51 protein-coding genes, 1 other RNA gene and 1 pseudogene (1 of these 53 only partly in view) are annotated in these 56,643 nt (G+C 71.0%); 42 read left to right on the forward strand and 11 right to left on the reverse strand.

From position 1 onward, the window contains the following. The first annotated feature begins 244 nt into the window (after window positions 1–244). Complete coding sequence (locus WCD84_RS09395) at window positions 245–2,995, forward strand: DUF2339 domain-containing protein (RefSeq protein ID WP_343281191.1); 2,751 nt, start codon at window positions 245–247, stop codon at window positions 2,993–2,995. Window positions 2,996–3,047: 52 nt separating this feature from the next. On the opposite strand, the gene WCD84_RS09400 is transcribed toward WCD84_RS09395, so the two are convergent. Together WCD84_RS09400 and WCD84_RS09405 are read right to left on the reverse strand one after the other, a co-directional pair. Further along, the gene (locus tag WCD84_RS09400) at window positions 3,048–3,737 is read right to left on the reverse strand and encodes a DsbA family oxidoreductase (protein WP_343254329.1); all 690 of its coding nucleotides are present in this window, start codon (window positions 3,735–3,737) and stop codon (window positions 3,048–3,050) included. A 5-nt stretch (window positions 3,738–3,742) separates the two neighbouring features. Beyond that, window positions 3,743–4,255 carry an RDD family protein gene (locus WCD84_RS09405; protein WP_343281192.1) on the reverse strand — a complete coding sequence of 171 codons (513 nt, stop codon included), beginning with the start codon at window positions 4,253–4,255 and terminating at the stop codon, window positions 3,743–3,745. A 47-nt stretch (window positions 4,256–4,302) separates the two neighbouring features. Between WCD84_RS09405 and xerD the strand changes: the two genes are divergently transcribed. The 3 genes from xerD (at window position 4,303) to purL (ending at window position 10,400) form a co-directional block, all read left to right on the forward strand. Further along, entirely contained in the window at window positions 4,303–5,271 is a 969-nt protein-coding gene (gene xerD, locus WCD84_RS09410; RefSeq protein WP_343279071.1) for a site-specific tyrosine recombinase XerD, read from the forward strand. A gap of 160 nt (window positions 5,272–5,431) precedes the next feature. Continuing rightward, complete coding sequence (locus tag WCD84_RS09415; protein ID WP_343281193.1) at window positions 5,432–6,292, forward strand: DsbC family protein; 861 nt, start codon at window positions 5,432–5,434, stop codon at window positions 6,290–6,292. A gap of 76 nt (window positions 6,293–6,368) precedes the next feature. Then, window positions 6,369–10,400, forward strand: a complete 4,032-nt coding sequence (gene purL, locus WCD84_RS09420; RefSeq protein WP_343281194.1) for a phosphoribosylformylglycinamidine synthase — start codon at window positions 6,369–6,371, stop codon at window positions 10,398–10,400. A 100-nt stretch (window positions 10,401–10,500) separates the two neighbouring features. Here purL and WCD84_RS09425 read toward each other — a convergent pair whose 3' ends face one another. Beyond that, window positions 10,501–11,004 carry a hypothetical protein gene (locus WCD84_RS09425; RefSeq protein ID WP_343281195.1) on the reverse strand — a complete coding sequence of 168 codons (504 nt, stop codon included), beginning with the start codon at window positions 11,002–11,004 and terminating at the stop codon, window positions 10,501–10,503. A 139-nt stretch (window positions 11,005–11,143) separates the two neighbouring features. Next, window positions 11,144–11,641: a hypothetical protein gene (locus tag WCD84_RS09430; protein WP_343281196.1), complete on the reverse strand. Its 498-nt coding sequence runs from the start codon at window positions 11,639–11,641 to the stop codon at window positions 11,144–11,146. Between the two features lie 235 nt (window positions 11,642–11,876). Here WCD84_RS09430 and WCD84_RS09435 point away from each other — a divergent pair, with 235 nt between their 5' ends. Continuing rightward, entirely contained in the window at window positions 11,877–12,464 is a 588-nt protein-coding gene (locus WCD84_RS09435) for an ECF-type sigma factor (RefSeq protein WP_343254322.1), read from the forward strand. Here the strand turns inward: WCD84_RS09435 and WCD84_RS09440 are convergent. Further along, window positions 12,385–14,868 carry a serine/threonine-protein kinase gene (locus tag WCD84_RS09440; RefSeq protein ID WP_343281197.1) on the reverse strand — a complete coding sequence of 828 codons (2,484 nt, stop codon included), beginning with the start codon at window positions 14,866–14,868 and terminating at the stop codon, window positions 12,385–12,387. The two genes, WCD84_RS09435 and WCD84_RS09440, sit on opposite strands and share 80 nt — an antisense overlap. A gap of 157 nt (window positions 14,869–15,025) precedes the next feature. After that, window positions 15,026–15,535: a hypothetical protein gene (locus tag WCD84_RS09445; protein WP_343254320.1), complete on the reverse strand. Its 510-nt coding sequence runs from the start codon at window positions 15,533–15,535 to the stop codon at window positions 15,026–15,028. Between the two features lie 174 nt (window positions 15,536–15,709). Here WCD84_RS09445 and gspE point away from each other — a divergent pair, with 174 nt between their 5' ends. From gspE to pncB, 15 genes and pseudogenes are all read left to right on the forward strand, one after another. Beyond that, window positions 15,710–17,416: a type II secretion system ATPase GspE gene (gspE, locus tag WCD84_RS09450; RefSeq protein ID WP_449280095.1), complete on the forward strand. Its 1,707-nt coding sequence runs from the start codon at window positions 15,710–15,712 to the stop codon at window positions 17,414–17,416. An 89-nt stretch (window positions 17,417–17,505) separates the two neighbouring features. Continuing rightward, entirely contained in the window at window positions 17,506–18,003 is a 498-nt protein-coding gene (locus WCD84_RS09455; protein ID WP_343279079.1) for a hypothetical protein, read from the forward strand. A gap of 131 nt (window positions 18,004–18,134) precedes the next feature. After that, a complete protein-coding gene (xpsF, locus tag WCD84_RS09460) occupies window positions 18,135–19,352 on the forward strand; it encodes a type II secretion system protein XpsF (RefSeq protein ID WP_343281231.1) in 1,218 nt (405 codons plus the stop codon). Window positions 19,353–19,405: 53 nt separating this feature from the next. After that, window positions 19,406–19,834, forward strand: a complete 429-nt coding sequence (gene gspG, locus WCD84_RS09465) for a type II secretion system major pseudopilin GspG (protein WP_343281199.1) — start codon at window positions 19,406–19,408, stop codon at window positions 19,832–19,834. A gap of 12 nt (window positions 19,835–19,846) precedes the next feature. After that, a complete protein-coding gene (gene xpsH, locus WCD84_RS09470) occupies window positions 19,847–20,317 on the forward strand; it encodes a type II secretion system protein XpsH (protein ID WP_343281200.1) in 471 nt (156 codons plus the stop codon). Continuing rightward, the gene (xpsI, locus tag WCD84_RS09475) at window positions 20,314–20,736 is read left to right on the forward strand and encodes a type II secretion system protein XpsI (protein WP_343281201.1); all 423 of its coding nucleotides are present in this window, start codon (window positions 20,314–20,316) and stop codon (window positions 20,734–20,736) included. The genes xpsH and xpsI overlap by 4 nt, the downstream gene beginning before the upstream one ends. Then, a pseudogene (locus WCD84_RS09480) lies at window positions 20,733–21,344 on the forward strand (prepilin-type N-terminal cleavage/methylation domain-containing protein); the annotation flags it as partial. The gene xpsI and the pseudogene WCD84_RS09480, both read left to right, overlap by 4 nt. 152 nt (window positions 21,345–21,496) lie before the next feature. Then, window positions 21,497–22,345: a type II secretion system minor pseudopilin gene (locus WCD84_RS09485; RefSeq protein WP_343254312.1), complete on the forward strand. Its 849-nt coding sequence runs from the start codon at window positions 21,497–21,499 to the stop codon at window positions 22,343–22,345. After that, window positions 22,345–23,517, forward strand: coding sequence for a PilN domain-containing protein (locus WCD84_RS09490; RefSeq protein ID WP_343254311.1), 1,173 nt, complete (start codon window positions 22,345–22,347; stop codon window positions 23,515–23,517). Before WCD84_RS09485 ends, WCD84_RS09490 begins: the two co-directional genes overlap by 1 nt. Beyond that, complete coding sequence (gspM, locus tag WCD84_RS09495) at window positions 23,498–24,127, forward strand: type II secretion system protein GspM (RefSeq protein WP_343254310.1); 630 nt, start codon at window positions 23,498–23,500, stop codon at window positions 24,125–24,127. The genes WCD84_RS09490 and gspM overlap by 20 nt, the downstream gene beginning before the upstream one ends. Continuing rightward, window positions 24,117–24,917 (forward strand): hypothetical protein, encoded by an 801-nt coding sequence (locus WCD84_RS09500; RefSeq protein WP_343254309.1) that lies wholly within the window; start codon window positions 24,117–24,119, stop codon window positions 24,915–24,917. Before gspM ends, WCD84_RS09500 begins: the two co-directional genes overlap by 11 nt. A gap of 27 nt (window positions 24,918–24,944) precedes the next feature. Beyond that, window positions 24,945–27,164, forward strand: a complete 2,220-nt coding sequence (gspD, locus tag WCD84_RS09505) for a type II secretion system secretin GspD (protein WP_343281202.1) — start codon at window positions 24,945–24,947, stop codon at window positions 27,162–27,164. A 2-nt stretch (window positions 27,165–27,166) separates the two neighbouring features. Continuing rightward, window positions 27,167–28,054: a glycosyltransferase family 2 protein gene (locus tag WCD84_RS09510; RefSeq protein ID WP_343281203.1), complete on the forward strand. Its 888-nt coding sequence runs from the start codon at window positions 27,167–27,169 to the stop codon at window positions 28,052–28,054. A 17-nt stretch (window positions 28,055–28,071) separates the two neighbouring features. After that, on the forward strand, window positions 28,072–28,953 hold the full coding sequence (locus WCD84_RS09515; protein WP_343281232.1) for a glycosyltransferase family 2 protein: 882 nt from the start codon (window positions 28,072–28,074) through the stop codon (window positions 28,951–28,953). Then, window positions 28,950–30,131, forward strand: a complete 1,182-nt coding sequence (gene pncB, locus WCD84_RS09520) for a nicotinate phosphoribosyltransferase (protein WP_343281204.1) — start codon at window positions 28,950–28,952, stop codon at window positions 30,129–30,131. Before WCD84_RS09515 ends, pncB begins: the two co-directional genes overlap by 4 nt. A 233-nt stretch (window positions 30,132–30,364) precedes the next feature. Here pncB and WCD84_RS09525 read toward each other — a convergent pair whose 3' ends face one another. From WCD84_RS09525 to ettA, 3 genes are all read right to left on the reverse strand, one after another. Beyond that, complete coding sequence (locus tag WCD84_RS09525) at window positions 30,365–31,021, reverse strand: hypothetical protein (RefSeq protein WP_343281205.1); 657 nt, start codon at window positions 31,019–31,021, stop codon at window positions 30,365–30,367. A 231-nt stretch (window positions 31,022–31,252) separates the two neighbouring features. Next, a complete protein-coding gene (gene pyrF, locus WCD84_RS09530; protein WP_343281206.1) occupies window positions 31,253–32,092 on the reverse strand; it encodes an orotidine-5'-phosphate decarboxylase in 840 nt (279 codons plus the stop codon). 37 nt (window positions 32,093–32,129) lie between these two features. Next, a complete protein-coding gene (ettA, locus tag WCD84_RS09535) occupies window positions 32,130–33,791 on the reverse strand; it encodes an energy-dependent translational throttle protein EttA (RefSeq protein WP_343281207.1) in 1,662 nt (553 codons plus the stop codon). 170 nt (window positions 33,792–33,961) lie between these two features. Here ettA and WCD84_RS09540 point away from each other — a divergent pair, with 170 nt between their 5' ends. The 10 genes from WCD84_RS09540 to thiL all read left to right on the forward strand — a co-directional run bounded on the left by WCD84_RS09540 (window position 33,962) and on the right by thiL (window position 42,313). Then, window positions 33,962–34,447 carry an RcnB family protein gene (locus tag WCD84_RS09540; RefSeq protein ID WP_343281208.1) on the forward strand — a complete coding sequence of 162 codons (486 nt, stop codon included), beginning with the start codon at window positions 33,962–33,964 and terminating at the stop codon, window positions 34,445–34,447. A 128-nt stretch (window positions 34,448–34,575) separates the two neighbouring features. Continuing rightward, entirely contained in the window at window positions 34,576–35,844 is a 1,269-nt protein-coding gene (gene glyA / locus WCD84_RS09545) for a serine hydroxymethyltransferase (protein WP_343281209.1), read from the forward strand. A gap of 77 nt (window positions 35,845–35,921) precedes the next feature. Continuing rightward, window positions 35,922–36,455, forward strand: a complete 534-nt coding sequence (nrdR, locus tag WCD84_RS09550) for a transcriptional regulator NrdR (RefSeq protein ID WP_343254300.1) — start codon at window positions 35,922–35,924, stop codon at window positions 36,453–36,455. A 5-nt stretch (window positions 36,456–36,460) separates the two neighbouring features. Next, window positions 36,461–37,180, forward strand: a complete 720-nt coding sequence (locus tag WCD84_RS09555) for a DUF4272 domain-containing protein (protein WP_343281210.1) — start codon at window positions 36,461–36,463, stop codon at window positions 37,178–37,180. Then, window positions 37,180–38,298 carry a bifunctional diaminohydroxyphosphoribosylaminopyrimidine deaminase/5-amino-6-(5-phosphoribosylamino)uracil reductase RibD gene (gene ribD, locus WCD84_RS09560; protein WP_343254298.1) on the forward strand — a complete coding sequence of 373 codons (1,119 nt, stop codon included), beginning with the start codon at window positions 37,180–37,182 and terminating at the stop codon, window positions 38,296–38,298. The genes WCD84_RS09555 and ribD overlap by 1 nt, the downstream gene beginning before the upstream one ends. Window positions 38,299–38,308: 10 nt before the next feature. Beyond that, the gene (locus WCD84_RS09565; protein ID WP_343281211.1) at window positions 38,309–38,902 is read left to right on the forward strand and encodes a riboflavin synthase; all 594 of its coding nucleotides are present in this window, start codon (window positions 38,309–38,311) and stop codon (window positions 38,900–38,902) included. A 236-nt stretch (window positions 38,903–39,138) separates the two neighbouring features. After that, window positions 39,139–40,248 (forward strand): 3,4-dihydroxy-2-butanone-4-phosphate synthase, encoded by a 1,110-nt coding sequence (gene ribB, locus WCD84_RS09570; RefSeq protein WP_343281212.1) that lies wholly within the window; start codon window positions 39,139–39,141, stop codon window positions 40,246–40,248. Between the two features lie 118 nt (window positions 40,249–40,366). After that, a complete protein-coding gene (ribH, locus tag WCD84_RS09575; RefSeq protein ID WP_343281213.1) occupies window positions 40,367–40,834 on the forward strand; it encodes a 6,7-dimethyl-8-ribityllumazine synthase in 468 nt (155 codons plus the stop codon). Further along, window positions 40,831–41,310, forward strand: a complete 480-nt coding sequence (gene nusB, locus WCD84_RS09580; RefSeq protein ID WP_343281214.1) for a transcription antitermination factor NusB — start codon at window positions 40,831–40,833, stop codon at window positions 41,308–41,310. The genes ribH and nusB overlap by 4 nt, the downstream gene beginning before the upstream one ends. A 16-nt stretch (window positions 41,311–41,326) precedes the next feature. Beyond that, entirely contained in the window at window positions 41,327–42,313 is a 987-nt protein-coding gene (gene thiL / locus WCD84_RS09585) for a thiamine-phosphate kinase (protein WP_343281215.1), read from the forward strand. Window positions 42,314–42,474: 161 nt separating this feature from the next. On the opposite strand, the gene WCD84_RS09590 is transcribed toward thiL, so the two are convergent. Both WCD84_RS09590 and WCD84_RS09595 read right to left on the reverse strand, forming a co-directional pair. Continuing rightward, window positions 42,475–42,846, reverse strand: coding sequence for a YraN family protein (locus WCD84_RS09590; RefSeq protein WP_343254292.1), 372 nt, complete (start codon window positions 42,844–42,846; stop codon window positions 42,475–42,477). After that, on the reverse strand, window positions 42,843–44,024 hold the full coding sequence (locus tag WCD84_RS09595) for a penicillin-binding protein activator (RefSeq protein WP_343281216.1): 1,182 nt from the start codon (window positions 44,022–44,024) through the stop codon (window positions 42,843–42,845). The genes WCD84_RS09590 and WCD84_RS09595 overlap by 4 nt, the downstream gene beginning before the upstream one ends. A gap of 57 nt (window positions 44,025–44,081) precedes the next feature. On the opposite strand from WCD84_RS09595, the gene rsmI reads away from it, so the two are divergent. The 12 genes from rsmI to WCD84_RS09655 form a co-directional block, all read left to right on the forward strand. Further along, window positions 44,082–44,906 (forward strand): 16S rRNA (cytidine(1402)-2'-O)-methyltransferase, encoded by an 825-nt coding sequence (gene rsmI / locus WCD84_RS09600; protein WP_343281233.1) that lies wholly within the window; start codon window positions 44,082–44,084, stop codon window positions 44,904–44,906. Between the two features lie 67 nt (window positions 44,907–44,973). Further along, window positions 44,974–45,339, forward strand: an RNA gene (rnpB, locus tag WCD84_RS09605) — RNase P RNA component class A. 522 nt (window positions 45,340–45,861) lie between these two features. Continuing rightward, complete coding sequence (locus WCD84_RS09610; protein ID WP_343254290.1) at window positions 45,862–46,308, forward strand: division/cell wall cluster transcriptional repressor MraZ; 447 nt, start codon at window positions 45,862–45,864, stop codon at window positions 46,306–46,308. Window positions 46,309–46,364: 56 nt separating this feature from the next. Further along, window positions 46,365–47,261 (forward strand): 16S rRNA (cytosine(1402)-N(4))-methyltransferase RsmH, encoded by an 897-nt coding sequence (gene rsmH / locus WCD84_RS09615; RefSeq protein WP_449280097.1) that lies wholly within the window; start codon window positions 46,365–46,367, stop codon window positions 47,259–47,261. Further along, window positions 47,258–47,521: a cell division protein FtsL gene (gene ftsL / locus WCD84_RS09620; RefSeq protein ID WP_343254288.1), complete on the forward strand. Its 264-nt coding sequence runs from the start codon at window positions 47,258–47,260 to the stop codon at window positions 47,519–47,521. Before rsmH ends, ftsL begins: the two co-directional genes overlap by 4 nt. Continuing rightward, window positions 47,518–49,341: a peptidoglycan D,D-transpeptidase FtsI family protein gene (locus WCD84_RS09625; RefSeq protein WP_343281218.1), complete on the forward strand. Its 1,824-nt coding sequence runs from the start codon at window positions 47,518–47,520 to the stop codon at window positions 49,339–49,341. Before ftsL ends, WCD84_RS09625 begins: the two co-directional genes overlap by 4 nt. After that, on the forward strand, window positions 49,338–50,813 hold the full coding sequence (locus WCD84_RS09630; protein ID WP_343281219.1) for a UDP-N-acetylmuramoyl-L-alanyl-D-glutamate--2,6-diaminopimelate ligase: 1,476 nt from the start codon (window positions 49,338–49,340) through the stop codon (window positions 50,811–50,813). The genes WCD84_RS09625 and WCD84_RS09630 overlap by 4 nt, the downstream gene beginning before the upstream one ends. Next, entirely contained in the window at window positions 50,810–52,417 is a 1,608-nt protein-coding gene (locus WCD84_RS09635) for a UDP-N-acetylmuramoyl-tripeptide--D-alanyl-D-alanine ligase (protein WP_343281220.1), read from the forward strand. Before WCD84_RS09630 ends, WCD84_RS09635 begins: the two co-directional genes overlap by 4 nt. Continuing rightward, window positions 52,407–53,492, forward strand: coding sequence for a phospho-N-acetylmuramoyl-pentapeptide-transferase (mraY, locus tag WCD84_RS09640; protein WP_343254284.1), 1,086 nt, complete (start codon window positions 52,407–52,409; stop codon window positions 53,490–53,492). Before WCD84_RS09635 ends, mraY begins: the two co-directional genes overlap by 11 nt. Then, window positions 53,492–54,796: a putative lipid II flippase FtsW gene (ftsW, locus tag WCD84_RS09645; RefSeq protein WP_343281221.1), complete on the forward strand. Its 1,305-nt coding sequence runs from the start codon at window positions 53,492–53,494 to the stop codon at window positions 54,794–54,796. Before mraY ends, ftsW begins: the two co-directional genes overlap by 1 nt. Then, window positions 54,793–56,247: a UDP-N-acetylmuramate--L-alanine ligase gene (gene murC, locus WCD84_RS09650; protein WP_449280096.1), complete on the forward strand. Its 1,455-nt coding sequence runs from the start codon at window positions 54,793–54,795 to the stop codon at window positions 56,245–56,247. Before ftsW ends, murC begins: the two co-directional genes overlap by 4 nt. Beyond that, a protein-coding gene (locus WCD84_RS09655) for a D-alanine--D-alanine ligase (protein ID WP_343281222.1) crosses the window boundary here: on the forward strand, window positions 56,244–56,643 show its 5' portion. It continues 554 nt past the right edge of the window; 400 of the gene's 954 nt are visible here — the first part of the coding sequence; the start codon lies at window positions 56,244–56,246; its stop codon lies off the right edge, out of view. Before murC ends, WCD84_RS09655 begins: the two co-directional genes overlap by 4 nt.

Consider the following 56,643-nt stretch of genomic DNA (forward strand, 5'->3'; position numbering starts at 1 on the left):
TGGAGGCAGGGGGGATGCCCAGAGCCGGCCATGGATGGCCGGCGGCCGGAACTGGGAGCAGGATGCGCATATTCCGGCTGGGCATCCCCCCTGCCTCCACGGCGGGCAGCGCTCACCCTCCCGGAGCAACCAGCCGAGAGTCCCCTCGATCCAGTGAGAACCTTCCTTTTTCGGGGCTCGCGTCGGTTAAGGTTCCAGCGGCGGCCGCGGATGCGGCGGAGGCGGGGTCCGGGGAATGGAATCGATGCTCATGCTGTTGGCGCTCGCCGTATTGGCGGTGCCCGTGCTGCTGGTCGTGGTGCTTGTGGCGCTCGGCAACCTGAAGCGGCGCGTCGACGAACTGGAAGGCGAGTTGGGGCGACTGCGCGCGGCGGAATGGACGGAGCTGGCTGCGCAACGCGCGTCGGCACGGAGCGGGGCCGCGGCTGGCGCGCCCGCAGCAGCCGCCAGATCGGCGGAGCCGCCGCTGCCCGGGTCGACCCTGGCCCATGCCGCCGCTGCGCGATCGACCACTGAGCCGACGGCTGTTGCGGCGTCGAGGGCGTCCGCCGCGCCGGCCACCATCGAGACGCCGAAGCTGCCAGCCGCGCCCACAGGCGCCGCGCTGCCGCCGCGGCCGCCGCCGCGCATCGAACCGATTCCCGGAACGGCACGGCCCGTGCCCGGGTCTCCGGCCACGCTGGATCGCCTGGCCACGATGGCCAGGCGCTGGTTCACCGAGGGCAACGTGCCGGTGAAGGTCGGCGTGCTGGTGCTGTTGGCCGGCGTGGCGGCGCTGCTCAAGTACGCCAGCGACCAGGGCTGGCTGACGCTGCCCATCGGCATGCGCCTGGCGACGGTGGCGCTGGCGGCGCTGGCCGCGCTGGCGTTCGCGTGGCGCAAGCGTGAAAGCCACCGCAGCTTCGCGCTGGCGGTGCAGGGCGGTGCGATCGGCGTGCTGCTGCTGGTGGTGTTCGCCGCGTTCAAGCTCCATGGAATGCTGCCGGCGGGCGCCGCGTTCGCGCTCAGCGTGGGGCTGGTGGCAGCGCTGGGCGTGCTGGCGGTGCTGCAGGGGTCGCGCACGATGGCGGTGCTCGGCATCCTGGCCGGCTTCCTGGCGCCGATCTGGCTGTCCACCGGCAGCGGCAACCACGTGGTGCTGTTCTCGTACTACGCGCTGCTCAACGCCGCGATCTTCGCGATCGCCTGGCTGCGCCCGTGGCGCGAACTCAACCTGCTGGGCTGGGTCTTCACCTGGGGCATCGGCGTGGCCTGGGGCGTGCTTGCCTACGACCCGGACAAATACGCCAGCACGCAGCCGTTCCTGCTGCTGTTTTTCGCCTTCTACCTGCTGCTGCCGATCCTCTACGCGCGCAAGCGTGCGCCGGGCCGGCGCGACGTGGTCGACGGCTGCATGCTGTTCGGCACGCCGCTGGTGGCGTTCAGCCTGCAGGCGGCGCTGCTTGAAGGCGAGCGCATGCCCTTGGCGCTGTGTGCGCTCGGGCTGGCGGCGATCTATGCGGCGTTCGCGTGGTGGCAGCGGCGCGGCCCGCATCCGCTCCTCGGCGAATCCTACGTGCTGCTCGCAGCCGGCTTTGCCACATTGGCGGTGCCGCTGGCGCTCTCGGCACGTGCGACGGCGGCGGTGTTCGCGATTGAAGGCGCGGCGCTGATCTGGCTGGGCCTGCGCCAGGAACGTGGGCTGCCGCAATGGACCGGTGCCGGTCTCCAGATCGCAGCGGCAGTGGCGTTTTTCATCGGCGTGGCCGACCTGCCCCGGCCTGCGCCTGCGCTCGCCAATCCGGTGTTCACCGGTGCGCTGCTTCTGGCGCTGGCCGGCTTCGCCAGTGCGTGGTGGTATCGCGGTGCCGGGCGATCACCGGCCGCGGCGGCGTTCTATTGCTGGGGCCTGGCCTGGTGGTGCGGCAACGTGCTGCACGAGGTGGGCGCGCATGTCGCGTACGCGCTGAGCGCCGACGTGCTGCTGGCTGCATTGGCGGTGACCGCCGTACTGGCGGCGCTGGTGCATCGGCGACGTCCGGCGGCGGCGCTGGCGCTGACCGTGCTCGGCGCGTTCGTGCTGGCGGCCCCGCTGGCATTCGCCCAGCTCGGGATCCGTGGCCAACCGCTTGCAGGCTGGGGCGCGGCGGCCTGGCTGCTCTTTGCCGCCTGCGGGGTGCTGAGCCTGGTGAGCCTGCGTGGAGATGGCGGACGCTTTGCAATCTGGGCGCAGTTCGCCTGGTGGCTGCTGTGGCCGCTGGTGCTTTCGCTGGCGGCGGGTGAGTGCGCGCGTGCGCAGGCCTTGGGCGGCGGCTGGCAGCTGGCGCTGCCTGCGCTGCCGTGGCTGGCCCTGCTCGCGCTGCTGCAGTTCCGCTGGCGCTGGCTGCGGCAGCCGCTGGGTGCGGGTTTCGATGCATCGCGCGGCGCGCTGCTCGGCGTGTCCCTGGCGGTGGTGGGCCTGGGCTGGCTGCGCGCCCTGCGCGATGCCGGCGACAGCGCGCCGCTGCCCTGGCTGCCGCTGCTCAATCCGCTGGACCTCGCCCAGCTTGCGGCGCTGGGGCTGTTCGCATGCTGGCTGTGGTCGGCGCTGGCACCGGTGGAGTTCGCGCGGCGGCGGATCGCCGTAGTGTCGGCGGCCGGCTTCGTGCTGGCGACCTGCGTGACCCTGCGCGCGGTGCATCACTGGGGCGGGGCGCCGTGGGGCGAGGGGCTGTGGTCAAGCAGCCTGGCGCAGACCGCGCTCACCGTGGTCTGGAGCGTGCTCGGGGTCGGCGGCTGGATCGCGGGATCGCGGCGCGGCCAGCGCACGCTGTGGCTGGCGGGCGCGGTGCTGATGGCGCTGGTGCTGGCCAAGCTGGTGCTGGTCGATCGCCAGCACCTGGGCAACCTGCTGGGCATCGGCTCGTTCCTGGCTTACGGCCTGCTGTGCACGCTGGTCGGCTGGTTCGCGCCGGCGCCGCCGCGCGCAGGCGCCGACCCGGACGCTGCCGGGGCGGAGGCTTCGGCAAGCGTCTGAGCAACCCGGGCAGGGACGCGCAGCGTCGTGGGTTCCGCCGCGGGACGGGCGCTCAGGCCTTGCAGCCTTCCGGGCCGCATGCGCCGCCGTCGGCACCGCTACCGATGGCGGGCGTCGGCGCCAGCTTCCGCAGCGCTTCCGCAAGTGCTTCCGGAGGATGCGCGCCCTGGATGCCGTGTTCGCCATCGATGACGAAGGTCGGCACTGCGCGGATGCCCATCGCCCGCGCGCGGCCGAGTCCGGCCTGGACCTCCGCCACGCCTTCGTCGGACGCGAGCATCGCGCGCACGCGGGCCGCGTCGAGGCCGCCGGCGGATCCCGCCGCCACCAGAACCCCGGGATCGGCCAGGTTGCGACCTTCGGCAAAATGGGCGTGAAACAGCGCTTCGCCGACCGCATCGGCATCGCCCTCGCGCGCCGCCAGCCACATCAGGCGGTGCGCGGGCAGGGTGGTGACCCGCACCTGGCCGCGGTCGAAGTCCATCGGCAGGCCCTCCTCACGCGCGGTGGCCTGGGTACGCGCAAGCATCTGCGCGGCCTGCTCCGCGCCGCCGAACTTGGCGGCATAGGCATCGCGCAGCGGAACCGGCGTGGCGTCGGCGTCCGGATCCAGAAGGTAGGGATGCCAGTGCACCTCGACCGCGGGCGCGTCTTCGCCAAGCAGCGCGAGCGCGCGCTGGAAGCGGTGCTTGCCGATCCAGCACCAGGGACAGACCAGGTCGGACCAGATGTCGATGCGCATGGGGTTCACCTCTGCGGTTTGCGTTCGTGGACGACGCGCGTGCCGGCCACGCGGTCGTGCCAGGTCAGGCGGTCGCGGTCGACCCACGCCCACCAGAAGCCGAGCCCGGCCGCCGCCAGCGAAAGCGTGGCCACGGCGTAGCGCAGCCACATCAGCTGCCAGGAGGGCACGGCGCCGTCGGCGGCGACCATGCGCAGCCGCCACGGCCGCATGCCCAGCGTCTGCCCGCCGCGGCGCCAGCTCACGGTCGCATAGCCACCGGTGACCACCCAGCAGCACAGCCACAGCAGCCACTGCAGCGGGCTCCAGGGCGCGATGTTCTCGCGTGGCGCATGCCCGGCCAGCGTGTAGCCCAGCGCGAACAGGAAGCCGAGCAGGAACCACAGCGCCAGCACCGGCAGCAGGTCGTACAGCATCGACAGCAGGCGCCGGCCGATGAAGGCGCCGTGGCGGGCGCTGGGGCTGGCGCCGGTGGCGCCGTCCGGCGGTACGGTGTCGGCGTGGGGAGCGGATGACATCGCCACAGGATAGCCGGCGCGGCCCGCGCACCGCTAAGCTGGGGCCGATGTCCGCGTCCACGCCCGCCGAGCGCCGAACGCGCGCGATGCGGCTGCCGCCGCTGCGCGATGCGGATGCGCGCGCCATCGATGCCTTCATCGATGCCTGGTGGGCCGAATCCGGCGCCGCCCGGCAGACCCTGGACAGCTATCGCCGCGACCTTGGCGGCTTCGCGCGCTGGCGCGACCGCGGCGACATCGCCGATGCCGGCCGCGGCGATCTCTTCGACTACCTGGCGTGGCGCAGCCATGGCGGCTGGTCGCCGCGAAGCAACGCACGCCTGCTTTCGGCGCTTCGCGCCTTCTATCGCTGGCGCCTGCGCCAGGGCCTGCGCGCGGACGATCCCACCGCGCTGCTGGAGCCGCCGAAGCTGCCGCGGCTGCTGCCAAAGGCCCTGGCCGAGGGTGAGATCGACCGCCTGCTGGCCGCGCCGGACGTGGGCGGTGCCGACGGCCTGCGCGACCGCGCGATGCTCGAGCTGATGTACGCCTGCGGCCTGCGGGTGAGCGAATTGGTGGGGATCGCGGCCAACGGCGTCAACCTGCGCCAGGGCGTGCTGCGGGTGTCGGGCAAGGGCGGCAGGGACCGGGTCGTGCCCCTGGGCGAGGAGGCGCGGCACTGGCTGGAGCGCTACCTGGCCGATGCGCGCCCGGTGCTGGCCGGCGGCCGCGCGATCCCGGTGGACGACAGCGGCGAGGCACCCCTGTTCATCGGCCGCCGCCTGGCGCCGCCCAGCCGCCAGGCGTTCTGGGCCACGGTGAAGCGCCACGCGGCCGCCGCCGGCATCGACCCGGCGCGCGTGAGCCCGCACGGCCTGCGCCACAGCTTCGCCACCCATCTGCTCAACCACGGCGCCGACCTGCGCTCGCTGCAGATGCTGCTGGGCCACAGTTCGCTGTCCACCACCCAGATCTACACCCTGGTCGCGCGCGAGCAGCTCAAGCGGCTGCACGCGAAGCACCATCCGCGCGCCTGAGGCCCGCGAAGCCCGCCGCCCGGTGCCGACGCGGGCCTGTCGGCCTGCCTGAAAGCCGGCGCAACGCGAAGCCGCCGCCGGGCCATCCGCGCCGGGACGCGTGCGAGAATGACCGGCCAGCCGCCGGACCCCGGGCGGCACCGTCGAGTCGAGACCGCGAATGAAGTCCTTGCTGCCCCTCCTCCTGTGTGCCGCCAGCCTCACCGCCTGCGCCCAGTCGCCCGGCGATGCCCCGGCAGGCGAAGTGTCGCCGGGCGCGGCCACGGCCGGCGGCCAGGGCCTGGCCAGCGCCGCGGCCGGGTCGGCCGAGGAGCGCGCGATCCAGGCGCTGCAGTCGATCAATCCGCGGATCGAGGTCGACCACGTCGGCGCCGCGCCGCTGCCGGGCTTCCGCGAAGCGGTGGTCGGCGGGCAGATGGTCTACATCAGCGACGACGGCCGCTACCTGCTGCAGGGCGCGCTGTTCGACGTCCGCGAAAAGAAGGACCTGAGCCAGGCCGGCATGGCCGAGGTGCGCCGCGAGCTGCTGGCGACGATCCCGGCTTCGGAGCGCATCGTGTTCGCGCCGGCCAATCCCGAGTACACGGTCAGCGTGTTCACCGACGTCGAGTGCGGCTACTGCCAGAAGCTCCATGAGGATATCGAGGAATACAACCGCCTCGGCATCGCCATCGAATACCTGGCCTTCCCGCGCATGGGACCCGCCAGCGAGGACTTCGGCAAGATGGTGTCGGTGTGGTGCGCGGCCGACCGCCGCGCGGCGCTGTCGGCCGCCAAGCAGGGCCGCAAGGTGCCCGCGAGCGACTGCACCAACCCGGTCGCCAGGCATTACGACATCGGCCGCCGCGTGGGCCTGACCGGTACGCCGATGATCGTCACCGCCGACGGCACGCAGATGCCGGGCTACATGCCGCCGGCGGATCTTCGCGCCGCGCTGGACCGGCTGGCCGCGGACGCCGGCGCCACGGTGCCCGCCGCCGCCCCGGAGTCGGCCGCCCCGGGCGTCGCCGGCAGCCGCTGAGCCGCCTGGCCGCGCGCCGGCAGCGCCGCGGCTTCGCTACAATGGCCGGCCCGTTCCATCACGGTCCAATCCGGTCATGATCGTCCTCGAAGGCGCTCCCGCGCTGCCGCCGTTCCGGCGCGAACGCCTCCAGGCCCGCCTGCAGTCCATCGATCCCGGCATCCGCATCAGCGGCGCCTGGCATGTGTACTGGGTGCTTGCCGACGCCGACGCCGGCGCAGTGATCGACCGGCCGGCCCTGCACCGCATCCTCAAGGCCTCCGACGCCGCTGCGCCGGTGGAGCCGGGCGCCACCACGCGCTATGTCTCGCCGCGCCTGGGCACGCTGTCGCCGTGGGCGAGCAAGGCCGCCGAGCTGCTGCGCGGGGCCCGCCTGCCGGTAGCGCGCGTGGAGCGCGGAACCCGGCTGGACATCGTCGGCTGGCCGGCCGATCCCGCCGTCGCCGCCGTGCTGGCACAGGCGTTGCACGACCCGATGACCCAGTCGCTGCTGGCCTCGCACGGGGACGCCGGGGCGCTGTTCACCGTGCCGCCGCGCGGCGCCGTCGAAGTGATCCCGCTGGCCGGCCTGGAAGCCGCCAACCAGCGCCTGGGCCTGGCGCTGGCCGACGACGAGATCGCCTACCTGCGCGAGCGCTACGGCGCGCTGGGCCGCGACCCGCACGACGTCGAACTGATGATGTTCGCGCAGGCCAATTCCGAGCACTGCCGGCACAAGATCTTCAACGCCTCGTGGACCATCGACGGCGAGGACATGCTGGCCCGGGGCGGGGCCGCCAGCAGTCCGCAGTCGCTGTTCGGGATGATCCGCCACACCCACGCGCAGACCCCGGAACACACGCTTTCGGCCTACAGCGACAACGCCGCGGTGGTCGAAGGCTATCCGGCACGGCGCTTCCAGCCCGACCCGGAAAGTGCCGTGTACCGCGCCGGGCCCGAGCGCGACGGCGCGTTCTGCATCAAGGTCGAGACCCACAACCACCCGACCGCGATCTCGCCCTTCGCGGGCGCCTCCACCGGCGCCGGCGGCGAGATCCGCGACGAGGGCGCCACCGGCCGCGGCGGCAAGCCCAAGGCCGGCCTGGTCGGCTTCAGCGTCTCGCACCTGCGCATTCCTTCGCTGCCGCAGCCCTGGGAGGCGCCGCGCGCGCTGAACCCGCGCATGGCGCCGGCGCTGGAGATCATGACCGAGGGCCCGCTGGGCGCGGCGGCGTTCAACAACGAGTTCGGCCGGCCGAGCCTGACCGGTTATTTCCGCAGCTTCGAACTCGCCGAGAGCGAGCGCCTGGTGCGTGCCTACGACAAGCCGATCATGCTTGCCGGTGGCCTTGGCGCGATCGATCGCGACCAGGTCACGAAGCTCCGGCTGTCGCCGGGCGACGCGGTGGTGGTGCTGGGCGGCCCGGCGATGCTGATCGGCCTGGGCGGCGGTGCGGCAAGCTCGGTGGCCTCGGGCGAAAGCGCCGAAGCGCTCGACTTCGCCAGCGTCCAGCGCGACAACCCGGAAATGGAGCGCCGCTGCCAGGAGGTCCTTGACCGCTGCACGGCGCTGGGCGAAGCCGGCAATCCGATCAAGTGGTGCCACGACGTCGGCGCCGGCGGCCTGTCCAACGCGATCCCGGAGCTGCTGCACGACTCCGGCGTGGGTGGGGTGGTCGACCTTGGCCGCGTGCCCAGCGACGATCCATCGCTGTCGCCGATGCAGCTGTGGTGCAACGAGTCACAGGAGCGCTACGTGCTCGGCATCGCGCCGGAGCGCGTCGAGGAATTCGCGGCACTCTGCAGGCGCGAGCGCTGCCCGTTTGCGGTGGTGGGCTACGCCACCGCCGAGGAGCGGCTGGTGGTCGGTTACGACGTGCTGCCGACGCCGTCCGCGACGGAGCACCTCGAAACCGTGACGGCCGCTGCGGCTATCGAGGGCCCGGGGCAGGGCGCAGGCGATGTCGCCACGCGACCCCTGCTGTCGAGCGGCGTGCTGCCGATCGACCTGCCGATGGACCTGATCTTCGGCAAGCCGCCGAAGATGCACCGCGATACCGCGCGCACCACGCCGCACCGCTGGCCCCAGCTCAACGCCGTCGCCCTGGCCGCCGCCGGCCGCCCGGGCGAGGCCCTGCACGAAGCCGGCCTGCGCGTGCTCGCGCATCCGACGGTGGCCGCCAAGCAGTTCCTGGTCACCATCGGCGACCGCAGCGTAGGCGGCCTGACCGCGCGCGACCAGATGGTCGGGCCGTGGCAGCTGCCGGTGGCCGACTGCGCCATCACCCTGGCCGGCTTCCACGGCCAGTCCGGCGAAGCGATGGCGATCGGCGAACGCAGCCCGCTGGCCCTGATCGACGCCGCCGCCAGCGCGCGCATGGCGGTGGGAGAGGCGATCACCAACCTCTGCGCGGCGCCGGTGGAATCGCTTGCGCGCACCAAGCTGTCCGCCAACTGGATGGCCGCCGCCGGCCACCCCGGCGAGGACGCGCGCCTGTTCGACGCCGTGCACGCGGTCGGCATGGAGCTGTGCCCGGAGATCGAGCTGTCGATCCCGGTCGGCAAGGATTCGCTGTCGATGCAGGCGCAGTGGCAGGCCGACGGCACCGCGCGGGCCTCGGTGTCGCCGGTCTCGCTGGTGGTCACCGCCTTCGCGCCGGTGGCCGACGTGCGCGCCCAGCTCACGCCGCTGCTTGCGCGCGAGCCGGGCACCGAGCTCTGGCTGATCGGCCTGGGCGCCGGCAAGCAGCGCCTGGGCGGCTCGATCCTGTCGCAGGTGCACGGCGCCTTTGGCGGCGCCTGCCCGGATCTCGACGATGCGCAGCGCCTGCGGGCGTTCTTCGAGCTGATCCGCGACGCACGCGAGGCCGGCCTGCTGCTGGCCTACCACGACCGTTCCGACGGCGGCGTCTTCGCCACCCTGTGCGAAATGGCGTTCTGCTCGCGCGTCGGCATGGACATCGACCTCGACACCTGGGGCGAGGACCGCACCGAGAACGTGTTCCGCACCCTGTTCAACGAAGAGCTGGGCGCGGTGGTGCAGATCGCCGCCGGCGACCGCGTCGAGTTCGTCGATCTCATCGAGCGCCACGGCCTGGTCGAATGCGCGCAGCGCATCGCCCGTCCCACCACCGCCTCTTCGGTGCGCGTGCTCGACGACGGCGAGGTGATGGCGGAGTGGGCCTGGCAGGACCTGATGGCTGCATGGTGGTCGGTCAGCCACGCCATGCAGCGCCAGCGCGACAATCCCGACTGCGCCGATGCCGAGCGCGACACCGCGCTGCGCTTCGACGCGCCGGGCCTGCAGCCCGATCTCGGCTTCGACCCCGGCGAGGACATCGCCGCGCCCTATGTCGCCAGCGGTGCGGCGCCGCGGGTCGCGATCCTGCGCGAGCAGGGCGTCAACGGCCAGGTGGAGATGGGCGCAGCGTTCACGCTGGCCGGCTTCGAGGCCGTCGACGTGCACATGAGCGACCTCATCGAAGGCCGCGCGCGGCTGGACGGTTTCGCCGGCCTCGCTGCCTGCGGCGGCTTCAGCTACGGCGACGTGCTGGGCGCCGGCCGCGGCTGGGCGACCTCGATCCTCGAGCGCGACATGCTGCGCGAGATGTTCACGCGCTTTTTCGCCCGTGGCGACAGCTTCGCGCTGGGCGTGTGCAACGGCTGCCAGATGCTGTCGCAGCTCAAGGAGATCGTGCCCGGCGCCGCCCACTGGCCCGGCTTCCAGCGCAACCTGAGCGAGCAGTTCGAAGCCCGCCTGTCGATGCTGGAGGTGGTGGAATCGCCCTCGCTGTTCCTGCGCGGCATGGCCGGCTCGCGGATCCCGGTGGTGGTGTCGCACGGCGAGGGCCGGGCGGAATTCAGCGACGAAACCGCCCGCGCCGCTGCCCGCGTGGCGCTGCGCTATGTCGACGGCGACGGTCGCCCGGCAACGGCCTATCCCGCCAATCCCAACGGCTCGGATTCCGCCATCGCCGGCCTGACCAGCGACGACGGACGGGTGACGCTGCTGATGCCGCACCCGGAGCGCACCCTGGCCACGGCCAACTTCAGCTGGGCGCCGGCCGGTTGGCCGGAGGCCTCGCCCTGGCTCAGGATGTTCCGGAACGCGCGGGTTTCCGTGGGCTGAGAGCCAGGGCAATCGGGCGTGTTGTGTGCAGGGGGAACTCGCGCACAACAGGCTCGTCGCAATCGCATGACTGCCTGCGCGGTGGCGCGGCCGTTTCTGATCAGTTGCCGATGTCTTCCTTGTAGTCCTGCTCCACGGTCTTGATGCCGACACCCGGGGGCAGGCTGCAGCTGAAAGCAGGATTAGCGAAGTCAATGCCGCGTTCGCTCGCCGACCATGTCAAGGTTGCGTGGTCAATGTTGGCGGGCATGCTCACCGACCTTGTCAGATAAATTGGATACAGCAAGTAGCGGTCGCCATCTACAAGGGTGCATGAGACGGGCGCTGCGACGGCGGAGTTATTGATCAGGGTCACCCTGAGGGACGAAAAGTGGGGCGCAGCAAGCCCCACCCCTTCGAGACCGCAGGTGATGAACGTTCTCGTGTCGCCTTCGTTCTGCACAGCCAACGGACGCTTGCGCACGACCCCGTCGAACACCGGCAACGCACTCTGGCAGGCCGCAGCCGCCATCACCACCCGGCTGCGGTCGATGGTGTCGGCGGATGCGGTGCCCGCAGTCGTCGCTACGAGCGTGGCCAGAGCGGCCAGGGTGACATTTTTCAACATGTGATTGCGCGACAACCCCGACTGCGCCGATGCCGAGCGCGACACCGCGCTGCACTTCGATGCGCCGGGCCTGCAGCCCGATCTCGGCGCCGACGCCGCCGCCGGCCTGACCAGCGACGACGGCCGGGCCACGCTATCAGGGCGTCGCGGTCACGAACCTTTGGCCCACCGCCTTGATGCCGGTGCCCGGGGGCAGCGAGCAGCTGATCGCCGGGTAGATGAAGTTGTCGCCCTCGTTGTCGACGCTCGTCCACGCCGCTTCCGTCATCGGCGTGTTGGCGCCCAGCAGCACCGTTTTCGGCATGTAGACCGGATCCGAAATGCTGTCGCGGCCGTCGACGAGGGTGCAGTTCACCGTGGCCTGGCTGCTGGAATTGTTGACGAAGCCGATGAACACACGGGTGGTGGCCTGCTCCGCGTTGAACCTCCCTTCCAGGCCGCAGGTGACAAACGTGATGCTGGTGCCTTCGTTCTGCACCGCCAACGGGCGCTTGCGTACCACGCCATCAAAGACCGGGAGCGCGGTCTGGCACGCGCCTGCAGCCAGGGTCACGCGCGAATCGGAGGGCGTGCCGGCGTTGGCCGCGGCGGGGAGGGCCAGCGTGAGGGCGAGGATGAGCGCTGCTTTTGCCATGTCGTGTCTCGTTGTGATGGTGGTGCGTGCACAACGCACGCATCTCCAATGAACGACGCAGGAAGGCGATTGCGGACATCGTGGAGCCGCTCGCGGCGGCCGCCGCGTTCGCCGCGCACCGATTTGTCCAGGCATCACTTGCTAGTATCCGAGGCTGCGCGGCCGCCCCTCCATATACGATTGGCTGGCGGGCACGGATGCCGCGACACCCACTGCGATGGAACGGGGTACGGATTTGCCAGACGATTGCACGGAAGAGATCTGCGCCAGCGCGGTCGAGCTCGCGCCACTGCTGTATCCGGACCTGCGGCGGGCGGCGCGCGGCATCCGCGCCGGCTATCGCGGAGGGGGAACCCTGCAGACCACGGCGCTGATCCACGAGGCCTGGCTCAAGGTGCTGCGCGGGGGACCCTGGGAAAGCCGCAGGCATTTCCTCGCGGCGGCGGCCGTGGCCATGCGCCACGTGCTGGTCGACCAGGCGCGTGCGCGCTCACGCCAGCGCCGGGGCGGTGGCGTGGCGGCGGTCAGCCTGGACGAAGCCTTCCACTCGTTCGAGGTGGCAACGGACATCGCGGGGCCGGACGACGACGCCAGCATCGCGATCGGCGATGCCATCCGTGACCTGGAGCGGATCAGCCCGCGCCTGGCGCGGGTGGTCGAGTGCCGCTATTTCGCCGGCTATACCGAGGCGGAGACGGCCGAGATCCTCGGCGTTACCGAACGCACGGTGCGGCGTGACTGGGTCAAAGCCCGGGACTGGCTGCAGCACCAGCTGCGTGACTTCGGGGAGCAGCCTGCGCCTGCTGAGCCGGCGACGGATTGACTCCGGGTGGCTCGCCATCGCGCCAACCTGCCTCGAGCCGATCCAGCTGCTCCAGCGCGCCGCTGCCCCCGGGACCCAGGGACGCCAGTATCCGACGGGCATCCGAGGCGGCCTGCGTGGCGCTGTCGCGCGCACCTGTCGAATAGTGGATTCGCGCCCGCGAGATGCCCAGCATCGCCGCCAGCAGGTGCTGCTCGCCGTGGGCATCGCGGATCAGGGGCAGGAGTTCGTCCAGCACGCCGTGGCCTTCGAGGGGGCTGCCGATACCTGCGAGCGCCTCGGCCAGGCCGAGTCCCGCGGCCAGCGACACCGGTGCCGCCGGCCCGCCGGCGTGGGCCTGGCCCATCTCGATCGCCTCGCGCAGGAGCGGGATCGCCTCCTGGTGGCGACCGAGCTGGCTGAGGGTCTTGCCCAGGTTGTTCAACAGGGCCGCAGTCGCGGTGGATGGCCCGTAGAGCTCCCGTCGCAGCTGCAGGGCCGCGCGCATGCTGGCCGCTGCCTGCTCGGAGCGCAGCAGGCGCGCCTCGACCGCAGCGAGGTTGTTGAGCGTGTTCAGCGCATCGGCGCTGCGCTCCTGGCCCAGAGCGGTCCACAGTGAGTTCGCCTGCTGGAACCGGTCGCTGGCCTGTTCCAGCTGGCCGGCCTGGAAATACGTGATGCCGAGGTTGTTGATCAGCACTGCGGTGTCGCGATGCGTTCGCCCGGAGAGCGCGATCCGCTGCTCGAGCGCCTGTTCAAGCGTTGCCAGCGCGCGCGGGAAGTCGCCGTCCGCGCGTTCCAGCTGTGACTGGATCAGGCGGCTGTCGAGCAACTCGGACTGATAGCGCCGGGGTTCGCCGGACCAGAATGCCTGCGCCTGGCGCAGGAGGTCCCAGGCTTCCTCGATCCGGCTTTCGCGATAGTTCACCTGCGCCAGGTCGTGCTGCGCCATCGCCCGCACGTCCGCGGGGATCCGGTTGCCCCGCTGGACCAGTCGCTCGAGCAGTGGCCGGGCGCCGGTATAGTCGTTGAGCTGGAAGAACAGTTCGGAAAGCGCGATGGAGATGTCGGCGTGGGCTTCGGGGTCGTTGGCGAACTGTTCGTCGACCTCGTCCGCGGCACGGGCAAGCACGTCGCGCGCGGTCATGTCGTCGTTGCCCTGCAGCTCGCCGGCGGACCGGAACATCAGCATCAGGTACTGGCGCACGGCGTCGTTGCGGACCACCTCGCGCCGGGCATGGTCGCGCTCCATGGCGGCTTCGCGCCCCTGCACGATCACGCCGCCAAGGCCCAGGAGCAGGCTGGCGGCGGCAACGCCGGCCAGTGCGGTGGCCAGCCTGTGGCGACGCACGGTGCGCACCACGACGTAGGCAAGCGTCGGTTTGCGCGCCCTGATCGGGCGTTGCTGAAGATGCGCTTTCAGGTCGTACGCGAGCTCGTCGGTGTTGCGGTAGCGCTTGCCGGGCTCGGGCTGCAGCGCCTTCAGCACGATGGTGTCCAGGTCCCCGCGCACCGCGCGCGCGGCCGCTCCGCGCAGCCGGCTGCTCGGCCGCGGGGTGTCCTGCACCCACAGCCGCTCCAGCGCGCGCATCAAGGGCAGGCCCCCGAGCTGCCACGGCCGCTCGCCGGTCAGCAGTTCGAACATGATCACGCCGAGTGCGAACACGTCGGTGGCGGTGGAGATCGTGCCGCCGTCGAGTTGCTCCGGCGCGCAGTAGTCCGGCGAGGCGCGGATCACCTGGGTGGCGTCGTCGTCGACGCCGGACAAGTGCTTCGCGATGCCGAAATCGAGCAGGCGCAGGCGTCCGTCGGCCGACACCAGCATGTTCCCGGGCTTCAGGTCGCGATGCACCACCAGGTGCCGGTGCGCATGCCCGACCGCATCGCAGGCCTGCAGCACCAGCCCCAGGCGCTCGCGCAGCGGCAGGTGGCGTGCGTAGTCGGTCACCGGCTGGCCGTCGACGTATTCCATGACGGCATACGGCGTGCCCTGGTACTCGCTGCCGTCCAGCAGGCGCGCGATCGAAGGATGCTCGAGGCGGGCGAGGATGCGACGCTCGGCGGCGAACCGGGTGCGGTCCTCCTCCGACTCCATGCGCAGCAGGAGCTTCAGCGCAGCGCGCTGCTCGAAATCCGCATCCACCCGCTGCGCGAGGTAGACCTCGCCCATTCCGCCGCGGCCAATCAGACGTTCCACGCGCCAGTTGTCGACCAGGGTCCCGGACTGCAGGCGCGGCTGCAAGGCCGGGGCCGGGCCCGGCGCGGTGACGTCGCGGGTCTGGCTCGCCTGCAGCAGGCGCTCTACTTCGGCGCGGATGCCGGCATCCGCTTCAAGCGACGCCAGCAGCGCCGACTGCTCCCCGGCCGATGCATCGACGACCTCGTCGAACAGCTCCCACGTCCGCTTCCAGCGTGCTGCATCCATGTGCTCCCGCTCCTCGCCTGTGCGACCGGCGCCGGATATTCACAGCCGGCGCCGGTACTCCCCTTGGTCGATGGTATCCGAAGCGATTGCAACCGGCCGCCCCGCCCCGCCCCCGGCTACGGCATATTCCAGCTGCGGAGATGCGCTGCTTGCAGGCCTACTGCCCGATGTTCTCGACGAACATCTGCCGGACGTGCCGGATTCCATCTCCTGGAGACAGCGCACAGCTGATCGCGGCCGATGCGTACGCCGCTCCGCCGTTATGGATGGCACTGGTCCACCTGATGTGGTTTTCATAACCCTCCAACATCGACGTGGATCCCGCCTGGTACCCGAGCGCCGAGATTCCGCCGTTGGTGCTGGCCCGCCACGACACCAGCGTGCAGCTCCTCGTCACGGCGCTGGGGTTCATGAACACGAGTTCGATCACATTGGTCCTTCCGGCGCTGTGCCCGGTCAGTGCGCAGGTGACAAAAGCGGTACCGGACGACTCGTTGACAAGGCCCAGCGGCCTGACGCGGATCCTCCCGTCGTAGGCGGGCAGGGCGGGCCGACAGATGTCGGCGGCCGGACGTTGCTCGTCGCGGGTGACATCTGCCGCATGGGAATCCAGTGGAAAGGCGACGCTGGTGATCAATGCAAGAGATGCGATGGCCTGGAACTTCATTGGTGATTGCCTCCGTGGTTGACGGAGGTAGATCGCAGGAGGCGTTGGTGAACCGCCACATGCGCATGGCATGGCATGGCCAGCTGCCGGACACCGGTGGTGGCCTGTCGCGCCGCCTCCCGCCTGCTAAAGTCCCGCCACCCACACAGGCCCTGCAGACGCAGCATGAATACCGTGAGCGCCCACGCCACCCTGGAAACCACGGCCGACGAACGCATCGTCGCTGCCCTGCTCGAGAAGGGCCGGGTGAAAGACGCCGACCTCGGCCGCGCGCGGCGCCTGCAGGAGGAAACCGGCGGCAGCCTGCTGTCGCTGCTCGGGCGCCTGGGCCTGGTGTCCGAGCGCGACCACGCCGAGGCCTGCGCCCAGGTCATGGACCTGCCGCTTGCCAGCGTCAAGGACCTGCCGGAGATGCCGCCCGAGGGCACGCCGCTGACCGCGCGCTTCATGACCCAGTTCCACGTCGTGCCGGTGGGCGAGGGCGATGGGGTCATCGATGTGCTTGCCGCCGATCCGCAGGACCCCTATGCACTCGACGCCGTGCGCCTGGCCACGGGCAAGGCGGTGCGCGTCAGCGTGGCGCTGCGTTCGGAAATAGCGGGGCTGGTCGAGCGCTGGCACGGCCAGGGCCGCAGCGCGATGGGTGCGATCGTCGAAAGCGCGGAAGGCGACGGCGGCGACATGGACGACGTCGAGCACCTGCGCGACCTCGCCTCGGAAGCCCCGGTGATCCGGCTGGTGAACCTGGTGATCCAGCGCGCGGTCGAGCTGCGCGCCTCCGATATCCACGTCGAACCGTTCGAGAACCGGCTGAAGGTCCGCTACCGCGTCGACGGCGTGCTGGAGGAGGGCGAAAGCCCGCCGACCAACCTCACCGCGGCGGTGATCAGCCGCATCAAGATCATGGCCAAGCTCAACATCGCCGAGCGCCGCCTGCCGCAGGATGGCCGCATCATGCTGCGCGTGCAGGGCAAGGAGCTCGACCTGCGCGTCAGCACCGTGCCCACCGCGCACGGCGAAAGCGTGGTGATGCGCCTGCTCGACCGCGAGACGGTGGTGTTCGACTTCCACAAGCTCGGCTTCACCGACAACTTCCTGCCGCAGTTCGAGGCCGTGCTGCAGCAGCCGCACGGCATCCTGCTGGTCACCGGCCCCACCGGCTCCGGCAAGACCACCACGCTGTACACCGCGCTGTCGAAGCTCAACACCGCCGACGTCAAGATCATCACCGTCGAGGATCCGGTCGAGTACCAGATCGAGGGCATCAACCAGATCCAGGCCAAGCCGCAGATCGGCCTGGATTTCTCGCACGCGCTGCGCTCGATCGTCCGCCAGGACCCGGACATCATCATGATCGGCGAAATGCGCGACCTGGAGACCGCGCGCATCGCGATCCAGTCGGCGCTGACCGGCCACCTGGTGTTGAGCACGCTGCATACCAACAACGCCGCCGGCGGCATCACCCGCATGCTCGACATGGGCGTCGAGGATTACCTGCTTACCTCGACCATCAACGGCATCCTCGCCCAGCGCCTGGTGCGCCGCCTGGAGCCGACGCATGCGGAGAAGTACCCGGCGTCGCCGGAGGAGATCGAGAAGTTCGCGCTGCGCAAGTACCAGCCCGAGGGCGACATCTTCCTGTACCGCCCGCGCGGCTCGGCCATCGCGCCCACCGGCTATCTCGGCCGCACCACGATCATGGAGTTCCTGGTGATGAACGACGCGCTGCGCCGCGCGGTGATGCGCCATGCCGGCATGGGCGAGATCGAGCAGCTCGCCCGCGAAGCGGGCATGCGCACGATGTACGAGGACGGCATCATCAAGGCGATGGCCGGCATGACCACCATCGAGGAAGTGCTGCGGGTGACCGAGGACGCCTGAGCCGCCGCCCATGCCGGGATGAATCCATGATAGACAGGATGCGGCGGAGCCGGCGCGCCATTCTTCTCGCCGGCAACAGGGGGAATTGGATGAAGTTCTTGACGAAGTCGTTGCTGTGTTCGGCCGTCCTGGCCGCGGGCGTCGCCCAGGCCGGAGTGCCGGCGGTCGAGCGCACCCAGTATTTCAACGCCGCGGCGCATTGCCAGGCGTCGCTGTCGAAATTCGATGACGCACTGCGCAAGCGCCCGCTTGCAGTGCAGAACGAGGGCACGACCAGTGTCTTCGTGACCTGCGCGATCCCCACCCAGGGCCAGGTCCAAGGTCTCGAGGTCTATGTCTCGAGCCAGGACGGCAGTGACGCACCGGTTGCCTGCACGGCGGTGACTGGCTGGCACGGCGGGACCAACTACTACGCGACGAAGGTCACCGATACCGCCTACGGCTATGGCGGGTTCTTCTGGAATGCGTCGGACTTCGTCGAAGGGGCCACCGAGTTCCCGACCAGCTTCCTCGCGATGTCATGCAAGCTTGCACCGGGCACTGGCCTCAACGATTTCTGGCTTCATTACTCCGAAACCGTCGGCTGAAGCCGGCTGCCGCCGCGCCGCTGCCCATCCGGCGGCGGCGCGTCACGCGACGCCTTGCCCTTCCGCCGCGCCCAGCACCGCCGCGACCTGCGGTAACGTGTCGGCCCCGTGTCCGAATGTCCGCCCCGCCGATGCCGCTCTACCGCTACAAAGCACTGAACACCCGCGGCGAGACCCTGGACGGCCAGATGGAGGCCGCCAGCGACGCCGAGGTGGTGCTGCGCCTGCAGGAGCAGGGCCACCTGCCGGTCGAAGCCCGGCTGGCCAGTGAAGGCGGCGGCGAGGGTTCGCTCAGGTCGCTGTTCAAGCCCAAGCCGTTCTCGGGCGAACGCCTGGTGCAGTTCACCCAGCAGCTGGCGACGCTGCTCGGCGCCGGCCAGCCGCTGGATCGCGCGCTGACCATCCTGCTCGACCTGCCCGAGGACGAAGGCGCCAAGCGCACCATCAGCGACGTCCGCGACCAGGTGCGCGGCGGCACGGCGCTGTCGACCGCGCTCGAGCGCCAGCACGGCAGCTTCTCGCGCCTGTACATCAACATGGTCCGCGCCGGCGAGGCCGGCGGCACCCTGCAGGACACGCTGCAGCGCCTGGCGGACTATCTGGAGCGCTCGCGTTCGCTGCGCGGCCGGGTGATGAACGCGCTGATCTACCCGGCGATCCTGATCCTGATGGTTGGCCTGGCGCTGCTGTTCCTGCTTGGCTACGTGGTGCCCCAGTTCGGCGTGATGTACGAAAGCCTGGATGCGGAGCTCCCGTTCTTCACGAAAATCGTCCTCGGCCTGGGCGAACTGGTGCGCGACTGGTGGATCGTGCTGCTGGCGGTGCCGGCGCTGGCAGCGCTGTGGTTCGACCGCCGCCTGCGCGACCCGGCGTTCCGCGCCCGCTTCGATGAATGGCTGCTTGCACTCAAGTTCGTCGGCGGCCTGGTGGCCCGGATCGAGACCGCGCGGCTGATGCGCACCCTGGGCACCCTGCTGAAGAACGGCGTGCCGCTGATAGCGGCCCTGGGCATCGGCCGCAATGTCCTCGGCAACCGCGCGCTCGCAGCCGACGTCGAAGCAGCGGGCGAGGAGGTCAAGAACGGCGTCGCTCTGTCCACGGCGCTGGCCCGCGGCAAGCGTTTCCCGCGGCTGGCGCTGCAGATGGTGCAGGTTGGCGAGGAATCGGGCGCGCTGGACACGATGCTGCTCAGGACCGCTGACACCTTCGAGGCCGAAACCGGCCAGGCGCTGGACCGCATGCTCGCCGCGCTGGTCCCGGTGATCACCCTGCTGCTGGCGGTGGTGGTCATGGTGGTGATCCTGGCGGTCCTGGTACCGATCTACGACCTCACCAATGTCATAGGCTAGCCGCCTGCCCGGCCGCGGGCACCCGACTCCCTTCATCAATACAGGCAGGTTCCATGCACAAGCGACCCTTCACCGTTTCCCCCCGCCGGTCCCAGGGCGGCTTCAGCCTCATCGAGATCATCGTCGTGGTGATGCTCATGGGCGGCATCGTCGCGTTCGCGGCCTCGCGCATCATGGGCGGTGGCGATCGGGCCAAGGTCCGCCTGGCCGAAGCGCAGGTGCAGACCATGGCCGAGAAGATCAACCAGTTCGAGATGGACACCGGCAGCCTGCCCAACGCCCTGTCGGAGCTGGTCAACTCGCCCGGCGGCGCGGCGGGCTGGCTTGGCCCCTATGCCAAGGCATCGGAGCTCAACGATCCCTGGAACACGCCCTTCGAATACCGCGTGCCCGGCGATGCCGGCGCCTTCGACATCGTCAGCTATGGCGCCGACCGCAAGCCGGGTGGCGAAAGCGTGGACGCGGACATCCGCTACGAATAGGGAGTCGCGGCAATGAACGCCGGGTGCGGCGGTGCGGGCGGCTGCGGCGGCTTCTCACTGCTCGAACTGCTGCTGGTCATGGTGCTGATTGCCGCCACCGGCGTGCTGGCCGCGGGCGTGGTCGGCGGCGGCTTCGCGCGCATGGAGCTGCGCAGCCAGACCCGCGAGGTCGCCACCCAGCTGCGCTTCACCCGCGCCCGCGCGCTCGATACCGGCGTGCCCCAGACCTTCAGCATCGATCCCGGCGGGCATCTGTGGCAGGCCGCGGATGGACGCAGCGGCGAGGTGCCGGCGTCGCTTGGCATCCACTTCACTGGTGCCCGCGAGCTGCAGCCGGCCGAAGGCGTCGGCGCGATCATGTTCTTCGGCGACGGCGCGTCCACCGGCGGGCGCGTGCAGCTGAGCCGCGACGAGGCCGCGTTCGACATCGACGTGGCCTGGCTGACCGGTGAAGTGACCGTGCACCGGGCCGAGCCGCGATGATCCGGCAGCGGCAACGCGGGTACACGCTGCTGGAAGTGCTGGTGGCCTTCGTGGTGCTGGCGCTGGCGCTGACCTTCCTGCTGGGCACGCTGTCCGGCGGCACGCGCCAGGTGCGCTGGTCGGCGGACGCAGGGCGGGCGGCGCTGCACGCGCAATCCCTGCTGGCCGATATCGGCGTTGGCGAGGCGCTGCGGCCCGGGCGCGATGAAGGTGATCTCGAGGACGGTCGCTACCGCTGGCAGCTCGAGGTCGCGCCCTGGGTCGATCCGCTGCGTCCGGGCGGTGCGCCCCGGGATCCGTTCGCCGCACAGCTCATGCAGCTGCGCCTGGAGCTTGCATGGGGCGACGGCACGCGCGCGCAGCGGCTGGCGGTCGACTCCTTGCGCCTGGTGCAGCCAGAGCCGGGGACGGAGCCATGAGCCGCACCCGGGCCGCCGGCTTCACCCTGATCGAGGTCCTGCTGGCCACGGCGCTGCTGGCCAGCGGCCTGGCGCTGGGCTTCGCGACCCTGCGCGCGGCCACGGCCACCGTCGAACGTGGCGAAGCCATGGCCGCCCGCAGCGAGCGCATGCGTGCGGTTGAAGGTTTCCTGCGCCGGCGCCTTGCCGCGGCGCAGGCCATCGCCTTCGGCCAGGATCCCGACAACGGTGGCGCGCTGCGCTTCATCGGCGAACCTGACCGCATCCGCTTCGTCGCCGACCTGCCCAGCTACCTCGGCCGCGGCGGTCCGCATCTGCATGACATCGCCGTGTACGGCCAGGGCGATGACACCGCCCTGGCCGTGTCCTTCGCCATGGTGCTGGCCGGTGAAACCATCGAAGAGGACCGGCCGCGCGAGCCGGAGCCGCTGGTCGAGGGCCTGACCGGGCTGCGCATCCTCTACCGCGGGCTTGATGACGAGAACGGCCTGACCGACTGGCTGGATGCGTGGGAATCCAGCGAAACGCTGCCGCTGCAGGTGTCGATCGAGATCGAGAGCGCCGGCGGCGGTGCCTGGCCGCCGCTGGTGGTCGCGCTGCCGCAGGCCGGAACCACACCGCACATGGGCAGCGGGCGCTCGCGCCTGGGGCCCGCGCAACGGCCCGCCCAGCGGCCCCTACAACGACCTGGCCCGCGGCCCGGACGGGGCGATGGCAACGGCCGGTCCCGCGTGCGCGACCGGTTCCCGGGGAGGCGCTGATGTCGACGCAGCGGGGCGCGGCCCTGATCCTGGTGATGTGGCTGGTGGCGCTCTTGACCGCGCTGATCGGCGCCTACGCGGCGACCGCGCGCATCGAGTACATGCAGGGGCGCGGCCTGCACGGCGCGGTTGCCGCCGAATCCGCCGCGCGCGCTGGCCTGGAGTACGCGCTTGTCCGGGTGCAGGCGCAGGAGCCCGACTATGCCTGGATGCCCGACGGCCGCCCGTATCGCTGGAACTTCGGCGCGGCGACGGTCGAGGTCCGGATCGTGGACGAGTCGGGCAAGGTCGATCTCAACGCCGCGGACGTGGGCCTGCTGTCGGCGCTGCTCCGTGCGGTCGGCGCCGGGCAGGATCGGGCCGATGCGGTCGCGGCCGCGATCGTCGACTGGCGCGACGCCGACGATCTCACCCAGCCGATGGGCGGCGCCGAGGCTCCGCAATACGCACAGGCCGAGAGGCCTTACGGTGCCAAGAACGCACCCTTCGAAACCGTGCCCGAGCTCGAGCAGGTGCTCGGCATGGACCGCGGCCTGTTCGAAGCCGTCGCACCGCACCTCACCGTGTTCAGCGGCCTGCCGCAGCCCGACCAGCGCTTTGCCGGCGGCGCCGTGCTGCAGGCGATTGGCGTCGACCCGCAGGCGATCCTGATGCAGCGCGACGCGGACGATGCATCGGCGCCCGATCTCGTGGGCGGCGGCAGCGGCACGTATAGTATCGACAGCCGCGCCCGGCTCGCCGATGGTCGCCAGGCCGTGCTGCGCGCTGTGGTTCGCGCAGGAGGGGGCGGATTGCCGGGTTCGGCGTACGTCCCGCTGCAATGGGAAGAGGGAGCCACGCCGCGCTGATGGCCGTCGCAAACGACACCGCTGCTGTAACACCGCGTCGCCGGGCGCTCGGACGCCTGGGTGGCTCGCTGCGCCCGCGCGCTGCCGGTTTCTGGCGCTGGTGGACGCAGGCGCTCGCCACCTGGCTGCCGCTGCGCCTGCGCGAGCTGTTCGGGCTCGCGCGCGAGCGCCTGCTGCTGCATGTGACCGCCGACGGCCTGCGCGTAGCCATCGACGGCGGCGCCGGGGCGCGAACGCTGGGCGACCTGCCGCCGCTGCCGGAAGGCGTCGACGACCCGCTGGCCTCGCTGCTGGCACAGCGCGTGGCCAAGCTGCCGCGCTGGCTGCTGCTGCCCGAAGCCGCCGCGCTGCGCCGGCGCATGCCGCTGCCGGCGGCGGCCAGTGCGCGCCTGCACGAGGTCCTCGGCTTCGAGATCGAGCGCCAGACGCCATTCCCCGCCGCCGAGGTCGAGTACGACGCGCGCCTGGTGGGCCATCGTGCCGACGGCCAGGTCGAAGCCGAACTCGTGGTGGTCCCGCGGCAGGCGCTCGAGGCGCGGCTGGCCGCGCTCGGGCCGCTGGCCACCACCCTGACCGGCGTCGACGTGGATGCCGGCGACGGCTCGGGCCTGGGGGTGAACCTCTTGCCCGGCGCGCGCCGCCACCGCCGCACCGATCCGTGGATGAGCTGGAACCTGGCCTTGGGCCTGGTGGCCGTGGTCGCCACCGCCGCCGCGCTGTGGCAGGTCCTGGACAACCGCCGCGCCGCGGCCGACGCCCTCGAAGCCGAAGTCGCGCAGGCCGCGACCCGGGCCCGCGGCGCCTCCACCCAGCGACAGGCCCTGGTCGACCTGGTCGAAGGCATGGCCTTCCTGCAGGCCACCCGCGCCGCGCGCCCGACCACGGTGGAAGTGATGGACGAACTGTCGCGGCGCCTGCCGGACTCCACCTATCTTGAAAAGCTGTCCATCGAGGACACGCGGATCCTGCTGATCGGCCTGAGCAACGAGGCGCCCTCGCTGGTGCAGCGGCTGGAAGGTTCGCCGCTGTGGCGTTCGCCGGCGCTGGCCGGGGCGCTGCAGCCGGATCCACGCAGCGGCCGCGACCGCTTCACCCTGACCGCCGAACTGGTGGTGGCCCCGGCCGCGGCCGCGCAGAACCCGGAGCCCGCGCGTGCGCGAAGCAATCCCTGACCGCGACCGCTGGCTGGCGCTGGCAGTCCTTGCCGGCGTGCTTGCCGTGGCCTACCTGGTGCTGGTGCACCCGTGGTGGACGGCGCCGATGCTCGACGTCGGCGAGCGCATCGAAAGCCTGCAGCAGCGGGACCTGCGCGTGCGCATGGAGCTCGCACAGGCCCCGCACGTGCAGGAGCGGATGGCCGAAGTGCAGGAGATCGCCGCGCGCGTGCCCGGATTCATGGCCGAAGGCAGCACGGAGCTCGCCACCGCCGCGCTGATCGCGCGCCTGGAGACCGCCGTGCTCGAGGCCAGCCCGGGCAACCGCAGCTGCGCCATCCGCAACCGCTCGCCGATGACCGAGCCGCGCCAGGGCCGCTTCCCGCGCGCGGTGGTCCAGGTGCGCCTGCACTGCGGCAATCCCGAGCTCGCCGCGGTGCTGCACTCGCTGGAGGGCGGCTCGCCGCGGCTGTTCGTCGACAACCTCAACGTGCTGGCCCCGCGCCAGGTCTTCGGGCGCACCGGCAACGGCGCCCAGGGCGCAGGGCTGGACATCACCTTCGACCTGTATGGCTACCTGCGGCCGGCGCCCGTCGCCCCGGGCCAGGGAGGCAATGATGCGCGCTGAGGCCCCGGGCGCGCGCACCTGGGTGCTCGGCGCCGTGGCGCTGTGGGCGCTCGCGACCTGGACGCTGGGCCTGTTCGGGCTCGGCGGGCGCGTCGACCGCCTGCCGCCGGATCCCGAACTGGTGCAGGCCCTGCCCGCGGCCGTCCAGCCCGGCGATGAGCGCCTGGGTCCGCTGGCGCAGTACGCCGAGCTGGGTGACCGGCCGATGTTCACCACCGACCGCCGGCCGCAGCCTTTCTTCATCAATCCGCAGGGGGAGGAAGCGCCGGCGGAGTTCGAGTACGTGCTGACCAGCATCCTGCTCACACCGGGGCTCGGGGTGGCGATCGTGCAGCCCGCCGAGGGCGGCGAATCGCTGCGGCTCAAGGTGGGCGAAAGCGCGGCGGGGGCGCCGGGCTGGCAGCTGGCCTCGCTGACGCCGCGCAGTGCCGTCTTCGATGGCCCCGAGGGCCAGCGCACGCTGGAGCTGCGGGTGTTCGACGGCGTTGGCGGCGAGGCCCCGACGGCGATGTCGACCCCGCCCGCCGCCGGCGATGCTCCGGCCCGTGGACGCACGGCCAGCGACGAGGGTGGCAATGGCGGGGCCGGCAACCGCCCGGTGGTGGTGACGACCTCGAGCTCGCCTGCGCCAACCGAAGTCGAAGTGCCGGCACCCGGCCAGCCGGCGCCGGACGCCGAAGTCGCCGCCGAGACCTCTCCGGAAGACCAGGTCAATGCCATCCGCCAGCGCATCGAGGCGCGCCGCGCGCGCCAGCGCGAGCAGGCCCAGCAGGAAGCAGAAAGCCAGTGACCGGCCCGAATCCCTAGAATGCCCAAGATGACCCTGACCAAGACCCTCAAGCCGGCGCTTGCCGCACTCCTTGCCACCCTGCTGGCCGCCTGCGCTTCGGCGCCGGTGCCCGACGTGCGCCGCGAGGCGCGCATGCCGGCCCCGGTGATCCAGGTCGACGGGGTCCCGCGTGACGCGGGTGCAGCCCTTGGCGGCGACGGCATCGCCGAGCAGGCGCTCCCCGACGGCCCGCGGGCGCAGAAGCACCGCGGCGACGGCCGGGTCATCAATGAATCGCTGGCCGCCTCGCCGCCGCCCAACCTCGCCGGCACCTCCGGCGAGGCCACCTTCAACTTCGAAGGCGAGTCGCTGCACGCCGTGGTCAAGGTGATCCTGGGCGACATGCTCGGCCAGAACTACGTGATCGCACCGGGCGTGCAGGGCACCGTGACCCTGGCCACGCCGAAGACCGTCAGCCCGGCGCAGGCGCTCAGCCTGCTGGAGATGGTGCTGGGCTGGAACAACGCCCGCATGATCTATGCCGACGGCCGCTACAACATCGTGCCCGCCGAAGGCGCGGTCGCCAGCGGCGCGGTCGCGGCGCGCACCGGCACCGCCACCGGCGCGCGCGGCTTCGAAACCCGCGTGGTGCCGCTGCAGTACATCTCCGCGGTGGAAATGGAGAAGGTGCTGCAGCCGTATGCGCGCGCCAACGCCATCGTCGGCGTCGATGCCGGCCGCAACGTCATCACCGTCGCCGGCTCGCGCCAGGAGCTGGAAAATTACCTGCGCACGATCCAGATCTTCGACGTCGACTGGCTGTCGGGCATGTCGGTGGGCGTGTTTCCACTGGTTGCCGGACGTGCGCCGCAGGTGGTCGCCGACCTTGAAAAGGTCTTCGGCGCGGAAAGCAGTTCGCCGGTGGCGGGGATGTTCCGCTTCATGCCGCTGGAAGGCGCCAATGCCGTGCTGGTGATCACCTCGCAGCCGGCCTACCTCGACCAGATCGAACAGTGGATCAACCGCATCGACGGCGCCGGCGGCGGCGTGCAGCTGTTTTCCTACGAGCTGAAGTACGTGACCGCCAAGGACCTGGCAGACCGTCTGTCGGAGGTCTACGGCAGCGGCGGCGGCGGGCGCTCCGGCGGCGGTGGCCGCGGCGGCGCATCGCTGATGCCGGGCCTTGAGTCCACGGAAATCGACGACGGTGGCATGGACGGCGGAGTGTCCAGCGCAAGCCTTGGCCGCGATGGCAGCAGCAGTGGCGGCGGCGGTCTCGGCGGCGGCACGCTGTCGCTGGGTGAACGCCAGGGCGGCAATGCCTCGGTCACCCTCGAGGTCGACGGCAGCGAAGTGGGCGTGTCCGCGGTCGACGAGAGCAACACGCTGCTGGTGCGCTCCACCGGCCAGGCCTGGCGCTCGATCCGCGAGGTCATCGACCGTCTGGACGTGATGCCGCTGCAGGTCCATATCGAGGCGCAGGTGGTCAAGGTGACCCTGTCCGGCGGCCTGGAATACGGCGTGAGCTGGTTCCTTGAAAAAGGCATGACCGACAACGGCATCGGTCCCTTCCCGGCCCCGGCCGCGGGCGGCCCCAGCGGCTGGAGCACGCTCGGCGCCGCGCTCGGTACCGTGGCGAACCCGGGCGCGGTCTGGACCCTGGTCAAGAACGATGCCGCCGCGGTCATCCGCGCGCTGGACCAGGTCTCGGACGTGCAGATGCTGCAGACCCCGTCGGTGCTGGTGCGCAACAACTACGAGGCGACGCTCAACGTCGGCGACAGGATTCCGATCACGTCGGTGTCCTACAACCCCGGCTTTGGCGGTGGCGACACCGTAGGGCAGGTGCAGTACCTCGACACCGGCACCATCCTCAAGGTGCGGCCGCGCGTGACCCGCGACGGCACCGTGTTCCTGGACATCGTGCAGGAAGTCAGCGCGCCGACCGACACCGATGCCAACGGCAACCGCACCATCAACACCAACCGGCTCAAGACCAATGCGGTGGTGCAGAGCGGCGATACGGTGTTCCTGGCCGGCCTGATCACCGACGGCGTGACCCGGGGCGCCTCCGGCATTCCGGGCCTGAGCCGGATCCCGGTGATCGGCGGACTGTTCGGGTCGCAGAATTCGCGTACCGAGCGCAGCGAGATCGTGGTGCTGCTGACGCCGACCCTGGTTCGCGACGGCAACGACGCCCGCAACCTGACCGACGAATACGGCCGCCGCTTCCGCGCGCTGGAGCCGCTGCACCGGACCACCGACTGAGCATGGCCGGCGGGCGGGGCGCCGGCGTGCCCGGACCGCGGAGCGAAGCCGCGGGCGAGCTTCCGATCGTGCTGCTCCCGGTCGCGGTGGATGACCACGTGCTCGATGCCTGCCTGGCGGCGCTCGACGCCGGCACGCCAGCGGGCACGCGGGTCTGGTTGGCCGACGATGCCCAGGCCGGTCCCCGGGGACTCGCGATCATCGAGCGCTGGCTGCAACGCACGCCGCTGCGCGCCGAGTACACCCGGCGCCAGCGGCGCCTGGGCGAAGTCGCGCACCTGGACGAAGCCCTTGCCGCCTGCGGCGACGCCGACGTGATCGTGCTGGCCGCCGATGCGGTGCCGGGTCCCGGCTGGGCAGCGCGGCTGGCGGCATGCGCCGCGCGCGACGGCGCCATCGCCACCGCCACGCCCTGGTGCAACGCCGGCGAGACCGCGGCCTGGCCGGACTGCGGCGAGGTCTCCGCACGGCCGGACGAGGCCGAACTCGCGCGCCTGGCGCGGGCCGCCGAACGCATGCCGTCGACCTGCCCGGAGCTGCCCTCCGCGATCGACCATGCGGTCTTCATCCGCGGTCGTGCGCGTGCGAAGGCCGGTGGCCTGGACGCCGCCAGCTACGCCTCCTGGTATGCGGCCCTGATCGACCTGTCGCTGCGCATGGCCGGGCTGGGCTGGCGCAACGTGCTCTGCGAAACCGCCTTCGTCGCCCGCGGCGGCGAGGGCGGCCCGGCCGAAGGCGACCTGGACGCGCTGGCCGCGCGCTGGCCGGGCTGGCGGCCGCGGCTGGCGGAGTTCCTGATGCACGATCCAGTCAGCGACTGCCGCCGGGAGCTTGCGCACCGCCTCGATGGTCTTGAGCCGCCGTCGCAGCACGAGCTGTTCGCGCCGTGAGCGCGCCCGTTGCCGTCGTGGGTGCGCCGTCGGTCGCCGCCGTCGTCGTCAGCCACGAGAGTGCAAGCAGCATCGACGCCTGCCTGTCACGGCTGCGCGCCGCGGGGGGTATCGCCGAGATCCGCGTGGTCGACAACGCGTCCACCGACGGCACGCTGGCGGTGGTCCAGCGCCACGCCCTGGCCGATGCCCGCCTGCGCTTCATCGCCAATCCCGACAACCCGGGCTTCGCCGCTGCCTGCAACCAGGGCGCGGCCGACAGCACGGCGCCGTGGCTGGCCTTCGTCAATCCCGACTGCATGGTCGAGGCCGACACGTTCGAGAGGATGCTGCGCCACGCGGGCGCGGGCGCGGGCGATGGCGATGGCGAGTTACTGCTGGGTGCGGATCTCGTCGACGAGGCCGGCGTGCGCGACGGCGCGGCGCGGCGCAACGATCCCGATTTCGCCGCCATGCTCCGCGGCCCGCTGCGCGCAGGTCGCGGCCGGCCGCTGGACGTGGAGGTCGATGACGACCGCGCGCTGCAGCCGGTGCAGGCGATCTCCGGGGCGCTGATGCTGCTGCCGCGGGCGCTGTTCGAGCGCATCGGCGGTTTTGACGCCGGCTACCGGCTGCACGCCGAGGACCTCGACCTGTGCCGCCGCGCCCGGGAGGCCGGCGCCATGATCGCGGTGGCCAACGACGTGCGCGTGCTGCACCTGCGTGGCGTGTCCGCGCGCTCGCGGCCGTTCTTCGTCGAGTGGCACAAGCATCGCGGGCTGTGGCGTTACTTCAGCCGCTTCGAAGCGCCTGCGCGCGGCCCGCTGCTGCGCGCAGGCGTCTGGCTGGCGGTCTGGATGCACTGGCTGGCGGGCCTTCCGCGCACGCTGCTCGAGTCGATGCGGGAGGATGCCGCATGATCACCTCGCTGCTCGATACCGACCTCTACAAGTTCACGATGATGCAGGCGGTGCTGCACCGCTATCCGGCGGCGCACGCCGAATACCGCTTCCGCTGCCGCACGCCCGGCGTCGACCTGGCGCGGCATATCGACGTGATCTCGGACGCCATCGACGCCCTGTGCGCGCTGCGCCTGTCCAGCGATGAGCTCGACTACCTGCGCGGCCTGCGCTTCATCAAGCCCGATTTCGTCGATTTCCTCGGCCTGTTCCAGCTCGACCGCAAGCATGTGCGCCTGGAGCGTTCGGATGACGAACCCGGCGGGATCTCGCTGACGCTGTCGGGACCCTGGCTGCATACCATCCTGTTCGAAGTGCCGCTGCTGGCGATCGTCAGCGAGGCCTGGATGGTGGGCGAGCACGGACCGGCCGACGAAGCCGAAGGCCTGGGCCGGCTGCAGGCCAAGGTCGACCGTCTCGACGCCGCAGTGGGATACGAAGACTGCCGGATCACCGATTTCGGCACCCGCCGCCGCTATTCGCGAAGCTGGCAGGACCTGCTGGTGCCGCGCGTGGCCGGCCTGCTCGGACCGAAGTTCGCCGGCACCAGCAACGTCGACATCGCCCGCCGCCACGGCCTGGTGCCGCAGGGCACGATGGCGCACGAATGGCTGCAGGCGCACCAGGCGCTGGGCGCGCGCCTGCGTGATTCGCAGACCGCCGCGTTCGAGGCCTGGGCGCAGGAGTACCGCGGCGACCTCGGCATCGCGCTGACCGACGTGATCGGAATGGACGCGTTCCTGCGCGATTTCGACCTCTACTTCTGCAAGCTCTTCGACGGCATGCGCCACGATTCCGGCGATCCGGTGGAGTGGGGCGAGCGCATGCTCGCCCACCTCGAGGCGCTGCGGATCGATCCCCGCACCAAGACCCTGGTCTTCAGCGACGGCCTGGACATGGAACAGGTGATGCGCCTGTACGCGCATTTCCGCGGCCGCTGCCGGATGTCGTTCGGTATCGGCACCAACCTCAGCAACGACACCGGCCCGAAGGCGCTGCAGATCGTGCTGAAGATGGTCGCCTGCAATGGCCAGCCGGTGGCCAAGCTGAGCGATTCACCCGGCAAGACCATGGTCGACGACGAGGCTTACCTGCGCTACCTGCGGCAGGTGTTCGAAGTCCCGCAATCCCCGACCTGAGGCCACCCCGCTGCGGCACCCCTGTAGGAGCGGCTATAGCCGCGATGCTGTTCGCCCCATGGCACCTCAGGACTTTCCAAGCATGGCTGTCCCGAGGCCTGCTGTTGCAATCGCGGCTATAGCCGCTCCCACAGGGTCGGGGTTCAGCTCCCACAGGGTCGGGGGGGCAGCTCCCACAGAGGTCGGGGGTCAGCTCCCACAGGGTCGGGGTTCGGCTCCCGCAGGGTCGGGGTTCAGCGCGGGGGAATCTCGACCCGCTGCTGCTCGAACACGCTGTCGCCTTCGGGGCTCACCACCACCACGCCCGGCTCGAGCGCGCTGATCGTGGCGTTGCCGACGAGCTTGGTGCCCAGGGGAAAGTCCGCCACCGCCTTCCAGGCGCCATCGACCTCGCGCAGGACGTAGCCGCTGCGGTCGTAGTAGTTCCCGCCGCCGCCGCAACCTTCCATCGTGTACAGCAGAAGCGCCTCATCGCCCGGCTGGCCATCGAGGTCGAGCATGAACAGGCGTTCGCCCTCGGGGTAGGTGCCGCATTCGCGCTCCTCGCCGGTCGCGTCGACGAGGCGCCGGGCGGCATCACGCAGCTCCGGCGTGGCCGCGCGCCCTTCGTTGCGCACCTTTTCCAGGGCCGGGCCGCTGAAGTCGAAATACTGTGTGTCTTCGGCGTCGCTGCCGGCGGTCGCCACGACTTCGTCGGTCGCGGGCGCGGCGGCCGGCGTGGCGTCACCGGTACCTGCGATGAGCGTGGTACCGGTCGCCCTCGCCGATGGCTCCGACGCGGCGGCAAGGGCCTCGGGTGACGCGGTGTCCATGGACGTGGCAGGTGCGTTCGACTGGCCGCAGGCGGTGAGCACCAAGGCCAGGGCGATGGTCAGGGGCAGGCGTGTCATTGGCGTCCTTCCGGCTTCAGGGCGGCAGCCCCGTTGGCCAGCAGGATATCCATGCCGCGTGAGGCCGGCGGCAATCCGTTCCGCCACGGATCTACGCGGATGAGGGCGGACCTGCACGGACGGGGTCTACAGCTGCATGTGCATGTGCATGTGCATGTGCACGTGCAGGAGCAGCCATAGCTGCGACCGGGCTCGTGGAGCCCTTGCCCGTGCCGTGCCAGTGGGCCGGGTTCAGTCCGCGACGCGGTGGCGGTTGAGCGTGTCGCGCAGCTCACTCGCGGCGCGGGCGGCCGCGGCGGCGTAGTCGTCGCCAGAGGATGCATACAGGATCGCGCGCGACGAACTCACCATCAGCCCGGTGCCATCCCCGGTGCGCGCGTTGCGCACCACCGCGCCCGCATCGCCTCCCTGCGCGCCGACGCCCGGCACCAGCAGCGGCATGTCGCCAACGACAGCGCGCACCTCGCGCAGCTGCTCCGGCCAGGTCGCACCCACCACCAGCGACACGTTGCCGTTGCCATTCCACTCGCGCGCCGCACGCTCGGCGACCGACTGGTACAGCGGTCGCGAGGGGCCACCGGCACGGGCCTCCACCAGGAGGTCCTGCAGGTCCGCCGCGCCCGGGTTGGACGTGCGGCAGAGAATGATCACGCCGCGGTCGGCACGCTCGAGGAACGGTTGCAGCGAATCACCGCCGAGGTAGGGGTTCACCGTCACCGCATCGGCCGCGTAGCGATCAAACGCTTCCGACGCATAGCGCTGCGCCGTGGACCCGATATCGCCCCGCTTGGCATCCAGGATCACCGGGATGCCTGGATGCGCGGCATGCACATGGGCGATCAGCCGCTCCAGTGCATCCTCGGCACCGGGCGCCGCAAAGTGCGCGATCTGCGGCTTGAACGCGCAGGCGTACTCCGCCGTGGCATCCACGATGTCCCGGCAGAACCCGAATACCGAATCCGCATCCCCCGCGAACCGCGCCGGAAACCTCCCCGGCTCCGGATCCAGGCCGACACAGACCAGCGACCCGGACGTGTCCCAGCGGTGTCGCAGCTGCTGCATGAAGGTCATCGGGACTTCCTTTTTTGCCACGGCGAAGAACTTTTTCTTACTTCAACGCCTTGAACCGAAGCCGCTTCGGACCGGCGTCGTCACCCATGCGGCGCTTCTTGTCTTCCTCGTATTCGCGATAGTTGCCCTGGAAGAACTCCACGTGCGAATCACCCTCGAACGCCAGGATGTGGGTCGCGATGCGGTCCAGGAACCAGCGGTCATGGCTGATCACGAAGGTGTTGCCCGGGAACTCCAGCAGCGCGTCTTCAAGCGCCCGCAGGGTCTCGATGTCGAGGTCATTGGACGGTTCGTCGAGCAGCAGCACGTTGCCGCCCTGCAGCAGGGTCTTGGCCATGTGCAGCCGGCCGCGCTCGCCGCCCGACAGCGTGCCGACCATCTTCTGCTGGTCCTGGCCCTTGAAGTTGAAGCGGCCGATATAGGCGCGCGACTGGATCTCGATGCCCTTGATGTTGAGGATGTCGGCGCCGCCCGAGATTTCCTGGAACACGTTGTGGTCGCCCGTCAGCGCATCGCGGCTCTGGTCGACGTAGGCGATGTCGACCGTCGGACCCATTTCGATCGAACCCGAGTCCGGCTTCTCCTGGCCGGTGATCATCTTGAACAGCGTCGACTTGCCGGCGCCGTTGGGACCGATGATGCCGATGATCGCGCCCGGCGGCACGATGAAGCTCAGGTCGTCGATCAGCAGGCGGTCGCCGAAGCGCTTGGAGACGTTCCTGAATTCCATCACCTTGCTGCCCAGGCGCTCGCCCGGCGGGATGAAGATCTCGTTGGTCTCCTGGCGCCGCTGGTAGTCGACCGACTGCAGCTCGTCGATGCGCGCCAGGCGCGCCTTGCCCTTGGAGCGGCCGCCCTTGGCATTGCTGCGGGCCCACTCGAGCTCCTTCTGGATCGCCTTCTGGCGCGCCTTCTCGGACGACTCCTCGCGCTTGAGGCGGTCTTCCTTCTGCTCCAGCCACTCGGTGTAGTTGCCCTTCCACGGAATGCCGCGGCCGCGGTCGAGCTCGAGGATCCACTCGGCGGCGTTGTCGAGGAAGTAGCGGTCATGGGTGACCGCCACCACGGTGCCGGTGTAGCGCGCCAGGAACTGCTCCAGCCATTCCACCGACTCGGCGTCCAGGTGGTTGGTGGGTTCGTCGAGCAGCAGCATGTCCGGCTTCTGCAGCAGCAGGCGGCACAGCGCGACGCGGCGCTTCTCGCCGCCGGATAGCTTGCCGATCACCGCGTCCCACGGCGGCAGGCGCAGCGCGTCGGCGGCTACTTCCAGCTGGTTTTCCAGGGTGTGCGCGTCGCCGGCGGCGAGGATCGCCTCCAGGCGCTCCTGCTCCTTGGCCAGGGCGTCGAAGTCCGCGCCTTCCTCGGCATAGGCGTTGTAGACCTCGTCCAGGCGCTTCTGCGCCTGCAGCACTTCGCCCACGCCTTCCTCGACGGCCTCGCGCACGGTGTGCGCGGGATCCAGCTCCGGCTCCTGCGCCAGGTAGCCGACCTTGATGCCGGCCTGCGGGCGCGCCTCGCCGCTGAAATCGGTGTCGACGCCGGCCATGATCCGCAGCACGGTGGACTTGCCGGAACCGTTCAGGCCCAGCAGGCCGATCTTCGCGCCCGGGAAGAACGACAGCGAGATGTCCTTGATGATCTGGCGCTTGGGCGGAACGGTCTTGGAGACGCCGTTCATGGTGTAGATGTATTGCGACATGGGGGACTCCGGTGCAACGTGACCGCCGCCCGCGCGGAAGCAGCGGACGGGAACGGTGGATTGGGATGGCGCGATTATACGTCCACCACCGCGGTGCGGCGGCCGGATAGGGCGTCTGTTCAGCCGCTGCGGGCAATAGTCGGGCCAGTCCACCGCCGGGAGCCCGCACCATGATGTCCGCCAGCCGCCTTGCACTCGCCGCCGCCACCCTGGCGATGGCCTTCGCGTTCGCACTGCCCGCCGAGGCCCGCGACAACCATCGCCGCGGCCATGATCGCGGAAACGACCGTGGCCATGTCCAGCGCGACTGGCGCGGCGACAGCCGCTCGCGCGGCAATGACCGGTACGACCGCCGCGACCGCCGCCATGCCCGCGGGCACGACCGCCGCCATGACCGTCGTGATACCCGCGTCGTCTACGTGCCGCGGCCGCTGGTCGTGCACCAATCGCGTGGCCATCGCGGACCGCCGCCGTGGGCGCGCGGCCGCCATTACGGCCACTCCGGCTATGCGCCGACCTACGTCGTCAACCAGTACGGCCACTACGGCCTGCGCCAGCCGCCGCGCGGCCACCATTGGCGCCGCAGCGATGCCGGTGACTTCCTGCTCGTGGCGATCGCCACCGGGATCATCGCCGACGTCATCACCGGGCGCTGAGGCTCCAGGGGAGCGGCCGGGCCTGCAACAGAGCGTCACGGCCATGGCCGCTCCCGCGCTGGCCCCGGGGCCTTTCCCGGGGGGTGGGGGAGCTACAATGGCGGCCTTTCCGGCCATTGGAGCGCACGATGTTCCCTCGCGACGCACGTATCGAAGGTTACGACCCCGAACTGGCCGCGGCCATCGCCGCCGAAAACCGGCGCCAGGAAGACCACGTCGAGCTGATCGCCAGCGAAAACTACGCCAGCCCCCGGGTCATGGAGGCCCAGGGCAGCCAGCTCACCAACAAATACGCGGAAGGCTATCCGGGCAAGCGCTATTACGGCGGCTGCGAGCATGTCGACGTCGCCGAGCAGCTGGCCATCGACCGCGTGAAAGCGCTCTTCGGCGCCGACTACGCCAACGTGCAGCCGCATTCCGGCTCGCAGGCCAACCAGGCCGTGTACCTGGCCCTGCTCAAGCCCGGTGACACCATCCTCGGCATGTCGCTCGCCCACGGCGGCCACCTGACCCACGGCGCCAAGGTCAACATCAGCGGCAAGCTGTTCAACGCCGTGCAGTACGGCGTCGACGACAGGGGCCTGATCGATTACGACGAAGTCGAGCGCCTGGCGGTCGAGCACAGGCCGAAGATGCTGGTGGGCGGTTTCAGCGCCTATTCGCAGGAAATCGACTGGGCGCGCTTCCGCGCCATCGCCGACAGGGTCGGCGCGATCCTGTTCGTGGACATGGCGCACGTCGCCGGCCTGATCGCGGCAGGCGTGTATCCGAACCCGGTGCCGCACGCGCACGTGGTGACCTCCACCACCCACAAGACCCTGCGCGGCCCGCGCGGCGGCATCATCGTCGCCAGCCGCAAGGCCATGGGCGAGGGCGCCGACGACACCATCAAGAAGCTGCAGTCGATCGTGTTCCCCGGCATCCAGGGCGGCCCGTTGATGCACGTGATCGCGGCCAAGGCCGTGGCCTTCAAGGAAGCGCTGGAGCCGGAGTTCAAGGCCTACCAGCAGCAGGTGGTGAAGAACGCGCAGGCGATGGCGAAGGTGATCATCGACCGCGGCTACAAGATCGTCTCCGGCGGCACGATGAACCACCTGATGCTGGTCGACATGATCGGCAAGGGCGTGACCGGCAAGGCCGCCGAAGAGGCGCTGGGCCGCGCCCACATCACCGTCAACAAGAACGCCGTTCCCAACGACCCGCAGAAGCCCTTCGTGACCTCGGGCCTGCGCCTGGGCACCCCGGCGGTGACCACGCGCGGCTACACCGAAGCAGACTGCACCGAGCTCGCCGGCTGGATCTGCGACGTGCTTGACGCGCCCGGCGACGACGCGGTGATCGAGGCCGTGCGTGCCAAGGTGCAAGCACAGTGCCGTCGGCTGCCGGTGTACGGCTGATGGCCGCGCAGGCGGAACTCGCGATGCCGGCGGCCGCGGCCGGCGTCGGTCACGCCGCCTGACGCCGCCGCGAAGCGATGCATTGCCCCTTCTGCCAGCACGTGGATACCCGGGTCATCGACTCGCGGGTGAGCGACGATGGCGCGACCATCCGCCGCAGGCGCGAATGCGAGGCCTGCGGCGAGCGGTTCTCCACCATGGAGACGATCGAACTCAAGCTGCCGGCGATCATCAAGACCGACGGCCGCCGCGAACACTTCGATGCGCGCAAGCTGCGGCAGAGCTTCGACCGCGCCGTGCACAAGCGCGCGGTGACCGAAGAACAGATCGAATCGGCGGTACGCGCGGTGATCCACCAGTTGCGCATGACCACCGAGCGCGAGCTCGCGTCCCGCCGCGTGGGCGAGTTCGTGATGGCAGAGCTCCGCAAGATCGACCACGTCGCCTACGTGCGCTTCGCGTCGGTCTACCGCTCGTTCCAGGACGTGGCCGATTTCCGCGACGAGCTTGACCGCCTGGAGCGCGACCTGCCCGGCGAGGGCCAGCTGCCGCTCCTCGACGGCGAACCGGCGGCTTTCGACGCCCGATCCGGCAAGGGCCGGAAGCGCTGAGCACGGTGCCCGTTCCCGGCGAGCCAGGGCGCTACCCGAGGCCTCGGGCGACCGACGTGTTGCGCCGTGCATTGGCCCTGGCCAGCGTCGTCGCCCGCGCGGGGCTCGAGCCCCGAGCCGACGAACCCGAGGCCGCGGCCATGCACCGGCGCATGCTCGACTGGCTGCGCGTCACCGGGCTGCGGGCCGCGCTTGAGCCCGCCGAGGCGGCGCTGGTGGATCTGCCGCTGGGCAGCCTGTCCGATGTCGCGATGGTCGACGCCAGCTGGCGTGCCGAAGGCATCCACGTGCTGGCCTGGGCGCTGGACCGGCATGCGCCGGTGCCGCACGACCGCATGGTCGATCCCGACGACGTTGCCTGGAGGCTGGGCTTCCTCGATGACGCCGCGCCGGAACGGCTGCATGACGCGGCGCTGCGCGGCGATCGCGAAATCGACACCTTCCTCGCCCGCCAGCTCGCGCTGCACTGGCGGCTGCGCGAGTACTCGCTGCGCCCGGGTCCGATGGACTTCGCCGCCGTGGTCGCCAACGGCGGCTGGGCGCGCCTGGACATCGACGATGCCGACCTGGTCGACGACGACCTTGCCATCGACGGCGTCCGCATCGACCGTGCCGACGATGCCCAGCTGGCGCGCTGCACCAGCATCGCCGCCGAGCGCCACCGCGCGGCCAACTGGCTGGCAGGCGCGGATTCCATCTATTCCAGCGTGGAGAACATCACCTGATGCAGGGCCATTCCGACATCGACCATCTGATGATGGCGCGCGCGCTGCGCTTGGCCGAGCGCGGCGCGTGGACCACGCGCCCCAACCCCATGGTCGGCTGCGTGCTGGCGCAGGGCGACGAGGTGGTGGGCGAAGGCTGGCACCAGCGGCCGGGCGGCCCGCACGCCGAGGTCTTCGCGATCGAGGCCGCCGGCGAGCGTGCCCGCGGTGCCACCGCCTACGTCAGCCTGGAACCCTGCGCGCACACCGGCCGCACCGGCCCCTGTGCCGACGCGCTGGTCGCGGCCGGCGTGTCGCGCGTGGTCGCGGCAATGCGCGACCCGTTCCCGCAGGTCGACGGCAGCGGCTTCGAGCGCCTGCGCCAGGCCGGCATCGAGGTCGAACACGGGCTGATGGAAGCCGCGGCGCAGGAGCTCAACCGCGGCTACGTGTCGCGCCTGGTGCGCGGGCGGCCCTGGCTGCGCGTGAAGCTGGCCATGAGCCTTGATGGCCATACCGCGCTTGAAAGCGGCGAATCCAAGTGGATCAGCGGCGAGGCCTCGCGCCGCGACGTGATGCGCTGGCGCGCACGCAGTGGCGCCCTGCTGACCGGCTCGGGCACGGTGATGGCCGACGATCCGCAGCTGACCGTGCGCCTGGACGACGACGCCGAATTCGCGCCGCCGCTGCGCGTGGTGCTCGATCCGGGCCTGGCCACCATCGCCCGCGGCCGCGTCCGCGAGGGCGACGCGCCCACGCTGTACGTGCACGCCGCCAACGCCAAGCCGCCGCGCGAGCTCGGCAGCGAGCGCGTCGCGGTGCCGGCGGCCGGCAATGCCCTGGATCTCGCAGCGGTGCTGCGGGTCCTCGCCGACCGCGGCATCAACGAGGTGCAGGTGGAGGCGGGCGCGACGCTGGCCGGCGCCTTCATGCGCGCGGGCCTGGTCGACGAGGTGCTGCTGTACGTGGCGCCGGTGCTGCTGGGCACGCAGGCGCGGCCGCTGTTCGCCGGCCTGCAGATCCAGGACATGGCGCAGCGCATGGCGCTGCGGATCGTCGACAACGTCAGCGTGGGCGATGACCTGCGCCTGCGGCTGGTCCCCGGGCGCGCGGTGGTCGACGCCGGCGCGGCGGGCTGAGGAGAGCGCCGTGTTCACAGGAATCATCGAAGCCGTCGGCAGCCTGGCCGCGCGCGAAGCACGCGGCGGCGACGCCCGCCTGCGGATCGCCGTCGGCGCGCTGCCGTTCGCCGATGCAAAGCTGGGCGAAAGCGTTGCGGTCAACGGCGTCTGCCTGACCGTGGTCGCCTTCGACGCCGGCCATTTCGAGGCCGACGCCAGCAATGAAACGCTGGCCCTGACCACCCTTGGCGGGCTCGGTGAGGGCGCGCCGCTGAACCTCGAGCGCGCCATGCGCCCCACCGACCGCCTCGGCGGCCATCTGGTCAGCGGCCACGTCGACGGCGTCGGCCGCGTGCTCGAGGTGCGCGAGGATGCGCGCGCCCAGCGCTGGCGCTTCGCCATGCCGCAGGCGCTGGCGAAGTACGTCGCGCAGAAGGGATCGATCTGCGTCGATGGCGTCAGCCTCACCGTGAACGCCACGGGGATGGACGCCTTCGAGGTCGCGCTGGTGCCGCACACCGTCGCCAACACGGCCTTCGCGTCGGCGAAGCCCGGCGACCCGGTCAACCTCGAGGTCGACCTCGTCGCGCGCTATCTGGAACGCCTGCGCAGCGTCCCCTGAAACGCCTGCAGCCGCCGGGGCGACCGCTGTGGGAGCGGCAGGCTCCGGTCCCCGAGGCCGCGCAATCCCGGCAACCCCTGCAATTTCCGCAATCCCACAGCCCCGCAATCCCGCATCTCGCCAGCCCCACCAGCCCCACCAATCCCGCAAACCCCGCAAACCCCGCAAACCCCGCAAACCCCGCAAACCCCGCAAACCCCGCAGTCCCCGCAAACCCCAACCCAGGTCGCAGTCCCATGCCTTTCGCCCCCATCCCCGAACTGCTTGAAGAACTCCGCGCCGGCCGCATGGTCGTCATCGTCGACGACGAGGACCGCGAGAACGAGGGCGACCTGATCATGGCCGCCGAGCTCGTGCGCCCGGCCGACATCAATTTCATGGTCACCCACGCCCGCGGCCTGGTCTGCCTGTCGCTGACCCGCGAGCGCTGCGCGCAGCTGGGCCTGCCGCCGATGGTGCAGTCCAACACCTCGTCGCACCACACCAACTTCACCGTCTCGATCGAGGCCGCCGAGGGCGTCACCACCGGCATCTCGGCCTACGACCGGGCGCACACCGTGCGCACCGCGGTGCGGCCGAACGCGGCGCCGTCGGACCTGGCGCAGCCGGGCCACATCTTCCCGCTGACCGCGCAGCCCGGCGGCGTGCTGGCGCGCGCGGGGCATACAGAAGCGGCCGCCGACCTGGCGCTGCTGGCTGGCCTGGAGCCCGCCGGCGTGCTGGTCGAGATCCTCAATCCCGACGGCACCATGGCGCGCCGGCCCGAGCTTGAAGTGTTCGCGCGCGAGCACGGCCTGAAGATGGGCTCGATCGAGGCGCTGATCCGCCACCGGCTCGAGACCGAGCACACGGTCGAGCGCGTGGACAGCCGCGACATCGACACCGAGCACGGGCCGTTCCGCCTCCACACCTACCACGACCGCCTCGGCCACGCGCTGCACTTCGCCCTGGTCCGCGGCGAGCCCGACGCCGACACCCCGACCCTGGTGCGCGTGCAGGTGCGCAACGCCCTGGCCGACGTGCTGCGCTGGTGCCGGCCGGACTTCGGTCCCGCGGTGGGCGAGGTGCTGGCCATGATCGCCAACGAGGGCCGCGGCGCGCTGGTGCTGCTGGATGGCGGCCAGACGCCGGACGCGCTGCTGGAGCGCCTGCGGGCTGCGGACGCCAAGCCCGGACCGGATACAACGCGCGGCGGCGCCCTGGTCGAATGGCGCCGCAACGGCGCCGGCAGCCAGATCCTGGCCGATCTTGGCCTGGGCAAGCTGCGCGTGCTGGGCACCGCCCGCAAGCAGGTCGGCCTGGCCGGCTTCGGCCTCGAAGTCGTCGAATACCTCGATCCCACCTGACTCCAGCAGGAGCAGCTATGGCTGCTCCTGCAGCTGCGCTTACGCGGCGATCTGGTGCCACTCCCCGGCAGCGCCGCGGCGCAGGCCTTAGAATGCGCATCCGTCCAAGGAACACGCCATGACCCATCACGAAGGCGACCTGCACGCGCCCGAAGGCGCGCGCTTCGCGATCATCGCCAGCCGCTGGAACCCGCGCATCGTCGACGCGCTGGTGACCGCGGCGCGCGCCACCTTCGAGGGCAACGGCGTGGCCGCCGACGCGGTCGATGTCATCCGCGTGCCCGGCGCCTGGGAAATCCCGATGGTCGCCGCGCGCCTCGCGCGCGACGGCCGCCACGCGGCGGTGGTCGCCCTGGGCTGCGTGGTCCGCGGCGATACCCGCCACTTCGAGCACGTCGCCGATACCTGCGCCGAGGGCCTGGCGCGCGTCCAGCTCGACCACGGCGTTCCGGTGGCCAACGGCGTGCTGGCCGTCGACGACATGGTCGACGCCGAGAACCGCGCCGGCGGCAGCCACGGCAACAAGGGCGAGGAATGTGCCCTGGTCGCGCTGGAAATGGCCAGCCTGCTGGGGGTGCTGCCATGAGGCCGCAGCGTGGCGGTGGTGCGGGTGGCCGCAACGCCGGCATCGACACCGTCGGGCGTTCGCGCTCGCGCCGGCGCGCCCTGCAGGCGGTGTATGCGATGCAGCTGTCGGGCGTGGACGCGCACAACGCGATCGCGCAGTTCGCGCACGAGCAGGCGCACGAAGTCGCCGACCTCGAGTATTTCGAAGACCTGGTGCGCGGCGTCGAGACCCATCGCCGCGACCTCGACGCGGCCCTGGAACCCTTCCTCGACCGCGCCATCGGCGAAGTCGACCCGATCGAGCGCGCGATGCTGCGCATTTCCGCCTACGAGCTGCGCCACCGCATCGACGTGCCCTACCGGGTGGTGATCGACGAGGCCCTGAAGACGGTCAAGCGCTTCGGCTCCGAGCACGGCCACACCTACGTCAACGGCGTGCTCGACCACGCCGCGGCGGAGTGGCGCGCGGCCGAAGTGCGGGCCGGCCGCGGCTGAGCCCGCGGCCACCGCGATGGCCGAGTTCACGCTGATCGACCTCATCCGCGCGCGCGCCATGCATGCGCGCGACGACGTGGTCCTGGGCATCGGCGACGACGCCGCCCTGCTGCAGCCGCCGCCCGGCATGCAGCTGGTGGTGGCGATGGATACGCTCAACGACGGCGTGCATTTCCCGCCGGGCACCGCCGCCGGGCAGGTGGGCTGGAAAGCGCTGGCGGTGAACCTGTCCGACCTCGCGGCGATGGGCGCCGAGCCCGCCTGGTGCACGCTGTCGCTGTCGCTTCCGGATGGCGATCCTGCGTGGGTCGCCGGCTTCCTCGACGGGTTCTTCGCCCTGGCCGGGCAGCACCGCGTGGCCCTGGTCGGTGGCGACACCACGCGCGGGCCCCTGTCGGTGTCGGTCACCGTCCACGGCTTCGCGGACCCCGGCCGCGCGCTGCGCCGCGACGGCGCGCGCGCCGGTGATTCGGTCTGGGTCAGCGGCACGCTCGGCGGCGCAGCCGGCGCGCTGGTGCAGTGGCGCGAGGGCCGGGCGATCGATCCCGCGCTGCGCGAGCGCCTGGAGCGACCGCGCCCCCGGATCGCGCTGGGACGCGCGCTTGCCGGCGTGGCCAGCGCGTGCATCGATGTCTCCGACGGCGTCCTGGCCGACCTTGGCCACGTCTGCGCCGCCAGCGGTGTCGGCGCGCGGCTGGAGCTTGATGCATTGCCGGGCGCTGACCTGCTGCGTCCGCATTTCGATGGCGACGCGCTGCGCGCGCTGCAGGCTTCGGGCGGCGACGACTACGAACTATGCTTCACCGTCCCTGCGACAAAGGACGCGACCGTTGCCGCCGCCGCAGCCGCCGCGGCCACCGGCGTCACGGTCACCCGCATCGGCACGGTGGTGGCCGGGCAGGGCGTGCAGGCCTTCGACAGTGAGGGCCGCATCTGGCAGCCCGCACAGGCCGGCCACGAACACTTCTCCACTCCCGCGCCCCCCGCCCCCCGCCCGCTGTAGGGCGCCGTCACGAATTTGTGGGAGCGGCTATAGCCGCGATTGCCAGCTGGTCGCGAGGTCGGATCGCGGCTATAGCCGCTCCCACAGCAGCGGCGGCTATAGCCGCTCCCACAGCAGGGGTGGCTATAGCCGCTCCCACAGACTGCGGGAGACGTGCGACGTCAGGCGTCGTCCAGGCGGAACGCGTCGCGATGCCAGGTGAAGTCCGGCGCTTCCGGATCGCCGCTGGCATCCATCACGTCGAAGCGGCAGAAGTCCTCGGCCAGCGCCGGGTGCTGCAGCAGGAACAGCTGCGCCGCGCGCGCGATGCGCCGGCGCTTGCCGCGGTCAACCGACTCCGCGCCGCCGCCGTAGTCGGCGCTGGCGCGATAGCGCACTTCCACGAAGACCACGGTGTCGCCGTCGCGCATCACCAGGTCGAGCTCGCCCAGCCGGTAGCCGGCATTGGCCGCGATCGCGTGCAGGCCGGCGCGCAGCAGGTGCGTGCGCGCGGCGGCCTCGACTCCGGCGCCGCGGCGCCGGGTCTCGCTCAATTCGCGACGCCCGCCAGCGGCACCACATGACCGCCGTTGAAGGTCGACCAGGCCGGCACGCGCTGCACGTGGCCTTCGGCGCTCATCCGCAGCACGCCGCTGGCGCTGGAAACCGAGGCCTCGGAGCTGGTTGCCAGGTGGCCCAGGTAGGCCGACAGCAGCCAGGCGTCATAGCCGAATGCGAACAGGCGCGCGGCCGGGCCACGCGCCGTGGGCAGGGCGTCGGCCACGGTGCGCGCCGGCGGCAGGCCCGGGACCCCTGACACGCTCCAGGCATCGCTCGGGAAGGCGATGCCGTCCAGCACCGCGTCCTCGTCGGGCTTGCCGGTGCCCGAGAGCAGCTGCGAGGTCGCCACGCGCGGGCGCCCGGCGAGACCGGCGGCCGACACCTGGGCCGCGGCCAGCCGCGCCTGCGGCCCGCGCAGGGCGAGGAAGATCGCGTCCACGCCGCCCTCGCGCTGCAGCGCTGCCTGCATCGGGCCGATCAGGTCGGGTGGCGAGTCGCCGACCACGGTCAGTAGCTGCACCATGCCACCGCCGAGTTCCTGCAGGCGCGCGTTGAGCGCATCGATGCTGCGGCGCGCGTTGTCATCGCCGGAGCTCAGCACCAGCACCCGCAGCGCATTGCGCGCGGCAAGGAAGTTGGCCGCGGCCACGCCCTCGTCCTCGGGCGCAAGCGCATAGCTGGCGCTGTTGAGCGGCGGTGCGCCGGCGCGGTTCAGCGCCAGCACCGGCACGGTGGCCGTGGTCTGCGCGAACACCGCGTCGACCTCGTCGCGGCCCAGCGGCCCGACCACCTGGTCGGCGCCCTCGGCGACCGCACGCTGGTAGGCGGACACCGCGCCGTAGGCGGTGCCCATGGTGTCGTAGAACTCCAGGTCCGGGCGTCGCCGGTGCTCGCCGTAATAGCCGGCCAGCAGGCCGTCGCGCACGGGGCCCGCGGCGGTGGCCAGGCTGCCGGTCAGCGGCAGCAGCACCGCGAGCCTGCGCGGCGGGCGGTAGCCGTCGCGCTCGGCGGGCGGGCGGTCGCCGGCATCGAACTGCCAGTGGCCAGTCGCCACCGGCGCAGGCGCGGCGTCCGGGACAGCGGTGGGGCGCGTGACCTGCACGGTCGAACAGCCCGCGACCACGAGCGCGGCGAAGGTGGCGGCGAGGGCCTGCTTCCAGGGATGGCGCATCAAGGCGTTCCGGCTGCGAGAATGCCCGGATTCTACCGCCACCCCAGCAGGGACACGATGCAGCCCGCCGCCGGAACCCTCCACGTTGTCGCCACGCCGATCGGAAACCTCGCCGACCTGTCGCCGCGCGCGCTGGACACGCTGCGCGCGGTGGATGCGATCTGCGCCGAAGACACGCGCCATACCCGCCGCCTGCTCGCGCACTTCGGCGTCGACCGCCCGCTGCTCGCCCTGCACGAGCACAACGAGGCCGAGGTCGCGGCGCGACTGGTCGCGCGGCTGGCCGCCGGCGAATCGCTGGCCCTGGTCTCCGACGCCGGCACCCCGCTGGTCAGCGATCCGGGCTTCCGCCTGGTGGGCGCCGCGCGCGAGGCCGGCATCCGCGTCAGCCCCGTGCCCGGGCCGAGCGCGATCATCGCCGCGCTGAGCGTGGCCGGGCTGCCGAGCGACCGCTTCACCTTCGAAGGATTTCTTCCGGCGAAGGCCTCCGCGCGCCGCGAGCGCCTGGCGTCGCTGGCCGGAGAAACGCGCACCCTGGTGTTCTACGAGTCCTCGCACCGCATCGTCGACGCTCTGGGCGACTGCGTGGCGGCTTTCGGCGCCGAACGCCCCGCGGTGCTGGCGCGCGAGCTGACCAAGCTGTTCGAAACCGTGCTCGACGGCGGCCTGGGCGAACTGCAGGCCGCTGTCGAAGCCGATGCCAACCAGCGCAAGGGCGAGTTCGTGCTGCTGGTGGGCGGCGTTGGTGACGACGCGGAAGCGAAGGTGGTGCGGGGCCGTCTGCTGTACGCGAAGCTCGCCGCGCACCTGCCGCCGTCGACCGCGGCGAAGCTGGCCGCGGAAATCAGCGGGGCGCCGAGGAAGGAGTTGTACGGGGGCTGAGGCGAACCCGGTCGCGGCCATGGTCGCCCCACAGAACCGCCGTCATGCATGCGAGAATGCACGCGGCGGAGTCGGCCAGACAGTCGCGTCATCGGCCCCATTTCGGTGGGACCGGTGCCGAGGAAAGTCCGGGCTCCACAGGGCACGGTGCCAGGTAACGCCTGGGCGGCGCGAGCCGACGGAAAGTGCAACAGAGAGCAGACCGCCGAACGGTTCTTCGGAATGCGTGGCAAGGGTGAAACGGTGCGGTAAGAGCGCACCGCGAGTCTGGCAACAGACCGGCATGGCAAACCCCACCGGGAGCAAGGCCAAATAGGGACCTAATGGCGCTGCCCGCGTCGGGTCCGGGTAGGCTGCTCGAGCGTATCGGCGACGATGCGCCTAGAGGAATGACTGTCCACGACAGAACCCGGCTTATCGGCCGGCTCCGCCACTTTTTTCTTCTCCGGCCGCCCCGACGTGGGCGGGAGGCCCTTGTGGCGGATGTCCCCCGGCGGCACGGTTGCCGTCGCGCTTCCAGGACGGGCGGGCCGCCTCCTCCTTGAATTCCGCCACAAGGGCCTCCCACCCACGTCGGGGCTGCGCCTCTCCCAGCCCGGGCCTCTCCACGCCGCGATGTTGTCCCCCGTTCGGCGGCAGGCGTCACGCGGTCACCAGCACACGCCGGTGGCTGGGTCGGGCAAGCACGCCGGCATCGCTGAGGCCAGCATGTGAAAAACATGTGAAGATCATCACATATTCTCAGAATCTGAGACTAAACAGCAGCTTGTGGATAAAGCTTGAACAAGTCTCTGAAGTTCGCTGCAAGTCATTGACCTGCCTGATGAAAATTCATCCCCAAGCTGTTGACAAGGGTGGGGAGCGCTCCTAATGTGGCCATGTGTGGGGAGACCGGGAATATCGTGGTTTTTCCAGGCATGAAACCCGCCGCAGACGGGTACCGGAGTGGCAGAAGGTGTTGCAGGGCGAAACCGCCATCACGATCGACGACAAGGGACGGCTGGCGATTCCGACCGGCTACCGGGAGATCGTCGCGTCCGAATTCGGCAATCGCTTGGTCATCACCTACAACCCGTTCGAGAAGGGTTCGCTCTACATCTATCCCTATGCCGCCTGGGGCCAGGTCCGCGACGGCGTCAACGCGCTGCCCCGGGTGAAGGAAGCCAACCGCCGCCTGCAGCTGAAGCTGGTGGGCGCGGCGGCGATCGTCGAGCCCGACGGCAACGGCCGGATCCCGATTCCGGCCAGCATGCGCAACGCGCTCGGCATCGAGAAAAAGGCCGTCCTGCTGGGCATGGGCGACAAGTTCGAGCTCTGGAGCGAGCAGGCGCATCGCACGCAGATCGAGACGCCCCTGGGCGACGACGATTTCGGCGACGACCTGGTCGGGCTGCAGTTGTGACCGCGGGTGCCGCGGATGCCCGCTCCGCGCACCTTCCGGTCTTGTTTGTGCAGGTCATGGAAGGGCTGCGCGTGCGCGAGGACGGAACGTACCTGGATGGCACCTTCGGCCGCGGCGGTCATGCCCGTGGCGTGCTGCAGGCGCTCGGTGCTGGAGGCCGGCTGCTGCTGATGGACAAGGATCCCGACGCGATCACCGTGGCCGAACGCGAGTTCGGCGCGGATCCGCGCGTCTCGATCTTCCGCGGCAGCTTCGCCGACCTGGCCCGCTGGGACGCCACCGCCGGCGGACTCGACGGCGTGCTGTTCGACCTCGGCGTGTCCTCGCCGCAGCTCGATGTCGCCGAGCGCGGCTTCAGCTTCGGCCGTGACGGCCCGCTGGACATGCGCATGGATCCCGATGCCGGCGAGAGCGCTGCGCAGTGGCTTGCGCGCGCCAGCGCGGACGACATCGCCGACGTGCTCTGGACCTATGGCGAGGAGCGCATGAGCCGCCGCATCGCGCGCACGATCGTCGAGCGCCGCGCCGAAGCACCGCTGGTCCGCACCGCGCAGCTCGCCGCGCTGATCGCCTCGGTGATGCCGCGGCCGAAGCCCGGCCGCCACGAGATCCATCCGGCCACGCGCTCCTTCCAGGCCATCCGCATCCACATCAACCGCGAGCTGGCCGATCTCGAAGCCGGCCTCGACGCCGCGCTGGCGGCGCTGAAGCCCGGCGGCCGGCTGGCGGTGATCAGCTTCCACTCGCTCGAGGACCGCATCGCCAAGCGCTTCATCGCCGCGCAGTCGAAGGCGCCTCCGGGCAACCGCCGCCTGCCGGAAGCCACGGATTTCGCGCCGAGCCTGCGCGCGATCGGCGGCGCGCAGAAGGCCGATGGTGCCGAGCTCGCCGGCAACCCGCGCGCGCGCAGCGCGGTGCTGCGCGTGGCCGAAAAGCTGGAGGTGGCGGCGTGACCCGCTTCCTGGTGATCGTGCTGCTGGCGGCCAACGTGGTCGCGGCCATCGGCGTGGTGCATGCGCGCCACGCGCACCGCCAGCTGTTCGTGGAGCTGACGCGGCTGGTGGACGAGCGCGACGAGCTCAATATCGATTTCGGCCGCCTGCAGCTTGAGCAGGCCACCTGGGCCGAGGCCAACCGCATCGACCATGTCGCGCGCACCCGGCTGGGCATGAAGTTCCCGGAAGCCGGCGACATCGTGGTGGTGCGGCCATGAAGTTCCGCCGCGACCGCAATGGCACCGTCCGCCCCCGCGGCCGCGCGCAGTTCGACCTGCGCGGGCGGCTGAAGCTGGTGGTGGGCGCGCTCGGCCTGTGCGGCGTCGTGCTGGTGGCGCGCGCGGTCGACCTGCAGCTGGTCGACAACGCCTATTACCAGCAGAAGGCCGATTCGCGCTTCCTGCGCGAGATCCCGATCCCGACCTCGCGCGGCATGATCACCGACCGCAACGGCGAGCCGCTGGCGGTGTCGTCGCCGGTGGACAGCGTCTGGGGCAATCCGCAGGAGATGCTCAAGCATCCCGAGCGCCTGCCGGAGCTGGCCGAGGCCCTGGGCGTGCCGCTCGACCATCTCGAGCGCCGCGTGGCGCAGCGCGCCGACAAGGAATTCGTCTACCTCAAGCGCCGCATCAACCCGGCCGAGGCGCAGCAGATCCTGGCGCACAAGGTGCCGGGCGTGTTCTCGCAGCGCGAGTTCCGCCGCTTCTACCCGCAGGGCGAGGCCCTGGCCCACGTGCTCGGCTTCACCAATATCGACGACGCCGGCCAGGAAGGCGTGGAGCTTGCCTTCGACGAATGGCTCAGCGGCGAACCGGGTGCGCAGAAGGTGATCCGCGACCGCCGCGGCCGCACCGTCGAGAACGTGGACCTGGTGCGCGCCGCGCAGCCGGGCAAGGACCTCACCCTCAGCATCGACCGCCGCATCCAGTACCTGGTGCACCGCGAGCTGCGCGCGACGCTTGAACGCACCGGTGCGGTCGCGGGTTCGGCGGTGGTGCTCGACATCGCCACCGGCGAGATCCTCGCCATGGCCAACCTGCCGACCTACAACCCGAACGCGGTCACCGGCGAGCACCGCGATGCGCGCCGCAACCGCTCGGTCACCGACCTGATCGAGCCCGGCTCCACCATCAAGCCGATCACCGTGGCCGCGGGCCTGACGGCGGGCGTGATCACGCCGGAGACCATCTTCGACACCAACCCGGGCTGGATGCCGAACGGTCGCTACCGCACCACCGACCACCGCAACCTGGGCGTGCTCGACACCACGGGCGTGATCACCAAGAGCTCCAACATCGGCGTCGCGCGCATCGTGCAGCGCCTGGACGACAACTACTACCACGACTACATCGCGCGCCTGGGCTTCGGCGACAGCACCGGCTCGGGCTTCCCGGGCGAGGCGTCCGGTGTGCTGCCGCCCGCGGCAAGCTGGAGCGGCACCAGCAAGCAGACCATGAGCTACGGCTACGGACTGTCGGCCACGCCGCTGCAGATCGCGCGCGCCTACGCGACCATCGCCAACCACGGGCGCGCGGTGCAGCCGACCCTGGTCAAGGGCCAGCACGGCGAGTCCGAGCAGGTGATGGACGCCGCGGTCGCCGACACCGTGCTGAAGATGATGCAAACGGTCACCGAGCCCGGCGGCACCGCCATCCAGGCGGCGATTCCGGGCTACCACGTCGCCGGCAAGACCGGCACCGCGCGCAAGGCCTCCGGTGGCGGTTACTCGCGCCGCTACGTGTCGTTTTTCGCCGGCGTGGTGCCGGTGGAGAACCCGCGCTTCTCGATGGTGGTGGTGATCGACGATCCCGATCCGGCCAAGGGCATCTACGGCGGCCAGGTTTCGGCGCCGGTGTTCCAGAGCGTCATGGATGGCGCGCTGCGGCTGATGGACGTGCCGCCGGACGACATCGAGACCTGGCTGGCGGAGCAGGCGAAGCAGCAGGCCAAGGAGCGCGCGCGCAATGCGCCGCGCGTCGCCGCGGCCGCGACCGCGCGTGCCGCCGCCGCGCCGCCGGCGTCCGGAGGTGGCCAGTGAGCCGCCGCATGGCCCTGCGCGAACTGCTGCCCGACGTGGCCGGTATCCCTGCGACGCTGGAGGTGTCCGGCCTGGTGCTGGACAGCCGTTCGCTGCGCGCCGGCGACGGCTTTGTCGCCATCGGCGGCTTCGGCACCCATGGCCTGCACTTTGCCGAACAGGCGCTGGCCGACGGCGCCGCGGTGGTGATGTACGAACCACCGGTGCCGGCCGACGTGCCTGCGCCGCCCGCGGATGCGATCGCGGTGCCCGGGCTGCGCGCGCGCATGGGCGCGATGGCCGATCAATTCCACGGCCGGCCGTCGGCGGCGATGTCGACCGTCGCGGTCACCGGCACCAACGGCAAGACTTCGACCGTGCAGCTGCTGGCCCAGGCCTGGGAGCTGCTCGGCCGCCGCGCCGCCACCATCGGCACGCTGGGTGCGGGCCTGCACGGCAACGTGCAGCCGACCGGCTTCACCACGCCGCTGGTGCTGCAGGTGCACGAGCTGCTGGCCGGCCTGCGCGACGCCGGTGCGCAGGCGGTGGCGATGGAAACCAGCTCGCACGCGCTCGACCAGGGCCGCGTGGACGCGGTGCATTTCGAAGTCGGCGTGTTCACCAACCTCACCCGCGACCACCTCGACTACCACGGCGACATGGCCACCTATGGCGCGGCCAAGGAGCGCCTGTTCGGCGTGGCCGGGCTGTCGGCGGCGGTGGTGAACATCGATGACGGCTTCGGCCGCGGCCTGTTCGCGCGGCTGCCCTCGGCGCTGCGCCGGATCGGCACCAGCGCGCGCGGTGATGCCGAAGCGCTGGTGGCCGCGACCGACATCTTGCTCGATGCCGCCGGCATCGCCTTCCGGCTGCGCATCGACAGCGAGCTGCTGCCGGTGCGCTCGGCGCTGCTGGGGCGCTTCAACGTCGAGAACCTCTTGGCGGTGGCCGGGGTGCTGCACGCGCAGGGCGTGGCCGCGGCGGACATCGCACGCGTGCTTGGCCGGCTCGAGCCCATCGCCGGGCGCATGAACCGCTTCGGTGGCCACGGCGGCCTGCCGCTGGTGGTGGTCGACTACGCGCACACGCCCGACGCGCTTGAGCAGGCCCTGGCCGCGGTGCGCGCGCACGCCGCCGGGCGCATCACCTGCGTCTTCGGCTGCGGCGGCGAGCGTGATCGCGGCAAGCGTCCGGAGATGGCCGCGGCTGCCGTTGCCGGCGCCGATTTCGTGGTGGTCACCGACGACAATCCGCGCGGCGAGGACGGCAACGCCATCGTCGTCGACATCATGGCCGGCATCCCCGATACCGCGGTGGTGGTGGTCGAGCGCGATCGCGCCGCCGCCATCACCCGCGCGATCGGCGTCGCCGGCCCCGGCGACATCGTGCTGGTCGCCGGCAAGGGCCACGAGCCCTGCCAGGAAATCAACGGCGTGCGCCATCCATTCGATGATCGCGACGTCGCCCGCCGCGCGCTGGAGGCCCGGACATGATTCCGATCGCGCTCTCGCGCATCGCCCAGGCCTGCAACGGCCGCCTGCAGGGCGAGGACGTCACGGTGGATGCGGTCGCGACCGACAGCCGCACCTTCGTCGCGCATGCGACAAGCACGCTGTTCGTCGCCATCGCCGGCGAGAATTTCGATGGCCACGAGCATGTGGCCGCGATCGCCGCCGCCGGCGCCACGGCCGCGCTGGTGTCGCGCCCGCTCGACGTGGCCCTGCCGCAGGTCGTGGTGGGCGACACCGTCGAAGCCCTGGGTTCGCTTGCCGCCGCGCTGCAGGCCACGCGTCCGGCGCAGGCCGTGGTCGCGATCACCGGCAGCAACGGCAAGACCAGCGTCAAGGAGCTGCTGCTGTCGATCCTCGGCCGCTGCGGCAGCGTCACCGCAAGTCCGGGCAACCGCAACAACGAGATCGGCCTGCCGCTGGCGATCATCGATGCCGACGGCGACGCCGCCTTCGCCGTGTACGAAATGGGCGCCGGCAAGCCTGGCGACATCGCCTACCTGGCGGCGATCGCGCGCCCGCGCGTCGCGCTGGTGAACAACATCGCACCCGCGCACCTCGAACGCATGGGCAGCCTGCAGGGCGTGGCCGACACCAAGGCCGCGATCTACGACGCGCTGCCGACCGACGGCACCGCGGTGATCAATGCCGACGATGCCTTCGAATCGTTCTTCGCCGAGCGTGCCCATGGCCGCCGCGTGCTGCGCTTCGGTTTCGGCGCGCGTGCGGACGTGCATGTGCGCGACGTGCTGCTGCACGAAGGCGGCAGTGATTTCGTGCTGGTGACGCCGGAAGGCGAGGCCGCCGTTTCGCTCTCGCTGCCCGGCCGGCACAGCGTTGCCAACGCGATGGCGGCGGCGTCGCTGGCGCTGGCCTGCGGCACGCCGCTGCCGGCAATCGCAGAAGGCCTGACGCATGCGCAGCCGGTCGCAGGGCGTCAAGTGCGCCGGCAGCTGCCAGGCGGCGCGTGGCTGGTGGACGACAGCTACAACGCCAACCCCGGCTCGCTTGCCGCAGCCATCGACACCCTGGCCGTGGCCAGTGGCGGCGGCTGGCTGGTGTTGGGTGACATGCGCGAACTGGGCGTCGACGCGGTGGCGCTGCACGAAGCCGCCGGGCGCCGCGCGCGCGAGGCCGGCGTCGAGCGGGTGTTCGCGCTTGGCGAGCTGGCGGCGACTGCCGCCGAGGCGTTTGGTGAGGGCGGCGAGGTGTTCGCTTCGCACGAGGCACTGGTCGCGGGCCTGTTCGCGGCTATAGCCGCTCCTACAACAGCCAGCACCGCCCGCCACCCTGTAGGAGCAGCTACAGCTGCGACCAACGCGCCCGATGCCCCCCCTGCAGGAGCAGCTACACCTGCGACCAACGCGCCTAATGCCCCCCCTGCAGGAGCAGCTACAGCTGCGACCAACGCGCCCGATGCCCCCGATGTAGGAGCAGCTACAGCTGCGACCAACGCGCCGGATGCCGCACCCGTGGGAGCGGCCATGGCCGCGATCGCTCCCACCATTCTCGTCAAGGGCTCGCGCGGCAGCGCGATGGATCGCGTGGTCCGCGCGCTGCTGGAAGGAGTCGACACCGATGCTGCTTGAACTCACCCGCTGGCTCGAGCAGCTCGAAGGCCTGTTCGGCCTCTTCGGCTACCTGACCTTCCGCGGCATCCTCGCCGCGCTGACCGCGCTCTTCCTGTCGCTGTGGTGGGGGCCGGCGGTGATCCGCAAGCTTGCCCAGTACAAGGGCGGCCAGCCGATCCGCCAGGACGGCCCGAAGACGCACTTCTCCAAGGCCGGCACGCCAACCATGGGCGGCGGGCTGATCCTGCTCACCGTGCTGGCTTCGGTGCTGCTCTGGGGCGACCTGCGCAACAAGTATGTGTGGCTGGTGCTGCTGATCATGGTCGCGTTCGGTGCCATCGGCTGGTGGGACGACTGGATCAAGATCGTCAGGCGCGATCCCAACGGCATGCGCTCGCGCACCAAGTACCTGCTGCAGTCGATCTTCGGCCTGGCCGCGGGCCTGTTCCTGTGGTTCAGCGCCGATACCCCGGTCGCGACCACCTTCTACATTCCCTTCTTCAAGGCGGTGGCGCTGCCGCTTGCCGGCGTCTCGTTCGTGACCATCGCCTACTTCTGGATCGTCGGCTTTTCCAACGCCGTCAACCTCACCGACGGCCTCGACGGCCTCGCGATCATGCCGACGGTGCTTGTGGCCTGCGCGCTGGGCGTGTTCGCCTACGCCTCGGGACACGCGCAGTTCGCCGAATACCTGCAGATCCCGCGCGTGCCCGGCGCCGGCGAGCTGGTGATCATCTGCGCGGCCATCGCCGGGGCAGGGTTGGGCTTCCTCTGGTTCAACACCTATCCGGCAATGGTGTTCATGGGCGACATCGGCGCGCTTGCCCTGGGCGCGGTGCTCGGCAGCATCGCGGTGATCGTGCGCCAGGAGCTGGTGCTGGTGGTGATGGGCGGCATCTTCGTGATCGAGACGCTGTCGGTGATCATCCAGGTGGCGTCGTTCAAGCTCACCGGCAAGCGCGTGTTCCGGATGGCGCCGATCCACCACCACTTCGAACTCAAGGGCTGGCCCGAGCCGCGCGTGATCGTGCGCTTCTGGATCATCTCGGTGATCCTGGTGCTGGTCGGCCTGGCCACGTTGAAGGTGCGCTGATGGACAGGACCCACGACCGCGCCAGCCAGGCCGTCCGCCTCGAATCGATCGGCGGCCGCTTCGACCCGTGGATGCTCGGCGCCGTGCTCGGCCTGGGCGCGCTGGGCATCGTGATGGTGGGCTCGAGCTCCATCGCCGTGGGCGAAGAGCTCGGCGTTGGCCCGTACTACTTCCTGATCCGGCACGTGGTCTTCATGAGCCTCGGCTCGGCGCTCGCGTTCTGGGCGATGCGCACCGAGCTCAAGACCATCGAGCGCTTCGACCGCCTGCTGCTGGTCGGCTGCTTCCTCGCGCTGCTGCTGGTGTTCGTGCCCGGCATCGGCAGCAGCGTCAACGGCGCGCAGCGCTGGATCAACCTCGGCGTATCCAAGTTCCAGGCGGTCGAGGCGGTCAAGGTGATGTACATCGTCTGGCTTGCCAGCTACCTGGTGCGCTTCCGCGACGAGGTCAACGCCACCTGGGGCGCGATGCTCAAGCCCATCGGCGTCGCCATCGTGCTGATGATCCTGCTGGCACTGCAGCCCGACTTCGGTTCGCTTGCGCTGCTGCTGGCGATCACCGCCGGCATGCTGGTCCTGGGCGGCGTGCACCTGCCGCGCATGGCGGCGCCGGTGCTGCTGCTGCTGCCGGTACTGGCGATCGTGGCGATCGCCGAGCCCTACCGCATGCGGCGGCTGACCTCGTTCATGGATCCCTTCGCCGACCCCTTCAACAGCGGCTACCAGCTGGCCAACGCGCTGATGGCGGTCGGCCGCGGCGAGTTCTGGGGCGTGGGCCTGGGCGCCTCGATCCAGAAGCTCAACTACCTGCCCGAGGCGCATACCGACTTCATCCTGGCGGTGATCGCCGAAGAGCTGGGCTTTGTCGGCGTGTGCCTGGTGATCGGCCTGTACGCGCTGCTGGTCGGCCGCGCGTTCCTCATCGGCCTGCGCTGCGTGGAGACCCGCCGCCACTTCGCCGGCTACATCGCCTTCGGCATCGCGCTGTGGATGAGCCTGCAGGCGCTGGTTTCGATCGGCGTCAACCTCGGCCTGCTGCCGACCAAGGGCCTGACCCTGCCGCTGGTGTCGTCGGGCGGCTCCAGCGTGATGATGACCTGCGTCGCGGTGGGCCTGCTGCTGCGCGTGTCCTATGAGCTCGACCGCACCCAGCGCCAGGTCGCCCGCCTGCGCGGCGAGGCCGCCGCAGCGCCCACCACCGCGCCGCCGCCCACCGCACAGCCGGTGCCTTCGCTGGCCGCGCGCGGCACCAGCCGCCTGCGCCAGCGCATCGAACCCAGGATCGCCCCCGGAGTGAACGCATGACCCGCCGCCTCCACGACACCCACGGCGTGGCCATGGCCGACTTCGCGCGGCGGCATTCGCGCGTGCACTTCATCGGCATCGGCGGCACCGGCATGAGCGGCATCGCGGAGGTGCTGTGCACGCTTGGCTACCAGGTGTCGGGATCCGATACCGCCGACAGCGCGGTCACCCGGCGTCTCGCCAGCCTCGGCGCCACCGTGCATCGCGGGCATGCGGCGGCCAATGTGCTTGCCAGCGACTGCGTGGTCGTGTCCAGCGCCATCAAGCCGGACAACCCGGAGCTGATGGAAGCGCGCGCGCAGCGCATCCCGGTGGTGCCGCGCGCGGAGATGCTGGCCGAGCTGATGCGTTTCCGCCGCGGCGTGGCCGTGGCCGGCACCCACGGCAAGACCACGACCACCTCGCTGCTTGCGAGCGTGCTCGCCGAAGGCGGGCTGGACCCGACCTTCGTGATCGGCGGCAAGCTGCTGGCCGCCGACGCCAACGCGCGCCTCGGCGGCGGTGACTGGCTGGTGGCCGAGGCCGACGAGAGCGACGGCAGCTTCCTGCGCCTGAACCCGCTGGTGGCGATCGTCACCAACATCGACGTCGACCATCTCGAGAACTACGGCGGCGACTTCGCGCGCGTGCAGCAGGCGTTCTCCGAATTCCTGCACCGGCTGCCGTTCTACGGCCTGGCCGTGCTGTGCATCGACGATCCGGAAGTCGCCGCACTGGCTGGCGCCGTATCGCGCCACGTCATGACCTACGGCTTCCATGCCGATGCCGACGTCCGCGCCGAGAACGTGCGCCAGGAAGGCCCGACCATGTACTTCGACCTGGTCCTGCCCGACGCTTCGGCAACGCCCATGGAGCTTGCGCTGCCCGGCCGCCACAACGTGCAGAACGCGCTGGCCGCGGCGGCAGTGGCCTGGCAGCTGGGCGTGCAGCCCGAGGCCATCCGCGACGCGCTGGCGAAGTTCGAGGGCATCGGCCGCCGCTTCAACCGCCTTGCCGAACTGACCACCGCGCGCGGCGCCCGGGTGCAGCTGGTCGACGACTACGGCCACCATCCGCGCGAGCTTGCCGCAGTGTTCGAAGCCGCCCGTGGCGGCTGGCCGGATCACCGCCTGGTGGTGGCATTCCAGCCGCACCGCTACAGCCGCACCCGCGACCTGCTCGACGATTTTGCCGGCGTGCTGTCCGAGGTCGACGCGCTGGTGCTGACCGAGGTCTATCCCGCCGGCGAACAGCCGATGGCCAACGCCGACGCGCGTGCGCTGGCGCGCGCCATCCGCGCCCGCGGCCGCATCGACCCGGTGGTGGTCAACACCCCCGGCGAGCTGCGCGACGTGCTGCCCGACATCCTTGAAGACGGCGACCTGCTGCTGGTGATGGGCGCCGGCGACATCGGCCAGGTGGCACAGAACCTGGTGGCCGAAGGCTTCCCCAAGGCGGGGGAGGGCGCATGAGCGAACGTCTGCCGCCGCCGTGCCTGCCTCCGGTGAGCGTGACCGACCCGGCCGCCTTCGGCCGCGTCGCGGTGCTCATGGGTGGCGACACCAGCGAGCGCGAGGTGTCGCTGGATTCCGGCAGCAGCGTGCTTGCTGCGCTGCGCGCGCGCGGCGTCGATGCCGAGGCGGTCGACGGCGTGCCCGCGCTGCTCGCCGCGCTGCAGGGCGGTCGCTTCGACCGCGTGTTCAACATCCTCCACGGCGGCGTTGGCGAGAACGGCGTGCTGCAGGGGCTGCTGCAGGCGCTCGGCGTGCCGTTCACCGGCTCCGACGTGCTCGGCTGCGCGCTCACCCTCGACAAGATCCGCACCAAGCAGGTGTGGCTGTCCGAAGGCCTGCCGACGCCGCGCTACG

The sequence above is a fragment of the Luteimonas changyuni genome, from assembly GCF_039548395.1.
GTDB lineage: Bacteria > Pseudomonadota > Gammaproteobacteria > Xanthomonadales > Xanthomonadaceae > Luteimonas.

Excerpts from the sequence above, each read along its gene's own strand:
- WCD84_RS09395 (WP_343281191.1), top strand. The coding sequence starts at position 245 with ATGCTCATGCTGTTGGCGCTCGCCGTATTGGCGGTGCCCGTGCTGCTG.
- WCD84_RS09400 (WP_343254329.1), bottom strand. The coding sequence starts at position 3,737 with ATGCGCATCGACATCTGGTCCGACCTGGTCTGTCCCTGGTGCTGGATC.
- WCD84_RS09405 (WP_343281192.1), bottom strand. The coding sequence starts at position 4,255 with ATGTCATCCGCTCCCCACGCCGACACCGTACCGCCGGACGGCGCCACC.
- xerD (WP_343279071.1), top strand. The coding sequence starts at position 4,303 with ATGTCCGCGTCCACGCCCGCCGAGCGCCGAACGCGCGCGATGCGGCTG.
- WCD84_RS09415 (WP_343281193.1), top strand. The coding sequence starts at position 5,432 with ATGAAGTCCTTGCTGCCCCTCCTCCTGTGTGCCGCCAGCCTCACCGCC.
- purL (WP_343281194.1), top strand. The coding sequence starts at position 6,369 with ATGATCGTCCTCGAAGGCGCTCCCGCGCTGCCGCCGTTCCGGCGCGAA.
- WCD84_RS09430 (WP_343281196.1), bottom strand. The coding sequence starts at position 11,641 with ATGGCAAAAGCAGCGCTCATCCTCGCCCTCACGCTGGCCCTCCCCGCC.
- WCD84_RS09440 (WP_343281197.1), bottom strand. The coding sequence starts at position 14,868 with ATGGATGCAGCACGCTGGAAGCGGACGTGGGAGCTGTTCGACGAGGTC.
- WCD84_RS09445 (WP_343254320.1), bottom strand. The coding sequence starts at position 15,535 with ATGAAGTTCCAGGCCATCGCATCTCTTGCATTGATCACCAGCGTCGCC.
- WCD84_RS09455 (WP_343279079.1), top strand. The coding sequence starts at position 17,506 with ATGAAGTTCTTGACGAAGTCGTTGCTGTGTTCGGCCGTCCTGGCCGCG.
- xpsF (WP_343281231.1), top strand. The coding sequence starts at position 18,135 with ATGCCGCTCTACCGCTACAAAGCACTGAACACCCGCGGCGAGACCCTG.
- gspG (WP_343281199.1), top strand. The coding sequence starts at position 19,406 with ATGCACAAGCGACCCTTCACCGTTTCCCCCCGCCGGTCCCAGGGCGGC.
- xpsH (WP_343281200.1), top strand. The coding sequence starts at position 19,847 with ATGAACGCCGGGTGCGGCGGTGCGGGCGGCTGCGGCGGCTTCTCACTG.
- xpsI (WP_343281201.1), top strand. The coding sequence starts at position 20,314 with ATGATCCGGCAGCGGCAACGCGGGTACACGCTGCTGGAAGTGCTGGTG.
- WCD84_RS09485 (WP_343254312.1), top strand. The coding sequence starts at position 21,497 with ATGTCGACGCAGCGGGGCGCGGCCCTGATCCTGGTGATGTGGCTGGTG.
- WCD84_RS09490 (WP_343254311.1), top strand. The coding sequence starts at position 22,345 with ATGGCCGTCGCAAACGACACCGCTGCTGTAACACCGCGTCGCCGGGCG.
- WCD84_RS09500 (WP_343254309.1), top strand. The coding sequence starts at position 24,117 with ATGCGCGCTGAGGCCCCGGGCGCGCGCACCTGGGTGCTCGGCGCCGTG.
- gspD (WP_343281202.1), top strand. The coding sequence starts at position 24,945 with ATGACCCTGACCAAGACCCTCAAGCCGGCGCTTGCCGCACTCCTTGCC.
- WCD84_RS09510 (WP_343281203.1), top strand. The coding sequence starts at position 27,167 with ATGGCCGGCGGGCGGGGCGCCGGCGTGCCCGGACCGCGGAGCGAAGCC.
- pncB (WP_343281204.1), top strand. The coding sequence starts at position 28,950 with ATGATCACCTCGCTGCTCGATACCGACCTCTACAAGTTCACGATGATG.
- WCD84_RS09525 (WP_343281205.1), bottom strand. The coding sequence starts at position 31,021 with ATGACACGCCTGCCCCTGACCATCGCCCTGGCCTTGGTGCTCACCGCC.
- pyrF (WP_343281206.1), bottom strand. The coding sequence starts at position 32,092 with ATGACCTTCATGCAGCAGCTGCGACACCGCTGGGACACGTCCGGGTCG.
- ettA (WP_343281207.1), bottom strand. The coding sequence starts at position 33,791 with ATGTCGCAATACATCTACACCATGAACGGCGTCTCCAAGACCGTTCCG.
- WCD84_RS09540 (WP_343281208.1), top strand. The coding sequence starts at position 33,962 with ATGATGTCCGCCAGCCGCCTTGCACTCGCCGCCGCCACCCTGGCGATG.
- glyA (WP_343281209.1), top strand. The coding sequence starts at position 34,576 with ATGTTCCCTCGCGACGCACGTATCGAAGGTTACGACCCCGAACTGGCC.
- nrdR (WP_343254300.1), top strand. The coding sequence starts at position 35,922 with ATGCATTGCCCCTTCTGCCAGCACGTGGATACCCGGGTCATCGACTCG.
- ribD (WP_343254298.1), top strand. The coding sequence starts at position 37,180 with ATGCAGGGCCATTCCGACATCGACCATCTGATGATGGCGCGCGCGCTG.
- ribB (WP_343281212.1), top strand. The coding sequence starts at position 39,139 with ATGCCTTTCGCCCCCATCCCCGAACTGCTTGAAGAACTCCGCGCCGGC.
- ribH (WP_343281213.1), top strand. The coding sequence starts at position 40,367 with ATGACCCATCACGAAGGCGACCTGCACGCGCCCGAAGGCGCGCGCTTC.
- nusB (WP_343281214.1), top strand. The coding sequence starts at position 40,831 with ATGAGGCCGCAGCGTGGCGGTGGTGCGGGTGGCCGCAACGCCGGCATC.
- thiL (WP_343281215.1), top strand. The coding sequence starts at position 41,327 with ATGGCCGAGTTCACGCTGATCGACCTCATCCGCGCGCGCGCCATGCAT.
- WCD84_RS09595 (WP_343281216.1), bottom strand. The coding sequence starts at position 44,024 with ATGCGCCATCCCTGGAAGCAGGCCCTCGCCGCCACCTTCGCCGCGCTC.
- rsmI (WP_343281233.1), top strand. The coding sequence starts at position 44,082 with ATGCAGCCCGCCGCCGGAACCCTCCACGTTGTCGCCACGCCGATCGGA.
- rsmH (WP_449280097.1), top strand. The coding sequence starts at position 46,365 with ATGGAAGGGCTGCGCGTGCGCGAGGACGGAACGTACCTGGATGGCACC.
- WCD84_RS09625 (WP_343281218.1), top strand. The coding sequence starts at position 47,518 with ATGAAGTTCCGCCGCGACCGCAATGGCACCGTCCGCCCCCGCGGCCGC.
- WCD84_RS09635 (WP_343281220.1), top strand. The coding sequence starts at position 50,810 with ATGATTCCGATCGCGCTCTCGCGCATCGCCCAGGCCTGCAACGGCCGC.
- mraY (WP_343254284.1), top strand. The coding sequence starts at position 52,407 with ATGCTGCTTGAACTCACCCGCTGGCTCGAGCAGCTCGAAGGCCTGTTC.
- ftsW (WP_343281221.1), top strand. The coding sequence starts at position 53,492 with ATGGACAGGACCCACGACCGCGCCAGCCAGGCCGTCCGCCTCGAATCG.
- murC (WP_449280096.1), top strand. The coding sequence starts at position 54,793 with ATGACCCGCCGCCTCCACGACACCCACGGCGTGGCCATGGCCGACTTC.